Origin of the sequence: Azospirillum palustre (genome assembly GCF_002573965.1) — a bacterium.
In the GTDB taxonomy this organism is placed as follows: Bacteria; Pseudomonadota; Alphaproteobacteria; order Azospirillales; family Azospirillaceae; genus Azospirillum; species Azospirillum palustre.
Genome location: NZ_PDKW01000040.1, coordinates 630053 through 687150, shown reverse-complemented (window position 1 = coordinate 687150; position 57098 = coordinate 630053). Strand labels below are relative to the sequence as shown.

51 protein-coding genes and 2 pseudogenes (2 of these 53 running past the window's edge) are annotated in these 57098 nt (G+C 67.6%); 27 read left to right on the top strand and 26 right to left on the bottom strand.

Annotation, left to right across the window (positions count from 1 at the left end; all coding sequences use genetic code 11):
- Window positions 1-161, top strand: the end of a protein-coding gene (locus CRT60_RS12935; RefSeq protein WP_098736797.1) for a nitrate reductase cytochrome c-type subunit. 337 nt of this gene lie to the left of the window's left edge; 161 of the gene's 498 nt are visible here — the last part of the coding sequence; its start codon lies off the left edge, out of view; the stop codon is at window positions 159-161.
- On the top strand, window positions 158-829 hold the full coding sequence (locus tag CRT60_RS12930; protein ID WP_098736796.1) for a cytochrome c3 family protein: 672 nt from the start codon (window positions 158-160) through the stop codon (window positions 827-829). Before CRT60_RS12935 ends, CRT60_RS12930 begins: the two co-directional genes overlap by 4 nt.
- Before the next feature lie 226 nt (window positions 830-1055).
- Here CRT60_RS12930 and CRT60_RS12925 read toward each other — a convergent pair whose 3' ends face one another.
- From CRT60_RS12925 to CRT60_RS12880, 10 genes are all read right to left on the bottom strand, one after another.
- The gene (locus CRT60_RS12925; RefSeq protein ID WP_244592457.1) at window positions 1056-1943 is read right to left on the bottom strand and encodes a ParB/RepB/Spo0J family partition protein; all 888 of its coding nucleotides are present in this window, start codon (window positions 1941-1943) and stop codon (window positions 1056-1058) included.
- Window positions 1933-2946 carry an AAA family ATPase gene (locus CRT60_RS12920; protein ID WP_098736794.1) on the bottom strand — a complete coding sequence of 338 codons (1014 nt, stop codon included), beginning with the start codon at window positions 2944-2946 and terminating at the stop codon, window positions 1933-1935. Before CRT60_RS12920 ends, CRT60_RS12925 begins: the two co-directional genes overlap by 11 nt.
- 217 nt (window positions 2947-3163) lie before the next feature.
- Window positions 3164-3532, bottom strand: a complete 369-nt coding sequence (locus CRT60_RS12915) for an EamA family transporter (RefSeq protein ID WP_098736793.1) — start codon at window positions 3530-3532, stop codon at window positions 3164-3166.
- A complete protein-coding gene (locus CRT60_RS12910) occupies window positions 3529-4596 on the bottom strand; it encodes an NAD-dependent epimerase/dehydratase family protein (RefSeq protein ID WP_098736792.1) in 1068 nt (355 codons plus the stop codon). Before CRT60_RS12910 ends, CRT60_RS12915 begins: the two co-directional genes overlap by 4 nt.
- 4 nt (window positions 4597-4600) lie before the next feature.
- Window positions 4601-5365, bottom strand: a complete 765-nt coding sequence (locus tag CRT60_RS12905; RefSeq protein ID WP_193548422.1) for a glycosyltransferase family 2 protein — start codon at window positions 5363-5365, stop codon at window positions 4601-4603.
- A complete protein-coding gene (locus CRT60_RS12900) occupies window positions 5362-6078 on the bottom strand; it encodes a TIGR04282 family arsenosugar biosynthesis glycosyltransferase (RefSeq protein ID WP_098736791.1) in 717 nt (238 codons plus the stop codon). Before CRT60_RS12900 ends, CRT60_RS12905 begins: the two co-directional genes overlap by 4 nt.
- A 34-nt stretch (window positions 6079-6112) precedes the next feature.
- A complete protein-coding gene (locus tag CRT60_RS12895; RefSeq protein ID WP_244592456.1) occupies window positions 6113-7255 on the bottom strand; it encodes a trans-sulfuration enzyme family protein in 1143 nt (380 codons plus the stop codon).
- A 146-nt stretch (window positions 7256-7401) separates the two neighbouring features.
- Entirely contained in the window at window positions 7402-9432 is a 2031-nt protein-coding gene (locus CRT60_RS12890; protein ID WP_098736789.1) for a hypothetical protein, read from the bottom strand.
- 23 nt (window positions 9433-9455) lie between these two features.
- Window positions 9456-10247 carry a molybdopterin-dependent oxidoreductase gene (locus CRT60_RS12885; RefSeq protein ID WP_098737019.1) on the bottom strand — a complete coding sequence of 264 codons (792 nt, stop codon included), beginning with the start codon at window positions 10245-10247 and terminating at the stop codon, window positions 9456-9458.
- A gap of 12 nt (window positions 10248-10259) precedes the next feature.
- Window positions 10260-10895 (bottom strand): cytochrome b/b6 domain-containing protein, encoded by a 636-nt coding sequence (locus tag CRT60_RS12880; RefSeq protein WP_280177223.1) that lies wholly within the window; start codon window positions 10893-10895, stop codon window positions 10260-10262.
- Window positions 10896-11044: 149 nt separating this feature from the next.
- Between CRT60_RS12880 and CRT60_RS12875 the strand changes: the two genes are divergently transcribed.
- From CRT60_RS12875 to CRT60_RS12865, 3 genes are all read left to right on the top strand, one after another.
- On the top strand, window positions 11045-11518 hold the full coding sequence (locus CRT60_RS12875; RefSeq protein WP_161958041.1) for a PRC-barrel domain-containing protein: 474 nt from the start codon (window positions 11045-11047) through the stop codon (window positions 11516-11518).
- Window positions 11519-11847: 329 nt separating this feature from the next.
- A complete protein-coding gene (locus CRT60_RS12870) occupies window positions 11848-12405 on the top strand; it encodes a sigma-70 family RNA polymerase sigma factor (RefSeq protein WP_098736786.1) in 558 nt (185 codons plus the stop codon).
- On the top strand, window positions 12402-13037 hold the full coding sequence (locus CRT60_RS12865) for an NrsF family protein (RefSeq protein WP_098736785.1): 636 nt from the start codon (window positions 12402-12404) through the stop codon (window positions 13035-13037). Before CRT60_RS12870 ends, CRT60_RS12865 begins: the two co-directional genes overlap by 4 nt.
- Before the next feature lie 36 nt (window positions 13038-13073).
- Here the strand turns inward: CRT60_RS12865 and CRT60_RS12860 are convergent, their stop codons facing one another.
- Entirely contained in the window at window positions 13074-13751 is a 678-nt protein-coding gene (locus tag CRT60_RS12860) for a peroxiredoxin-like family protein (RefSeq protein ID WP_098737018.1), read from the bottom strand.
- A gap of 223 nt (window positions 13752-13974) precedes the next feature.
- Here CRT60_RS12860 and CRT60_RS12855 point away from each other — a divergent pair, with 223 nt between their 5' ends.
- Window positions 13975-14922, top strand: a complete 948-nt coding sequence (locus CRT60_RS12855; protein ID WP_098736784.1) for a LysR family transcriptional regulator — start codon at window positions 13975-13977, stop codon at window positions 14920-14922.
- Between the two features lie 92 nt (window positions 14923-15014).
- Window positions 15015-15575: a carboxymuconolactone decarboxylase family protein gene (locus CRT60_RS12850; protein WP_098736783.1), complete on the top strand. Its 561-nt coding sequence runs from the start codon at window positions 15015-15017 to the stop codon at window positions 15573-15575.
- A gap of 106 nt (window positions 15576-15681) precedes the next feature.
- Here the strand turns inward: CRT60_RS12850 and CRT60_RS12845 are convergent, their stop codons facing one another.
- Entirely contained in the window at window positions 15682-16635 is a 954-nt protein-coding gene (locus CRT60_RS12845) for a LysR family transcriptional regulator (RefSeq protein ID WP_244592454.1), read from the bottom strand.
- 102 nt (window positions 16636-16737) lie between these two features.
- On the opposite strand from CRT60_RS12845, the gene CRT60_RS12840 reads away from it, so the two are divergent.
- Genes CRT60_RS12840 through CRT60_RS12810 form a run of 7 tightly spaced genes read left to right on the top strand, consistent with a single transcriptional unit; the run spans window position 16738 to window position 24475 of the window.
- Window positions 16738-17403, top strand: coding sequence for a peroxiredoxin-like family protein (locus CRT60_RS12840; RefSeq protein ID WP_244592453.1), 666 nt, complete (start codon window positions 16738-16740; stop codon window positions 17401-17403).
- Between the two features lie 53 nt (window positions 17404-17456).
- Complete coding sequence (locus CRT60_RS12835) at window positions 17457-17783, top strand: BufA1 family periplasmic bufferin-type metallophore (protein WP_098736781.1); 327 nt, start codon at window positions 17457-17459, stop codon at window positions 17781-17783.
- 4 nt (window positions 17784-17787) lie between these two features.
- Window positions 17788-18705, top strand: coding sequence for an MNIO family bufferin maturase (gene bufB, locus CRT60_RS12830; RefSeq protein ID WP_098736780.1), 918 nt, complete (start codon window positions 17788-17790; stop codon window positions 18703-18705).
- A complete protein-coding gene (locus CRT60_RS12825) occupies window positions 18695-19516 on the top strand; it encodes an HvfC/BufC N-terminal domain-containing protein (protein WP_098736779.1) in 822 nt (273 codons plus the stop codon). The genes bufB and CRT60_RS12825 overlap by 11 nt, the downstream gene beginning before the upstream one ends.
- On the top strand, window positions 19513-20058 hold the full coding sequence (locus CRT60_RS12820; RefSeq protein ID WP_244592452.1) for a DoxX family protein: 546 nt from the start codon (window positions 19513-19515) through the stop codon (window positions 20056-20058). The genes CRT60_RS12825 and CRT60_RS12820 overlap by 4 nt, the downstream gene beginning before the upstream one ends.
- A complete protein-coding gene (locus tag CRT60_RS37040) occupies window positions 20055-21794 on the top strand; it encodes a methyl-accepting chemotaxis protein (RefSeq protein ID WP_244592451.1) in 1740 nt (579 codons plus the stop codon). The genes CRT60_RS12820 and CRT60_RS37040 overlap by 4 nt, the downstream gene beginning before the upstream one ends.
- Window positions 21795-21820: 26 nt before the next feature.
- A complete protein-coding gene (locus tag CRT60_RS12810) occupies window positions 21821-24475 on the top strand; it encodes a putative bifunctional diguanylate cyclase/phosphodiesterase (protein ID WP_098736778.1) in 2655 nt (884 codons plus the stop codon).
- 92 nt (window positions 24476-24567) lie between these two features.
- Here CRT60_RS12810 and CRT60_RS12805 read toward each other — a convergent pair whose 3' ends face one another.
- The 3 genes from CRT60_RS12805 to CRT60_RS12795 all read right to left on the bottom strand — a co-directional run bounded on the left by CRT60_RS12805 (window position 24568) and on the right by CRT60_RS12795 (window position 28386).
- Window positions 24568-26448 carry a TRAP transporter large permease gene (locus tag CRT60_RS12805; RefSeq protein ID WP_098736777.1) on the bottom strand — a complete coding sequence of 627 codons (1881 nt, stop codon included), beginning with the start codon at window positions 26446-26448 and terminating at the stop codon, window positions 24568-24570.
- A 98-nt stretch (window positions 26449-26546) separates the two neighbouring features.
- Window positions 26547-27527 (bottom strand): TRAP transporter substrate-binding protein, encoded by a 981-nt coding sequence (locus tag CRT60_RS12800; protein ID WP_098736776.1) that lies wholly within the window; start codon window positions 27525-27527, stop codon window positions 26547-26549.
- A 91-nt stretch (window positions 27528-27618) separates the two neighbouring features.
- Window positions 27619-28386 carry a GntR family transcriptional regulator gene (locus CRT60_RS12795; protein WP_098736775.1) on the bottom strand — a complete coding sequence of 256 codons (768 nt, stop codon included), beginning with the start codon at window positions 28384-28386 and terminating at the stop codon, window positions 27619-27621.
- Window positions 28387-28601: 215 nt separating this feature from the next.
- Here CRT60_RS12795 and CRT60_RS12790 point away from each other — a divergent pair, with 215 nt between their 5' ends.
- Window positions 28602-29804, top strand: coding sequence for a mandelate racemase/muconate lactonizing enzyme family protein (locus CRT60_RS12790; RefSeq protein ID WP_098736774.1), 1203 nt, complete (start codon window positions 28602-28604; stop codon window positions 29802-29804).
- 29 nt (window positions 29805-29833) lie between these two features.
- Entirely contained in the window at window positions 29834-30604 is a 771-nt protein-coding gene (locus CRT60_RS12785) for an SDR family oxidoreductase (RefSeq protein WP_098736773.1), read from the top strand.
- On the opposite strand, the gene CRT60_RS12780 is transcribed toward CRT60_RS12785, so the two are convergent.
- A complete protein-coding gene (locus tag CRT60_RS12780; RefSeq protein ID WP_098736772.1) occupies window positions 30571-31929 on the bottom strand; it encodes a DUF2254 domain-containing protein in 1359 nt (452 codons plus the stop codon). The two genes, CRT60_RS12785 and CRT60_RS12780, sit on opposite strands and share 34 nt — an antisense overlap.
- Window positions 31930-32426: 497 nt before the next feature.
- Here CRT60_RS12780 and CRT60_RS12775 point away from each other — a divergent pair, with 497 nt between their 5' ends.
- Window positions 32427-34085, top strand: a complete 1659-nt coding sequence (locus CRT60_RS12775) for a Hint domain-containing protein (RefSeq protein ID WP_098736771.1) — start codon at window positions 32427-32429, stop codon at window positions 34083-34085.
- A gap of 22 nt (window positions 34086-34107) precedes the next feature.
- On the opposite strand, the gene CRT60_RS12770 is transcribed toward CRT60_RS12775, so the two are convergent.
- The 3 genes from CRT60_RS12770 to CRT60_RS12760 form a co-directional block, all read right to left on the bottom strand.
- Entirely contained in the window at window positions 34108-35313 is a 1206-nt protein-coding gene (locus CRT60_RS12770; RefSeq protein WP_098736770.1) for an FAD-dependent oxidoreductase, read from the bottom strand.
- Window positions 35303-37156, bottom strand: coding sequence for a LodA/GoxA family CTQ-dependent oxidase (locus CRT60_RS12765; RefSeq protein ID WP_098736769.1), 1854 nt, complete (start codon window positions 37154-37156; stop codon window positions 35303-35305). The genes CRT60_RS12770 and CRT60_RS12765 overlap by 11 nt, the downstream gene beginning before the upstream one ends.
- A 65-nt stretch (window positions 37157-37221) precedes the next feature.
- On the bottom strand, window positions 37222-38532 hold the full coding sequence (locus CRT60_RS12760) for a ferritin-like domain-containing protein (protein WP_098736768.1): 1311 nt from the start codon (window positions 38530-38532) through the stop codon (window positions 37222-37224).
- Between the two features lie 380 nt (window positions 38533-38912).
- On the opposite strand from CRT60_RS12760, the gene CRT60_RS12755 reads away from it, so the two are divergent.
- A complete protein-coding gene (locus tag CRT60_RS12755) occupies window positions 38913-40805 on the top strand; it encodes a di-heme oxidoredictase family protein (RefSeq protein ID WP_143273234.1) in 1893 nt (630 codons plus the stop codon).
- A gap of 4 nt (window positions 40806-40809) precedes the next feature.
- Here CRT60_RS12755 and CRT60_RS37030 read toward each other — a convergent pair.
- The 3 genes and pseudogenes from CRT60_RS37030 to CRT60_RS12745 all read right to left on the bottom strand — a co-directional run.
- A pseudogene (locus CRT60_RS37030) lies at window positions 40810-40938 on the bottom strand (IS3 family transposase); the annotation flags it as partial.
- Between the two features lie 73 nt (window positions 40939-41011).
- The gene (locus CRT60_RS12750) at window positions 41012-42418 is read right to left on the bottom strand and encodes an L-serine ammonia-lyase (RefSeq protein WP_098736766.1); all 1407 of its coding nucleotides are present in this window, start codon (window positions 42416-42418) and stop codon (window positions 41012-41014) included.
- A gap of 116 nt (window positions 42419-42534) precedes the next feature.
- Entirely contained in the window at window positions 42535-43809 is a 1275-nt protein-coding gene (locus CRT60_RS12745) for a serine/threonine transporter (RefSeq protein ID WP_098736765.1), read from the bottom strand.
- A 372-nt stretch (window positions 43810-44181) separates the two neighbouring features.
- Between CRT60_RS12745 and CRT60_RS12740 the strand changes: the two genes are divergently transcribed.
- The 3 genes from CRT60_RS12740 to CRT60_RS12730 all read left to right on the top strand — a co-directional run bounded on the left by CRT60_RS12740 (window position 44182) and on the right by CRT60_RS12730 (window position 47437).
- On the top strand, window positions 44182-45876 hold the full coding sequence (locus CRT60_RS12740; protein WP_098736764.1) for a sensor histidine kinase: 1695 nt from the start codon (window positions 44182-44184) through the stop codon (window positions 45874-45876).
- On the top strand, window positions 45873-46592 hold the full coding sequence (gene btsR, locus CRT60_RS12735) for a two-component system response regulator BtsR (protein ID WP_098736763.1): 720 nt from the start codon (window positions 45873-45875) through the stop codon (window positions 46590-46592). Before CRT60_RS12740 ends, btsR begins: the two co-directional genes overlap by 4 nt.
- 155 nt (window positions 46593-46747) lie before the next feature.
- On the top strand, window positions 46748-47437 hold the full coding sequence (locus CRT60_RS12730) for a nitrogen fixation protein NifQ (RefSeq protein WP_244592449.1): 690 nt from the start codon (window positions 46748-46750) through the stop codon (window positions 47435-47437).
- Window positions 47438-47647: 210 nt separating this feature from the next.
- Here the strand turns inward: CRT60_RS12730 and CRT60_RS37025 are convergent.
- Window positions 47648-47881: pseudogene (locus CRT60_RS37025) on the bottom strand (di-heme oxidoredictase family protein); the annotation flags it as partial.
- A gap of 316 nt (window positions 47882-48197) precedes the next feature.
- Between CRT60_RS37025 and CRT60_RS36180 the strand changes: the two are divergent.
- The 6 genes from CRT60_RS36180 (at window position 48198) to CRT60_RS12700 (ending at window position 53462) form a co-directional block, all read left to right on the top strand.
- Window positions 48198-48359: a hypothetical protein gene (locus tag CRT60_RS36180; RefSeq protein ID WP_161958039.1), complete on the top strand. Its 162-nt coding sequence runs from the start codon at window positions 48198-48200 to the stop codon at window positions 48357-48359.
- Between the two features lie 159 nt (window positions 48360-48518).
- Complete coding sequence (locus tag CRT60_RS12720) at window positions 48519-48950, top strand: hypothetical protein (RefSeq protein WP_098736762.1); 432 nt, start codon at window positions 48519-48521, stop codon at window positions 48948-48950.
- A 96-nt stretch (window positions 48951-49046) separates the two neighbouring features.
- Complete coding sequence (locus CRT60_RS12715) at window positions 49047-49820, top strand: DsbA family protein (protein WP_098736761.1); 774 nt, start codon at window positions 49047-49049, stop codon at window positions 49818-49820.
- A 149-nt stretch (window positions 49821-49969) separates the two neighbouring features.
- A complete protein-coding gene (locus CRT60_RS12710; RefSeq protein ID WP_161958038.1) occupies window positions 49970-50716 on the top strand; it encodes a hypothetical protein in 747 nt (248 codons plus the stop codon).
- A 55-nt stretch (window positions 50717-50771) separates the two neighbouring features.
- Window positions 50772-50975 (top strand): hypothetical protein, encoded by a 204-nt coding sequence (locus CRT60_RS36175; RefSeq protein ID WP_161958037.1) that lies wholly within the window; start codon window positions 50772-50774, stop codon window positions 50973-50975.
- 444 nt (window positions 50976-51419) lie between these two features.
- The gene (locus CRT60_RS12700; protein WP_098736758.1) at window positions 51420-53462 is read left to right on the top strand and encodes a sulfatase-like hydrolase/transferase; all 2043 of its coding nucleotides are present in this window, start codon (window positions 51420-51422) and stop codon (window positions 53460-53462) included.
- A 29-nt stretch (window positions 53463-53491) separates the two neighbouring features.
- On the opposite strand, the gene CRT60_RS12695 is transcribed toward CRT60_RS12700, so the two are convergent.
- The 3 genes in view from CRT60_RS12695 to CRT60_RS12685 are tightly spaced (at most 57 nt apart) and all read right to left on the bottom strand, a layout consistent with a single transcriptional unit that may run on beyond the window.
- Window positions 53492-53677 (bottom strand): hypothetical protein, encoded by a 186-nt coding sequence (locus tag CRT60_RS12695; protein WP_098736757.1) that lies wholly within the window; start codon window positions 53675-53677, stop codon window positions 53492-53494.
- Entirely contained in the window at window positions 53674-54822 is a 1149-nt protein-coding gene (locus CRT60_RS12690) for a PepSY-associated TM helix domain-containing protein (protein ID WP_098736756.1), read from the bottom strand. The genes CRT60_RS12695 and CRT60_RS12690 overlap by 4 nt, the downstream gene beginning before the upstream one ends.
- Window positions 54823-54879: 57 nt before the next feature.
- Window positions 54880-57098, bottom strand: the 3' portion of a protein-coding gene (locus CRT60_RS12685) for a TonB-dependent receptor (RefSeq protein WP_244592448.1). It continues 241 nt past the right edge of the window; 2219 of the gene's 2460 nt are visible here — the last part of the coding sequence; its start codon lies off the right edge, out of view; its stop codon occupies window positions 54880-54882.

Here is a 57098-nt window from a genome sequence, read left to right as displayed (position 1 = left end):
TCGACCGCGAGGGCCAGACGCTGGGGGCCGTGTCGCCGCGGCGGTATTTCTGCATGCAGTGCCATGTGCCGCAGACCACGGCGCAGCCCATCGTACCCAACATGTTCAAGGATTTGGACACCCTGGTCAGCCGGCCGTCGGACCGGGGGGACCGTCCATGAGGGCGCGCATCCCGGTCTCGGTGAAGACGGCGTGGCGGACCTTCTCCAGCCCCAGCCGGACCTTCAGCCTGGGCTTCCTGACGCTGGGCGGCTTCATCGCCGGCGTGGTGTTCTGGGGCGGCTTCAACACCGCGCTGGAGGCGACCAACCGGGAGGCCTTCTGCATCGGCTGCCACGAGATGCAGGCCAACCCCTATGAGGAGCTGAAGCAGACCATCCACTTCACCAACCGGTCGGGCGTGCGGGCGACCTGCCCCGACTGCCATGTGCCGCACCAGTGGACCGACAAGATCGCCCGCAAGATGCAGGCGTCGAAGGAGGTCTGGGGCAAGATCTTCGGCACCATCGACACCCGCGACAAGTTCGTCGCGAAACGCCGCGAACTGGCCGAGCATGAATGGGCGCGGCTGAAGGCCAACAACTCGTTGGAATGCCGCAACTGCCACAGCGCGGATTCGATGGACATCACCAAGCAGGGGGCACGGGCGGCGCGCATCCACGAACAGTATCTGTTCACAGGCGAGCGCACCTGCATCGACTGCCACAAGGGCATCGCCCACCGCCTGCCCGACATGCATGGCGTGCCCCCGGGCTGGAGCGAGGTGTCCGACACCCCGCAGAAGCCCATCGGGCATTGGCTGGCGGACGGGAGAGGGGAGGGGCGGTGAGGGGGTGAGATCCCCTCTCCCCCCCGGGGAGAGGGTTAGGGTGAGGGGGATGCGGAGGGAGGATCTTCAACGATCGGGACGTTGCAATGTTTCCCGGTAATCCACCCTGTGGGTCCCCCTCACCCCGACCCTCTCCCCGGGGGGGAGAGGGAGGTTAGGTGGGAGAGGGCGTGATCCCGGTCGGAATCCGACCACTGCAAGACGGGTGGTCGGATTCCGACCGGTGCTACTGCCCGGCCGCGGCCAGGATCGCGTCGATGGCGCTGCGCATGTCGGCCAGCGCCTGACGGTCGGTGTCGGACAGCGACTGCGGCTTGGCCTGGAGTTCCCGCAGCACGTCGCGGGCCTGGAACACCGGCTTGGCGGTCCGGGCGGGCAGGGCGCTGGAGGCGATGCCGGCGGGCGCACTGACCGGTTCGCGCCTGGACGGAGCGGCGGCGGGTGCCGCCGGGGAGGCGGGCAGGGGGCCCATCTCGGCGCGCTTCAGCTTCTCCCAGGCGCGGAGCTGCTCGTCCCGGTCGTCGATGGCGGCGAGCGCCTCCAGCTTCGCCTTGGTCGGGCGCAGCAGGGGATAATCCTCGCGGATCGCCGGGGCCAGGCGCTGGAAGGACAGCATCATGGTGACGTAGGTCTTCTTGCGGCCCAGCGCCTCGGCAAGCTGGCGGTGGGAGTAGCCGTGCCGTTCGGCCAGCCGGGCCAGCGCGTCCGATTCCTCCAGCGGGTTCAGGTCGCTGCGCTGGAGGTTCTCGACGATGGCGATCTCCTCGTCGTCGTCGCCGGTGAACAGGATGCCGAAGATGGTCTCCCGCCCCAGCATCCGCATCGCCCGCAGCCGCCGCTCGCCATAGACCAGCTGCCAGCGGTCGTCGGCGGTCTGGCGCACGCCGATGGGCTGTTGCAGCCCGTGGCGCTCGATGGAGGATGCCAAGCCGCGCAACTCCTCCTCGTCGAACTCGCGGCGCGGCTGGTTCGGGTTGGGGGCGATGCGGTCGACCGGCACCTCCACCAGATGCGGCGCATGGCGGCTGAGGCCGAACAGGGCGTCCTTCATCCTGGCGGCTGCGGTGGCGCTCTGCGCCGGCTTGGTTGCCTTGCCGAGAAGACTACGCGACACGGTCGACCTCCTTGATGCGGGCGGTGCGTTCCTCGGCGAGGGCGGATGCGACATCGCGGTAGACGGCGGCGCCGGCCACGTCCGGCATCGCTTCCACCGCCGCACGGCCGACCGAGGTCGCCTGGGCATAGACCGACGCCTTCGGCACCGGATCGAACACCCGCAGATGCGGGCCGTATTCCTCGTGGATCTGCTCCAGAACCTCGCGGTCGTTGCGTTCGCGCTGCTTGAAGATGGTCGGCACGATGCCGAGCACCGACAGGCCGGTGTTCATCCGGCGGCGGATCTTGGTGACGTTTTCCAAGAGGAAGGCCATGCCGAGCAGGCTGAACTTCTCGGTCTGGCAGGGGATGACCGCGGTGTGGGCGGCGACCATGGCGTTCTTGGTCAGCTCGCCGATGTTGGGAGGCGTGTCGATGACGATGAAGTCGAAGCTGCGCTTCGCCGCGGCGATCTTCTCCTTCATGATGAAGTCGCCGCCGGCCTCCTTGCCCAGCTCCACCTCGGTCTCGGCGAGGCGGATGGAGGAGGGGGCGACGCGCAGGCCGCTTTCCGGCACGGTGACGAGGATGTCGTCCAGCTCCAGATCGCCATGCATGACGTAGTAGAGGGTCTTGCCCTCCGTCTCCATGGTGTAGGAATCGATGCCGAGATGCTGGGTGGCATTGGCCTGCGGATCGCAGTCGATCAGCATGGTGGCGTAGCCCTTGATCGCCAGGGCCGAGGCGATGTTCACCGCCGACACCGTTTTGGCGCAGCCGCCCTTCTGGTTCGCTACGACGACGACCAGCGCCGGACCGCCCAGCCTTTCCGGCTCCGGCCCGTTGATTTCGCGCGTCATCAGTGCATCGACCGCCGCCGGGATGCGCTCCGCGTCATTTTCCCAGCGGCTGATCTTCTGCTTGTCGTAGCGGCGCTGCAGCCGTTCGTTCAGCCAGACGGCGAACTCGGACTGCGACAGCCCTTTCGTTTCCCGATGGGTCCGCAACTCGTCGCCCTTCACCGTCCCCTCCCCAGCATGAACCGGGCCGGAGGGTAGGGGTAGACGCTACAATGGTCAAGGAAAGGCATGCCCGCCGTCGTGCCCGACACCATCCGAAGCGCAAGTTCGCGGACTTCAGGGGCTTATTCCGGTGATGCCTGCCTCGTCATGACGACCCCGGTTTCTCGGAAGAGGGGGCCTTCGGAAAACCCGACGCGGTTCAGTCATCGCCATACGATCACTCCCCCGCAAGCACGATCACCCCAGCCACGATGATCGTCGTTCCAACCAGGCGGCGAACGGTCATCGGCTCACCGAGCACCCACCAGCCGGCGAGAGCGACGAGAGCGAAGCCGAATGCGAGAAAAGGATAGGCGAACGACGCATCCGCCCTGCTCAGCACCCTGAGCCAGACGAGCAGACTGAAGCCGTAGCAGGCGAGCCCGCCGAGGATGGCCGGGTGCCGGATCATGACGGCGAGGCTTCCGGTTCCCAATGGATCGCTTGCGCCGAATCCCTGCCGGGCGCCCCAGCGCAGCATGATCTGCGCGGACGCGTTGAGCGTCACGCTGGTCAGGATCAGGCCGAGCAATATGGTGCGGCTCATGGGAGGCGCACCATGGCACCGGGTGACGCAGGGTCGAGATGGGCGAGTTCCGCCATGCCCTCGGCGAACCCGATGCGCGGGCGCCAATCGAAGCGGTTGCGCAGCCGCGAGGAATCGGCGGTGATGTGACGCACGTCGCCCAGCCGGTACTGCCCCGTCACCACGGGAGGCGGGCCGTTCAGCGCCCTGGACAGCGCCTCGGCCATGTCGCCGACCGTGCGTGGCGTGCCGGATCCCACATTGTAGGCCGCGACCCCGGTCGTCTGTCCTTCGCAGGCGGCGACGGTGGCCGAGGCCACATCGCGGACATGCACGAAGTCCCGTCTCTGCCGGCCATCCTCGAAGACCCGCGGAGCCGCGCCGCGCCGCAGCGCGGAGGTGAAGATCGAGGCGACGCCGGCATAGGGGGTGTCGCGCGGCATGCCGGGCCCGTAGACATTGTGATAGCGCATCGTCGCGACCGTACCGCCGGTCGACCGCGCCCAGTTGGCGGCGTAGAATTCCTGCGCCGCCTTGCTGGTGGCATAGGCGTTGCGCGGGTCGAACGGCGTGTCCTCGGCGACGAGCAGGTTTTCGAGCGGCTGGCCGCACAGCGGGCAGGGCGGCTCGAACCGCTGCTGCACCAGCGCGCTTTCCAGCCGCGGCGCCGGCCGGACCCGTCCATGCTCGGCACAATGGCCGAAGCCCTCGCCATAGACCACCATCGAACTGGCGAGCGTCAGACGGGATACGCCGGCGCGGGCCATCGCCACCAGAAGCTCGGCCGTGCCGACCTCGTTGGAGGAGGCGTAGTCGGGCATGTCGCCGATGGCGACGCCAAGCCCGACCTTGGCGGCGAGATGAACGACGGCGTCGACACCGGCGACGGCCCGGTCGAGGATCGCGGCGTCGCGCACGTCGCCGATCAGCGCCTCGACGCCGGCCGGCACCGTCCAGGCCGATGGGGTGGGGTGCACGTCGGGACGCAGCGAGTCCAGGACGCGCACCTCGTGGTTCCGGCGCAGAAGCTCGGCCAGCACATGCCCGCCGATGAAACCGGCCCCGCCGGTGAGGAGAACGCGCATGTCTTTACCTCCGAACCATGGTCTGCGCCGGCCGGCCTTCGGCGTCGGTGGGCTTGGCGTCGGCGGGCTGCCGCCATGCAAGGCGGAGGAAGGTGGTCGCGATCTTCCAGGCGGCGGACAGGCCGGCGGCGAGGTTGCCGGACACCTTCGACCGGCCGCCGCGCCGGCACCGGTGATCGACCGGGATTTCCCGGCAGCGCAGGCCGGCTGCCGCCCGCATCTGCATCTCCAGGTTCCAGCCGTAGGTTTCCTCGGTCATGCCCAGCGCGCGCAGGCTGTCGACCCGCATCGCTCGCAAGGGCGACATGTCGGTGAAGCGGACCCGGTAGGTCAGCCGCAGCAGCGCCCCGGCGATCCGCCCCGCCACGATCTGCTGCGGCGTCATCGAGCCGCGCTCACGCCGCCCGCGCAGGCGCGAGCCCATGACGAAGTCCGCCTCGCCGTCGGCGACCGGCCGGACGATCTGCGGGATGAAGCCGGGCACGTCGCTGCCGTCGCCGTCGAGGAAACAGACGATCTCCGTTCCGGGCCGGACGGCGGCCAGCCCGGCGGCGCAAGCGCGGCCGTAGCCGCGCGCCGGCTGGGCCACGACACGGGCGCCCGCGGCGGCGGCCCGCTCGGCGGTCCGGTCGGTGGAACCGTTGTCGACGACGATGACCTCGCCGACGCCCTCGGCCATCGCCTCCCGCACCACCTCGGCGATGGAGTCCTCCTCATCGAGGCAGGGGATGACGACGGCCACGGTTTCAAGCGGCGGCGCGCTGCTCATGACGCCATCGCCGTCCGGCGGCGTTGCACGAACGCGCGGGTGCGTGGCGCCTCCTGCACCGGCCGGCCCGCGGCGGAGAAGGGCGGTGGCCGGCCGTCGAGCTCATCCTCCAGCATGGCGTAGGACCGGGCATCGTCCACGTCGTACCAGGGATCGAGCGATATCACCGGAACGCCGAGCGTGCGCGCCCGTTCAAGCGTCAGACTGTAGACCGTGCCGGTGCTCCAGGGGATGTCCGCGAACAGTCCGGGATGGGGCCGCGACAGGCCGATGAGCGTGTAGCCGCCATCGAGTGCCGGGCTGATGACGGCGTTGTCGCCGGACTTGAGCGCCTGGACCGCGGCGCGGAGGATGTGGCGCGGCAGCGTCGGGCTGTCGGAGTTGACGAGGATGGCGCCGGCATGGCCCTGCGCCAGCAGGTCGGTGATCCCCCGGTCCAGCCGCCGGCCGAGATCCCCCTCGCCCTGGGGGACCAGCCCGAATCCGTCGGGAAGCAGGTGCCGCAGCTCCTCTTCGGAGCCCACCGGGGTATAGACCGCATAGCCGGGCGCGTCGCCCCCCTCCGACAGGCCGGCGATGGTCGCGGCCAGATCGGCGATGAAGCAGCCGGAGATTTCGGCACACTCCTCCGGCGGCAGAGGCGGCGACAGCCGGGTCTTGGATTTGCCGGGTCTGGGCGTCTTGCAGATGATGGCCACCGCTATGGTCGTCATGGGCCGGGTCTCCGCCGGAATGAGGGAGGGTCGATCAGCTGATGGGGGCGAGCGCCTGCTCCAGGTCGCCGAACAGGTCGTCCGGGTCTTCGAGCCCGACCGACAGGCGCAGCAGGTCGTCGGGGCAGGGCGATCCCTGGCCCTCGATCGAGGACCGGTGCTCGATGAGGCTTTCGATGCCGCCGAAGGAGGTCGCCCGCCGCCAGAGATGGACATTGGCGGCCACCTTCACTGCCGCCGCCGCCCCGCCCCTGACGCGGATGGACAGCATGCCGCCGAAGCCGCCGGACATCTGGCGGGCGGCGATGGCGTGGCCGGGATGGCCGGCAAGGCCGGGATAGAGCACGGCGGACAGCGCCGGATGGCCGGTCAGCCGGCCGGCCAGGGTTGCCGCGCTGCGGCTCTGCTCGCGCACCCGCAGGTCGAGCGTCCGCAGGCCGCGCATCAGGAGCCAGGCGTCGAACGGACCGGGCGTCGTGCCGTGCTGGTCGCGGATGGCCGCGATCCGGTCCCACAAACCCGATGGGGCCGAGGCCGCCAGGGCGCCGGCGACCACATCGGAGTGGCCGTTGAGGTATTTGGTCGCGGAATGCATCACGATGTCGGCGCCGCAGTCGAGCGGCCGGGTCAACACCGGCGTCACCGCCGTGGAATCGACGCAGACCAATGCACCCGCGCGGTGCGCAAGTTCGGCGACGGCGGCGATGTCGGTGACGGTCCAGAGCGGGTTGCTCGGCGTTTCGATCCAGACGATGCCGGTGCGGCCCGGCCGGATGGCGCGGCCGACGGCGTCGAGGTCGGCCATGTCGGCGAAGGTCACCTCGTGCCCGTAGCGGTGGGCCTCGGCGAGCCAGACATGCAGCCCCCAATACATGTGTTGCGGAGCGACGATGTGGGTGGGCGATGCCGCCAGGAACAGGGTGGTGGCGGCCGCCATGCCCGAGCCGAAGAGCAGCGCCTCGCGGGCATGTTCCAGGTCGGCGATCTGACGCTCCGCCTGCTGGACCGACGCGTTGTCCTTGCGCCCGTAGACGTGGCCGGAGCTGTAGCCATTGTCCGCGTCGCGCATGTAGGTGGCGCTCACGTCGATGGGCGGCGTCAGCGAGGCGGCCAGGGAACGGCCGGCGCCCAGGGCCCGCGCCGTCAGCGTGCGTGGCATCGGTGTGCGTGGCGTCAAGATTGAGGGCCTCAGGATGTTGCTCCGGTGGTCGCCGATGGGGGGTGATGGGGAGTGATGGTGGGGCGGAACGGATGGCTCATGGGGGGATACGGTGGTCGGCGGCCCGTCGTTACAGCCCGGCCGGATTTATTTCGGGGCCGTGTTCAGTTGCCTGCCATCCGGGGGCCGGCAACGTAGATCCGCCACAGGCCGGGTTCGGTTTCGGCGAGGCGGTAGACGGGGCTTGCCGCGAAGGGGTCATGGCTCCAGGCGCCGTCGAAGACCGTGACCGCCGCCACGTCGCAGCGATGGGTCCGGGCGAGCGCCCGGATGTCGTCCGGCGTCCCGTCACCGGCGAAGACCCGCCGGAACTGCTCGGCGACCGCCGTCCGCCGCTCGGACGACAGGGCGGCGAAGGCGATGGCCAGTTCGTTCCCGGCGAAGCAGGAGCGGCGGTCGGCGAACAGCGCCCAGGACAGGTTCACCGGCCAGGGCGTCATGTCGGCGAACAAGGCGGGGTTGCTGGCGACCCGTGCGTCGGGCGGCGCATGGCGCCGGACCGCCTGCCACAGGGCCGGCGACCGCGCGAACGCGGTGGCCGAGGGGGAGGGCTTGCCCGCCAGATTTTCGGCGGCGAGGCGCAGCCCGTCGGGCAGGGTCGCCGTCGCGGCAGCCATCGCCAGGACCAAAGGGAGCGCCGCCCGCCGCTCCATGCAGCGGGCCAGCCCGGCCCCGGCGGCGGCCGTCAGCACCATCAGGCCGGGCAGCACAGCGCGCCAGCCGAGATCGTTGTTCACACCGGTTGTGCTGACGAGCAGCCAGCCCGTGCCGAGGCTGGCCGCCGCCAGGATGGCGAGGGCGCGGACGAGCGGGCCATCCGGCCCCGTATCCGGCCCCGTATCCGGCCGCTTATCCGGCCGCGCCGCCATCCGCGCGAGAGCGATGGCCCCCGCGAGATAGACGAGCGGAAACTCGACGACCAGCAGCACCAGCCAGTAGGCCGGCAGGTCGAGCACCCGGCCGAGCGGCTGGGGCAGGGCAGGCCCCAGCACTTCGAAGGGATCGATGGCGATGAGACGGCCGCCACCCCGGGCGACGGCGCTGCGATACTGCTCGACCAGAAGCGGGGAGGCGATGGCGAGGGCGACGACCGCCGCGATGCCGCCGAGCAGGAGGAAGGTTCCCGCCCCGCCGGCCGGGCGGGAGCGAGCCGGGCGGGAGCGAGCCAGGAAAAGGGCGCATCCGGCGGCGGCCAGGGCGAAGACCACCCCGCCGACCCAGATCGAACTCTCGTAGGCCGCCGCCGCCAGCAGCGCCAGGGTGACGGTCGTGAGCGCTCCGGGCTGCCGGGCGAGCCGGACCATGGTCATCGCCGCCACCACGACGCAGCCCGCGGCCTGGACATGGTGCGGGCTCCAGCTTGTCTGGAACAGCCATCCGGCGAGCCCGGTGGCAGGCTGGAGCCAGTGTGCGAGCGTCTCCTCGCCGACCGTTGCGGCCAGGACCGGCCGCAGCGAACCCAGGCCGCTGAGGCCTATCGCGAGGAAAGAGGCGAGGGTGCGGCCGCTGAACCGACGGGCGAGCCCGGCCATCAGCAGCAGGGTCGAGAAGGCGGTCAGCCAGCTTGCCGCCGCGTCGGCCTCCCAGCCGGTCGCGCCGGTGAGTTGGGCAAGCTGTGCGGCGCCGAACTGCCAGAGATAGTAGTAGGCGACCCCGGCCGGCGCCTCCGCCCCGCCATAGACCGGGTTGACCGGCGGGACGCCCTCCCGGACGATCTGGTCGATCAGCGCGATCTTCGCGTGATCGAAGAGTGCCGGCGCCACGGCGACGCCGTCGCCGATGAATTTCGGCAGCACCGCAAGCGCCGGTCCGGCCGCCATGACGGCGGCGGCGAGACAGACCCACAGGGTGAGGGGTGGGATGCGATGGTCGCTCCCGCTGCCGTCTCGACGGACCCGCAGGAGCCCGGCCGCACAGATCAGGGCCACGGCGCCGACGGTCGCAACCGGCGAGAATCCGACGACGAGCGAGAGCAGCAGGGCCAGGGCGTTCTGCACCGCCCAGCCCAGGACGGGCGCCAGCGCCAAGGCGACGGCACGGTCGAACGCCAGCGACCGCGCGAGCGCGTAGCCGCTGGCCATCCACAGGACAAGGCCGGTCGCGATGCAGAGGGCGACAAGGGACAGCGAAGGCACGATTTATCCGGCTTCCGGCATGGTCAAAGCCCGCTGAACCAGTTGAAGCCCTGCTTCTCCCAGAAACCGGGTGAATAGCTGTTGGTGACCTCGATGGCACGGATCCATTTCGGGTTCTTGAAGCCGAGCTTCACCGCCGTGCGCAGGCGCAGAGGAAAGCCGAAGGGATCGGTGATCGGCTCGCCCGCATATTTGGTGGCCAGAATGGTCTGGGGGTGCAGAGCCGAGGGCATGTCGATGCTCTCCATGTAATCGTCGTTCCCGTGGAAGACGACGTATCTGGCGCTCAGGTCCGCCCCCACCCTTGTGAGGAAATCCCGGAGGTTGGGGCCCGACCACTGGCCGATGTAATCCCAGCCCTCGACGCAGATGTGCCTGATGATTTCCTCCTGTTCCGGCAGGGCGTAAATCCGCTCCAGGCTCCAGGGCCGCTTGTCGGCGATCAGTCCGCTCAGCTCCAGGTTCCAGCCGCCGATGTCGACCGGCTTCAGATCCTCGATCTCGTAATAGGCGTTGAAGCGCGGCGGCTTCACGACCTGGGACGCGGCATAGGTCGGTGCCAGCCTGTTCGGATCGAACAGCAGGGCCTGAACCCCGTCGTTGAAACCGGACACAGCCCGGAGAACGGTTTGGACGGCATCGCGGTCGGAGATGTTGCAACCGGTCAGCATCGTCAGGGCGCCGAGGCTGAGGGTGCCGCGCAGCAGCTTGCGGCGGTCGATCGTCTCGACGAGTCCGCGGTGTTCGGTGAGGACGCTCTGGTCCGGTCCGCGTTGCGGCCGGAAGAGCGAGGTGAACGGGCGGCGCAGAGGCATGGTCGGCATCCGTCACGGGTTCGAGGCTTGGGAGGGCGCCACCGGAGTCTCCCGGTCGGCATCGAGGCGCGGTCCGCCGGTCAGCATGCCGAGAAGGGTCCGCGGCACCAGGATCGCCAGCGAGACATGGACCAGGACGAACAGCACGATGGCCGTCATTCCGGCGAAATGGGCCAGACGCGCCCCCTGGAAGTCGTAGAAGAGCGACACGAGGAAAGAGAATTGCACCGGCTTCCAGATGGCGAGGCCGGAAACGACCTGAAGCGCCACCACGAGGATCACGCCGACATAGAGACTCTTCTGGACGGCGTTGTACCGGGTGAGGTCGGCATGCTTGAGCCGGAATCTCAGGGCGGCCAGGGCTTCGCGGACCAGGTCACCCGGAGATATGGGGAAGAACAGCCGGCGGAACCGGCCGGACAGGACGCCGTAGGTCAGATAGGCGATCCCGTTCAGCACCAGGATCCACATGCCCAGGAAGTGCCATTGCAGGGCGTGCTGCGCCCATATGCCGAGCACGATCTCCTCGGGGAAATGCAGAAAGCCGAACAGAACCTCGTCGTTGTAGATCTTCCATCCGCTCATGATCATGATGATCATCGCCGCCGCGTTCGTCCAATGCATCAGCCTGACCGCAAGCGGATGCATAAATCTGGAATATTTCATTTTCGGCATTCCTCATGTTTACATATGAGATATTTTCTTTTCTACGGCGAATATTGACGCACATCCGTAACTGGTCTATTTTTTTGTTCAAGTCTTCCAGATTTCCATGAGGCATCATCATGCGATCCACCATGGCTGTTCTTCTTCTCGCTGCGATGACACTGGGCCCGATCCGAAGCCCGGCCCATGCCGACGATGCCAGGCCCAGGCGAGCGGAGGGGGGAGCCCACACCCAGACGCAGCCCGCGGCGGACAGCTCGACGCCGGAGGAGCGGATGAAGCGGCGCTTCCCGCAGAAAGTCCGGGTCGGCGATCTGCGGGGGCTTCCCCTGCTCGACGAGGACGACCGTACGCTTGGCCATGTGACGGAGGTGGTTCGGATGCCGAACGGCAGGATCGTGCTGGTGTCGCGGTGCGACGACTGGTTCGGCCATGGCGGGCGTCTGGTCGGCATCCCCATCGAGACGGTGGCGATCCTCGCGCGGCACCTGAATGTGCTGGACATTCCCAGGAAGGACTTCCCCTCCCTTCCCAGCTGGAAAGAGGCCGACGGCGCCGCGATCGCCGACGACGACATCATCCACGTCGCCATCTCCCGCCGTTGAGGACGGGCGTCCCTCGTTGCGCCGTGCGCCATGGATGTTTCTCGGCGGCATTCCCGATCTCCGCATTCGCTGGGGCGGGGAGACCGGTCCATCCTGGCCGGGAGTATCCCCTTTCAGGTCCTTACGCCGCGAAGCACCGGTTCGTTACAAAGTCTGCGCGGGCGAAACGAATGGACGCCGGAAACCGGAAACCGGAAGCCGGATGGGCACGCAGGCCGGCGTCCTGCCGATCACGCCTTTGTGACCGACGGTGATTTCGCGATTCGGATCGGGTGCAATACAATGAAGCCTCGGCCTGACCGTCATCGCATCCGGACCGGGGGACGAGCATGTGGGACCAGGGATTGGAGCAGGAATGGGCGGACCTGATGCGCATGGCGCTCGCAGGCGATTCCGCTGCCTACCGCCAGTTCCTGCTTTGCATCACTCCGCATCTGCGGGCGATGGCGCGGTCGCGCTGCCGGACGCTGGGCGCGCCGGACAGCGAGACCGAGGACATCGTGCAGGAGGTTCTGCTGGCGATCCATCTCAAGCGTGGGAGCTGGGATTCGTCACGGCCGATCGGTCCCTGGATCGGGGCGATCGTCCGCAATAAGATCATCGATGCGCTGCGCCGGAGGGGCCGGCGGACGAATGTGCCGATTGAGGACGTCATGGACACGTTGGCGGCCGAGGAGCAGGCCGGGGGCTTGGCGCAGCTGGACATCGACAGCCATCTGGCCACCCTGAAGCGGCGGCAGCAGGACATCGTCCGCTCGATCTCCATCGATGGCGACAGCATCCGCGAAACCGCCAACCGCTTCAAGATGACCGAGGGCGCAGTGCGCGTCGCGCTGCACCGGGCGCTGAAGTCCCTGGCGCAGCTGTGCCGGATCCAGTCGACATGAGGACAGAGGATTTGATCGACCGGCTGGCGCTCGACCCGCCGCCGCGTTTCGGCTTCGGTACGGCCTTCCTGACGGCGACCCTGCTGAGCATTCTCGTTGCCGGCGGCATCTTCCTCGCCGTGATCGGGATCCGGCCGGACATCGGACGGGCGGCGGAGAGCGCAAGTTTCCTGTTCAAGTTCGTCGCGACGATGCCGTTGGCCCTGGGCGCCCTGGGCGTCGCCCTGCGCCTGAGCCGGCCGGGAATGGCGGCCGGCGGTTGGCGGCTGGTGCTTGGCGCCGTTCCGGTCCTCCTGGCGACTGCGGTCGCGTTGGAGCTTCATCAGGTTCCGGCGAGCCTTTGGCAATCCCGCCTCGTCGGCTCCAACGCCGGCTTCTGCCTGATCCTGATCCCTCTGATGGCCATTGGGCCGCTTGCCCTCCTGATCGCCGCGATGCGGCGGGGCGCTCCGGAGCGGCCGGCGCTGGCGGGCGGGTTCGCGGGTCTGGCGGCGGGCGGCATCGCGGCGACTTTCTATGCGATGCACTGCCCCGACGACAGTCCGCTTTTCGTGGCGGCTTGGTATTCCGCCGCTATCCTCGTCATGGGGGTTGCGGGTTGTCTCGCCGGACGCCGGTTCCTGAGATGGTGAACCGCAATGGCAGTCCGAGGTTGCGATCGCCGGAGATCAGGCGGCCGCCGTCCGGCCGGCGCCGCGCAGGGCCGGCAGCATGTCCTCGGGTTCGGGGCGGCGGGTGTAGTCCGGGTTGACCTCGGCGTAAAGGACCGTGCCATCCTGCCCGATGACGAAGCGGGCCGGCATCGGCAGGGTCCAGCTCGGGTCGCCGTTGAACGCCGGCAGGTCGTTCTTCAGCCCCTTGTACAGTTCGACCAGATAATCGGGCAGCGCAAAGCGCAGGCCGAACGCGGCGGCGACGTCGTTGTTCGGATCCGACAGGATCGGGAAGCCGAGCGCGTTCTGGCGCACAGACTTGCGGCTGTTCGGGGCCGTCTGCGGCGAAATGGCGACCAGATTGGCACCGAACGACTGGAAGGTCGGCAACGCCGCCTGCAACGCCTGCAGCTCCATGTTGCAGTAGGGGCACCAGACGCCGCGGTAGAAGCTGACCACCAGCGGCCCCTCCGCCAGCAGGGCGGTGGACGACACCGCCTTGCCGTCGGGATCGTTCAACGTGAAGGCGGGGGCCTTGTCCCCGGCCTTGAGCGCACGGCCGGCGGCGCCCGAGGCGATCAGTTCGGCGGTGGCGCGGTGCATCGTCTCGATCACCGGGCGGGGGACATTGTAGGGCGGCTTGCCCGCCTGGAAATCGGCCTTGAAGGCGTCGAGCTTGTCCTGAAGCGACATGGGGATCTCCATCGTCGTGGGGAGTGGAGGGAAAATGCGGATCGACCGTTCGCGGCGGCGGAGCGGGCGAGCGACTGGCCGGCGGGCACGATCTCGTCGACGGCTCCCAGTCCTTCGCGGTCTTCCCTTGCAGCGTCGCCGCCGATGGGAGAGTTATCGCCATTCCAATCTCCGGGCGGCAGACCGGCCGGAGCGATAACGGAAATTCCTGTCAGGAATAACGATGGACCGATTGCAGGCGATGGCCAGCTTTGTGCGGGTGGTGGAGACCGGCTCCTTCTCGGCTGCCGCCCGGCAGTTGGGGGTGGGGCAGCCGGCCATCTCCAAGACAATCGCGCAGTTGGAGGAGCGGTTGCAGGTGCGCCTGCTGCTGCGCTCGACGCATGGCCTGACGCCCACCGAAGCGGGGCTTCGATTCTATGAGCGCGCCCGGCTCGCCATCCGGGAAGCCGATGAAGCGGAGCTGGAGGCACGGGGCGCCGGTGCCGGGCTGTCGGGCCGGCTGCGCATTTCCGCCGCGACCACCTTCGCCCGGCTGCTGATCGTGCCGCGCCTGCCCGAATTCCTGAGCCGCCATCCGGACCTGGACATGGAGGTGATCCTGGACGACCGGGTGATCGATCTGGTTTCCGAGGGGATCGACGTCGCGCTGCGCATGGGCATGCTGTCGGATTCGACGGCGGTGGCGCGGCGGATCGCCAGCGGTGGCCGCTCGGTCGTGGCGACGCCCGCCTATCTTGCCCGCGCGGGCGTGCCGCGGACCCCGGCCGACCTCGCCGATCATGACGCGGTGGTCTATAGCCAGCTCAGCAACAGTTGGGCGTTCCGTCAGGGCGGAACCGAAGCGTCGGTCGTGGTGCGCGGCCGGCTGCGGGTCAGCGCGGCGGAAGGAATCCGGGCGGCGGTTCTGGCCGATCTGGGGCTGGCGGTCGCGTCCGACTGGATGTTCGGTCCCGAGCTTGCCGACGGGTCGGTGCAGCGGGTGCTCGAAGACTGGACATTGCCGCCAATCGATTTGTGGGCGGTTTTCCCCACCGGGCGGCTGGCCAGCACCAAGGCGCGCGCTTTCGCGGAGTTCGTCGCCGGCATCGTGAACGGCGAAGGGGCGCCGGCGGAGGACGCCGAGTTGGATGAACGCCGGTCCAGCCGCGATCATTCCCAGGAGGCATAGGCATTAGTCGCGCGGCCCGCCTACGCGCCGCCCCTGCAATGGGTCAGGGTCCGTCCCGTCGAACGCAACCGACGGAACAAGGAACCGACACCATGACCCAGTTCACCAGCCACACCCTCGACACCGCCCCGGATGCCGCAAAGCCGATTTTCGAGGGCGTGAAGGCCGCTTTCGGCTTCGTGCCCAACCTGCAGTCCTATATGGCGGAATCGCCGGAACTGCTGGCCGGCTACACGGCACTGTGGGAGCTGTTCTCCAAGACCACGCTCACCACGCATGAGCAGCAGGTCGTCTATCTGACCGCCAATTTCGAAAACGAGTGCCACTACTGCATGGCCGGCCACACCACGCTCGCCCGGATGCAGAAGATGGGCGAGGACGTGATCGCCGCGCTGCGCGCCGGCAGCGAACTGCCCGACGCCCGGCTGGAGGCGCTGCACCGCTTCGCCACGCTGGTGGTGCGCAATCGCGGCTGGGTCGCCGACGCGGACGTCGATGCCTTCCTGGCGGCCGGCTTCACCCGCCGCAATGTGCTGGAGGTCGTGCTCGGCGTCGCCACCAAGGTGATGAGCAACTACACCAACCACATCACCCATACGCCGCTCGACGCCTTCATGAAGGGCAACGAGTGGAGCAAGCCCGCCGTCGCCTGACGCAAGGCACAGCGCTGTTCCTGTCCCCATCCGACAGGTCCCATTCCACAATCGACCCATACGGAGCTGACATGATTCTCTCTGGGAAACGCGGCCTGTTGCAGTCTCAAGCGCCGGAGGTGTCGATCGGGTCGGCTGAGTCCGGTTTGTTCAGTCCGGCGAGCAGATGCTCGATGAAGCTGCGCACCTTCGGCGAGACGTGGCGGGTCGCCGGGTAGACGACATGGATGGCCTCGTCCGTCACCTCCAGATCGGACAGGAGCGGGACGAGGCGGCCGGCGCGGATGTCCTCCTCGACGATGAAGTCGGCCAGCCGCGCCAGCCCCAGCCCGCCCACCGCGGCATGGCGCAGCAGCCACAGGCTGTCGGCCTGGAAACTGCCGGACGGCCGCAGGATCTCGCGCCGGCCGCCGACCATGAATTCCCATTCCGTCCGGCCGGAACCCGACAGCAGCGTCAGGCACTCATGACGGACGAGATCCGCCGGCGCCTGCGGTACGCCACGCCGCTCCAGATAGTCCGGACTGGCCACCACATGGCGGCGCAACGGCCGCAGCCGGCGGGCGATCAGGCTGGAGTCGGCCAGCCGTCCGGCGCGGATCGCCAGGTCGAACCCATCCTCGACCAGCCGCTGCACGCGGTCGTTCAGGCTGACCTCCAGCGACACGCCGGGATAACGGCGCAGATAGGAGGCCAGCAGCGGCGCCACCCGCATCTGCCCGAACATCACCGGCATGGTGATGCGCAGGGTGCCGCGCGGCTCCTCACCCATCTCGGTCAGCGACTGTTCCGCTTCGTCCAGCGCCGCCAGGATGGCGCGGGCCCGCAGGCAGAAGGTGGCGCCGGCGTCGGTCAGCGCGATCCGCCGCGTCGTGCGCGCCAGCAGGCGGGTGCCCAGCCGGTTCTCCATCTGGGCGATGCGCCGGCTGATCGCCGACGCGGAGAGACCCAGCCGCTCCGCCGCCGCAGACAGGCTGCCGCTGTCCACCACCTCGACCAGCACCGTCAGATCGTCCAGCCGGTCCATGCCGTCCTCCGCGTCCATTCGGCCCGTGCGCATTCTTGCGTTCTGCGCAAAGATATTGTGCGTGTCCCCATATGTTTCGCAAGTCCGGCTTTTGACAGGATCGGCTCACCGGACACGCCGACAGGGAATTTCCCAATGCGTCTTCAACGCCAACTCCGCAACATCCGGGCGCAGGCCGGCAAGACCCTGCCACCGGGGGTGATGGCGATGATGGACCGGGTCATTGCCGATCTGAAGGCGCGCGGGGTCGAGCTGGGGGCGTTGCGCCCCGGACTTCAGGCTCCCGACTTCGCCCTGCCGAACCATTTGGGCCGCACTGTCTCCCTCTACGAGACGCTGGAACGGGGGCCGGTCGTCCTGCTGTTCTATCGCGGCGAGTGGTGTCCCTATTGTTGCGCCCAGCTCAGGGCCATGCAGCTGGCGCTGCCGCAATTGACCGCCGGGGGCGCCCGGCTGGTGGCGGTGTCGCCCGAATTGCCCGACCACAGCCTGACGCTGGCGGAGCGCAACGCGCTGGATTTCGACATCCTGTCCGACCAGGGGGCGATGGTGGCCCGCAGCTACGGCCTCGTCTTCCGTGTGCCCGACGAGATGCGCGATCTCTACCGCGACCGCGGCCTCGACTTCAACGCCCGCCAGGGCCGTCCGCCCGGAGAGCCCTGGCAGCTGCCGATCCCGGCAACCTACCTGCTGTCGCCAAGCGGCGTCGTGCGCTTCGCCGCCATCGACGCCGACTTCACCCAACGCCCGGAGCCGCAGGCGCTCGTCGATCTGCTGCACGACCGCGTCCCGGCGTCCTGACCGGCGCCAACCTTTCCAAAACCCCAGTCATCCCGCAACGGAGGAACACGACCATGACCGCCACCAAGACCGCCGCGAAGACCCCCGCGAAGACGTTGGCCCTGCTCCCCATCGCCGGCGCGCTGGCCGGCGCGCTTACCGGTGCCCTGGCCCTGATGGCCGGCCCGGCCGCCGCGCAGTCCAACATGGAGAAATGCTATGGCATCTCCAAGCCGGGCGAGAATGGCTGCGCCCATGCCAAGGGCCTGCATTCCTGCGCCGGCAACAGCAACCTGACCTTCGACGGCGGCGACTGGAAACTGGTGAAGGCCGGCACTTGTGCCGAGGAAATGGGATCGCTGAAGCCGTTCGACGGCGCCAACACCAAGAAGAAGGGCTGAGGCGATGGCCGCGGCGGCGCCCTCCACGCTCCCCCGGCCGGTGCCGGTCGCCGCCGGCGTCGGCCTGCGCGAGCCGCATCGGGAGGCGTTCGTCGCGGCCGGCGGCTCAATCCCCTGGCCCATCCCCTGGATCGAGATCCATCCGGAAAACTATCTGGTTCCCGGCGGCCCGCGTCTGGCCGGCATTTTGCGGGTCCGCCGCGACATGGCCGTAAGCTGCCACGGCGTCGGCCTGTCGCTGGGCAGTGCCGGCGGTCTGGACCCCGACCATCTGATGCGGCTGCGCGCCCTCTACGACCGGCTGGAGCCGGGGCTGATCTCCGAACATCTGTCCTGGAGCGTCACCGACGCCACCTACCTCAACGACCTGCTGCCGCTGCCCTATACCGAGGACAGCCTGGACCGGGTCCGCCGCAACATCGACCACGCCCAGGACGCTTTCGGCCGGCGCATCCTGGTCGAGAATCCGGCGGCCTGCCTCGCCTTCGCCGACAGCGCCATTCCCGAAGCCGAATTCCTGGCGGAACTGGCCGCCCGCACCGGCTGCGGCCTGCTGCTCGACGTCAACAACCTCTACGTCTCCTCGGTCAATCTCGGCTTCGACCCGTCGGTATGGCTCGACGCCATCCCGGCCGAGGCGGTCGGTGAACTGCATCTGGCCGGTCACGCCCGCATGACACTCGGCGGCGAGGAACTGCTGATCGACGACCATGGCAGCGCGGTCGGCGAGCCGGTGATGGCGCTCTGTGCCGAGGTGCTGGACCGCATCGGCCCGCGGCCGGTGCTGATCGAATGGGACAACGACCTGCCGCCGCTCGACGGGCTTCTGGCCGAGGCGGGCAGGGCTCAGCGGCTGCTCGATGCCCGGATGCGGCAAGTCCAGACGCCGGCAAAGATCGTGGAGGTCCATCGTGCCGGCTGACGCGAAACTTGCTGGTTTTCAGCGCGACTTCGCCGCCTATCTGCTGCACGGCGATCCGGCGGTCGCCGGTGCCCTGCGCCCGGATTTGCCGGCCGGGCGGCTGGCGGTCTACCGCAACACGGTGATGGGGTCGCTGGCCGCCGTTCTCGGCCATGCCCACCCCACCCTGCGCCGGGTACTGGGCTCCCGATTGGGCGAGCAGCCCTTCACCGCGCTCGCCTGCCGCTTCGCGGCGGAGGCGCCGCCCCGCCTGCCGATGCTGTGGAGCTACGGTGCCGGCTTCGCCGATTGGCTTGCCGATCTTGAACCGGCCGCCGAAATCCCAGCCTGGGCGCCCGACCTCGCCCGGCTCGACTGGGCGATGCACGAGGCGCTGTTCGCCGCCGACGCCGAACCGCTCGACCTCGCCCGGCTCGCCGCCATCCCGCCGGACCAGGCGGGCTCCCTGCGGCTGGCGCCACACCCGTCGCTGCGGCTGGTGCGGTCGGGCTGGAACATCCATGCGCTGTGGAAGGATGCCGCCGCGACACCGGCGCCCCTGCCGGAAGCGGTCCTGATCGGCCGGGTTCCCGGCGACGGAGACGAGTGCGGCGCAGGCGAGGTGCGCTGCACCCGGCTGACCGCGGCCGACGGCGCGCTCGCCGCCGGGCTGCTGGCCGGAGCCACCCTGAACGAGGCCACCGCGGACGGGGCGACTGCCGGCGCCGACCTCCAATCCCTGCTGGCGCTGCTGTTGCAGAACCGGCTGCTGGCCGGCTTCGCGCTGGACCGGCCTCCCTCCCTCACCGGACGCGAAGGGAACGACCCATGACGTCATCGCCCGCAAGTCCCCGGCCCCATCCCCGGCCCCATCCTCGGACGCCTTCCTGGGCGCAGCACCCCGCCCGGCTCGCCCGGCTGTCGGACCTCCGCGACCATGCCGCCGGATGGCTCGACCGGTATGCGGCCCCCCTGCTCGACCTTGCCGTCCGGCTGACGATGGCGCCGATCTTCTTCCGCTCCGGCCTGCAGAAGGTCGGCGACTGGCCGGCCACCCTCTTCCTGTTCCAGGAGGAATACCGGGTGCCGCTGCTGCCGCCGGATATCGCCGCCCTGCTGGCCGCCGCCACCGAGCTGACCATGCCGGTCCTGCTGGTGCTGGGTCTGGCGACGCGGCTGGCGGCGCTGCCGCTGCTGGCGATGGCGCTGACGATCCAGTTCGTGCTGGGTGCGGCAAACCCGGCCTTCAGCAACCCGCAGCATTATTTCTGGATGCTGCTGCTCGCCGGCCTGATCGTTCGCGGCGGCGGACGGCTGTCGGTCGACCGCTGGCTCCTTCACCTCAGCCGCCGCCGGATGGGAGACCGTCAATGATCGCCGCCGCGAACAGCCATCAGAACAGCCGCCAGAACAATGTTCCGCTCTCCGCCCACCGGCAGATCGCCCGGCTCGGCTGGCTGCTGTCGTCCGGGCTGGTCGCCGTGCTGGCCCTGGTGCTGGCGGTCAGCCTCGTCACCGTGCAGGGGATCCGGCAGGTCGACGAGCGCTGGAACGCCTACGACCTGGGCGCCGCGGCCAAGGCCGACGCCCTGTCCGACCTGCGCGGCGCGCTGGGCTTCGGCGGGGTGATCCACCGTTTCGGCGACTATCTGCTGACGGGCGATCCCGCCCGCGCCGCCGACGTCCGGCAGAGCCTGAAATCCGCTGCCGCCAATCTGGAGGTCTACCGCTATGCCGGCGCGCTGAGCGTGGCGGAAGAAAAGGCCCTCGACAGCATCGCCGCGGCGATGGCGCAAATGGACGGCAAGCTGACGGAGGCGGAGGCCGCGGTGGCGGCGCACACCCCGCTCGACCGGCTGGCCCGCATCGCCGCACTCGACACCGCGCCGGCGGTGGCGGCGATGCGGACGCTGAACGGCGAGCTGACGCGGGCGCGCGCCGCTCTCGGCGAGGCCAACCGCCAGGGCATCGCCGGCCTGACCGGCACGGTGCTGACCGGCGGCAGCGTGGCGCTGGTGCTGCTGGTCGCCATCGCCGGCCTGTTCCTGTGGTTCACCCATCACCGCATCGTCCGTCCGCTGGCCCGGCTTGCCGCCCATATGCAGCGTCTGGCCGGCGGCGATCTGGACGGCGCCGTGCCGCTGGCCGGCCGCCGCGACGAGATCGGCGCCATGGCCGGCACCGTCGAGGTGTTCCGCGACGGGCTGGTCCGGCTGCGCGCCGCCGGGGACCGCGAACGCGCCGAAGCCGAAGAGGCCCGCCGGCGCCAGGAGGCGCTGGAACGCAACCTCCGTTCCTTCGAGGCGGAGATCGGCACGCTGGCCGCCGCGCTGGCCGGGCGGGCCGGCACGCTTCACCGCACCGGGCAGGATCTGGCCTCCTCCTCCAGCCGGACCATCGGCAGCACGCAGGAGGTCTCCGCCGCCGCCGCCCGCACCGCCGGAACGGTCCAGGCGGTCGCCGCCGCCACCGAGGAGCTGTCGGCCTCCATCGCCGGGATCGGCCAGCGGGTGCAGGGCTCGGTCGCCATGACCACGGCGGCGGTCGAACAGGCCGACCGCTCCTCCGCCACCGTCGCCAGCCTCGCCGAGGCGGTGCAGCGCATCGGCGAGGTCGTCGGGCTGATCAACGCCATCGCCAGCCAGACCAACCTCCTGGCGCTGAACGCGACCATCGAGGCGGCGCGGGCCGGAGAGGCCGGCAAGGGGTTCGCCGTGGTGGCGCAGGAGGTGAAGAACCTCGCCAACCAGACCGCGCGGGCGACCGAGGACATCACCCAGCAGATCGCGACGATCCGCAGCGCCACCGACGGCGCGGTCGACGCCATCCAGGGCATCGGCGGCAGCCTGGGGCAGGTCTGCCGCATGGCGCAGGAGATCGCCGACGCCGTTACCCAGCAGGACGAGGCAACGCGCGAGATCGCCCGCAACATTCAGGAGACCGCCGGTGCGGCCGGCGCGGTCAGCGCCGCGATTTCCGAGGTTGCACAGGCAGCCGAACAGGCCGGAATGGTTGCGGAAAGCATGTTCTCCTCCGCACAATCGCTCGGCAGCGAGACCAGGCGGCTGGAAGGGGCGGCGCACAGCTTCTCCCAGGCGTTGCGCGCGTGATTTCCAGAGGGTGGGGGAAGACCGGGGTGACCGACATCGTCAGTGAAGAGCCCGGAGCCCTGCCCAAAGCCCTGCCCGGCGGCATGCATGACAGGGCAGGCCCCGGAAGCGGCTCCGGACCGGGCCGCCGGACCCTGACCATCGCCCGCTCGGCGCTGCTGCTGGCGGCGGCCCTGGTCGTCTGTCTGGCCGTGATGCTGGCGGTCGGGCTGCAACTGATGCAGGGCATGGACAGGGTGGCCGACGGCTGGCGCGATTACGACCTGCAGGCCGCCACCAAGTCGGACGCACTGTCGGAGGTCCGCGGGCATCTCGGGCTGGGCGGCGTCATCGACCATTTCCGCGAGGGCGCGCAGGCCGGCACGGCAGGCCATGCGGCAGGCGACCATGCGGCGCTGGACCGCGCCCTGGCGCTGGCGCGGGCCAATCTCGCGATCTACCGCGACATCGTCACCCCCGGCGAGGACGAGGCGCGGGCCATCGCCGCCATCGCCGCCTTTCTCGACGCCATCCAGGTGCAGATGGAGGATCCGGCGGCGGCCATCCCGGCGGAGGCGTTCGACGCCTGCCGCCGCGACGCGGTGAAAGGGCTGGCGGCGCTGAACAGCCATTTGAGTGCGCAGCGTGCGCGGCTGACCGCCGCCACCCTGACCGACATCGAGGCCCTGCAATGGCTGATGGCGGTCGGCGGCGGCATCATCGCCGTTCTGGTCCTGGCGTTGGCCGGGACCGCCGTGTGGTTCACCCGCAGCCGCATCGTCGGCCCGCTCGGCCGTCTGGTGGAGGACGCCCGCCGTCTGGCCCGCCGCGACCTCGACCGTCCGTTCCAGGGCTGGGGCCGGCGGCGTGAACCGGGCTTCCGGCGGGACGAGCTGGGCCTGCTCGGCCGCAGCCTGGAGGACAGCCGGACCGCCCTGCGCGACCTGTTCGCCGCCATCGAGGAGAAGACACGCCGGTTGGGCGAGAGCGAGCGCCGCTATGCCATGGCCGCCGCCGCCACCAACGACGGGCTGTGGGACTGGGACCTGGAAAGCGGGGACTTCTACCTGTCGGCCCGCCTGCGCCAGATGCTTCATCTGCCGGCCGACGGCGGCGATCCCGGCCTCGCCGCCCTGCTGGCCCACATCCATCCCGACGACCGGCATGCCGTGCTCGCCGCGATCCGCCAGGGCGAGCATGGGGCGGACGGCGCCAGCTTCGACGTGGAGTTCCGCGTCCTGCCGCCCAACCCGGAGCCGGAAGGCCCAAAGCCGGATGGCTCAACGCAGGAGGACGCCACCCGCTGGCTGCATCTGCACGGCATCGTCGCCGCCGGTCCGGACGGCCGGGTGGCGCGGCTGGCCGGTTCCGCCGCCGATGTCAGCGACCGCAAATCCTACGAGGCGCGGCTGGTCCATCAGGCCACCCACGATTTCCTGACCGGTCTGCCCAACCGCGCCTATCTGATCCACTGGCTGCGCGGGAGCCGGACAGCGGAGGGTATCGGCCGCAGCGATCTGGCGCTGCTGTTCCTCGATCTCGACGGCTTCAAGGTGGTCAACGACAGCCTGGGCCATGCGGTGGGCGACCGCGTGCTGGTCGCGACGGCGGAGCGGATCGCCGGCCTGCTGGAACCGGGGGAGTTCGTCGTCCGGCTGGGCGGCGACGAGTTCGTCGTCGCGGTCCCCGCCGGGCGGGAGGCGGCAATCGCCCGCGCCCATGCGTTGGAGACCGCCTTCCAGCGTCCGCTCTGCGCCGGCGGCATGGACCTGCGGGTCGGACTCAGCATCGGGCTGGCGGTCGACGACGGAACCAGCGACGATCCGGACGGCCTGCTGCGCGATGCCGACATCGCGCTCTACCGGGCCAAGGAGCATGGCAAGGGGCGCACCGTGCTGTTCGACGCCTCCCTGCGCGAAGCGATCCTGATCCGCAGCCGCCTGCAACGCGATCTGACCCCGTCGCTGGAGGCCGGCGACATCTTCCTGGTCTATCAGCCGATCGTCTCGCTTCCCGACGGCCGGCTCACCGGGTTCGAGGCGCTGGTGCGCTGGCGCCACCCCGACCTCGGCCCGGTCAGCCCGGCCCAGTTCATCCCGATTGCCGAGGAGACCGGCCAGATCCTGCCGCTCGGCCGCCATGTGCTGGAACGGGCGGTGGAGCAGCTCGGTCGCTGGCGCCGGATGGCCGGGGGGGCCGCCCTGACCGTCAACGTCAACCTGTCGGCCCGCCAGATGTGGGACGAGCGCTATGTCGACGACATGCTGGCGTTCCTGGCCGGCGGCCGTGCCGACGGATTGAAGGTCGAGGTGACGGAGAGCATGACCGTCGCCGACCATGATCAGGCCCGCGGCATCCTGGAACGCTTTCATGCGTTGGGCGTGGCGCTGTGCATGGATGATTTCGGCACCGGCTATTCCTCGCTGTCGCACCTCGGCAGCCTGCCCTTCGATATCGTGAAGATCGACAAGAGCTTCGTCAGCGCGCTCGGCAGCGATCCCAGGCAGGAATCGCTGCTGCGCGGCATCGTCGAGCTGGCCCACCGCATCGGGCTGGAGGTCGTCGCCGAAGGGGTCGAGACCGAAGAGGAGCGGGCGGTCCTGACCCGGATCGGCTGCGACTATGCTCAAGGCTACCTGTTCGCCCGCCCGCTGTCCGTGGCCGACGCCGAAGCGCTGCTGCTTGCCGCCGGCCGGCCCTGATCCGTTCATCCGAGCCGCAACGGGGCAGGATGGTGCCGCGGTCCTGACGGCACGTCCGGGCGGCACCCACGCTGCCGGGGGCCTCTCCTCTCTTACCCGAAGAGGTCCCAGATCCCCACCGTCAGGAACGGGAAGGCGCACACTGCCGCCAGGACCACCAGCACGGCCGCAACGAACACGCCGACCTCGCGGAACACGGCGTAGGGCTGGACCTTGGCGATCTGCGCCGAGATGAAGACCAGGATGCCGACCGGCGGGGTCACGCCACCGAGCTGGAGGTTGATGATCATGATGAGGCCGAGCTGGATCGGATCGATGCCCGCCTGGGTCATCAGCGGCAGGAACAGCGGTGCCGCGATCAGCATGGCCGGCGTCAGGTCCAGGAACATGCCCGCCACGAACAGGGTGATGTTCATGATCAGCAGCAGGCCGAACTGCCCTTGCGCGGTCTCCCGCGCCCAGCCGATCAACTCCTGCGGCACGCCCTCGGCGATCAGGATCCAGGCGAAGGGAACCGATGTCGCGATCAGGAAGCCGATCAGTGCGGAATCCGTCGCGCAGTCGATGATGGCCCGATAGAAGCTGCGCCAGCCATAGGCGCGATAGACGAATTTTCCCAGGATGAAGGCCCAGACCAGAGCCATGACGCCGGCTTCGGTCGCGGTGGTGATGCCCAGGCGGATGCAGCCGAGGATCAGCACGGCGATTGCCAGTGTCGGGGCTGCCTGGAGGAAGCTGCTCCAGACCACGCTGGCGGGCGCCCGTTTCTTCCCTCCCTCATAGCCGCGGCGGACGGCAAGGATGTAGACGACCGCCATCAGGGCAATGGCAACCAGCAGGCCGGGAACGATGCCGGCGGCGAACAGGCGGGAGATCGACACGTTGGAGACCGAGGCATACACCAGCATGGCGATGGCCGGCGGAATGATGTTCGGCAGGATCGACGAGACGGCCGTGATCGCGCAGGAGAAGGCCGGCGAGTAGCCGCGCTTGATCATCTCCGGCACCGCGACCTTGGTCGTGCTGGCCGCGTCGGCACCGGAGGATCCGGAAATACCGCCGATCAACACGCTGTTGACCACCACGACCTGGGCCAGACCGCCCCGGAAATGGCCGAACAGCGATTCCGCGAAATCGATCAGCCGCTCCGACAGGCGCCCGAGATTCAGCAGGTAGCCGGACGTCAGGAAGAACGGGATCGCCAGCAGGATGAACTTGGTCGACCCGGCGATCATGTTCTGCAGGATCGCCGGAGCCGGCAGCAGATCGGCGCTCCAGGTCGTGACGAACACGCCCAGCATCATGCAGAAGGCGATCGGCACGCCGATCAGCATGGTCAGGAAGAACACCAGGGTCATCAGCAGGCTGGGCGACACATCCTGGAACGGCGACAGCGCCGTATCCTGCACGACAAGATACATGGCGCCGGCCAACAGGACCGATCCGGCCCGGCGCAGCAGTCCGGCCATCGTCGTCTCGCCCAGCAGGAGGAACAGCAGCCCGATGCCGCCCGCCGCCGGAACGACGCCATAGCGCAGGGCGTTCGGCCATTGCAGCGTGGTGCTGACGCCGCCGATCCGGTCGGCCAGCTCATAGCCGCTGAAGGTGAACAGCAGAAGGGTCAGCGCCACCAGACTGTCGCGCAGGAAATCCACCGCCGGCCGCGCCGATGCCGGCAGATGGTCGACGAGCAGGTCGACATGCACATGCCGCTTTTGCCGGATTCCGGTCGCCGCCCCCAGGAAGATCAGCCAGGTGAAGGCCCAGATCGAGAATTCCTCGGTCCAGGTGAAGCCGCTGTTGAAGATATAGCGTGCGATCACGCCGGTGAAGACGACGAGCGTCAGCGCGATCAGAACCAGGAAATTGACGGCTCCGACGGCGCTTTCGACCAGGCGGCAGGCCGTTTCTCCCCAGGCCGGAGACGACCGGCCGGGCATGGTTTCAGAACTGGTGGCTTGGACTTCCGACATGATCGGACCTTTCCGATTGGCCAAATCCTTGGCCTAACGTCCCTGCGGGAAGCGCGGCGGTGCAGAACACCGTCCGCGCAGGCGATACCCCGCCCCCGTCACTTCACCGCTTCGATTGCCGGAATCAGCGTGTCGGCATTCGGGATCTTCGGCGTGAATTCCGCCCAGACCGGCTTCATCAGCTCACGCCATGCCGCCTTGTCCTTCACCTCGTGGATGGTGGCGCCCTGGGCGACGGTCTTGGCGAGCGCTTCCTCGTCCTGCTTGGCCTGCAGCGGCACGATGTCCGCCTGCGCGTCATGCGCCGCCTTCTCGATGGCGGTCTGCTGGTCGGCGGTCAGCTTCTGCCACCACGGCTCGGACACCACCCAGGCGCCCATCGCATAGATGTGGCTCAGCTTGGTGTAGTTCGGTGCCACTTCATAGAAGCGGAAGGTCAGATAATTGGTGGCCGTGTTGTCGAAGAAATCGACGACGCCGGTCTGCATGGCGTTGTACACCTCCGGCGCCGGAATCGGCACGGGATTGGCGCCGACGGCCTTCCACAGCGCCACATGGATCGGGCTCTGGATCACCCGCATCTTCTTGCCCGCCGCATCGGCCGGCGTGACGATGGGGTCCTTGCTCATCAGCTGGCGGGCGCCGTTGACCGAGAAGCCCAGCAGATGGAAACCCTTCTCGCGGAAGCTGTCGGACAGCGCCTTGGTCAGCACGGCGTTGGCGGCGACGGCATGCTGGTCGTCGCGGAACAGGAAGGGCAGGTCGAGCACCTGCACCTGCGGAACCCAGGTCGTGAAGACCGAACTGGTGATGATTCCCATCTGGATCGACCCGAGCCGGATGCCTTCCGCCGATTCCGACTCGGCACCCAGCAGGCTGTTCGGGAAGATGCGGATTTTGACCGTACCCTTGGTGGCTTCCGACACCGCGTCGGCGAAGCGGGTCGCGGCGATATGCTTGGGATTGCCCTCCTGAACGTCGAGCGACATGCGCGCAGTGGCGGTGGCGGCGACGGCCGGCATCGAGATGCCGAGGGCGACGGCCGTCAGAGCCAGCCCTGCCAACAGAGCCTTCTTCATGGTTTCCTCCTTTTGAGATTGTTTTGAGCGTGACTGTTCGGGACCGGAGTTCCGTCGGCAAGGCGACCCGCCCGCCGGGGAGAGGCTCCGGTCACAAGGTGAAGAGCGGCTCGACGCTGCAATCGAGCAGCCGCGGGTCGATGCGGGCCTCCAGCTCGTCGAACATCGCGTCGACGAACTGCACGATGTCGTCGGAAGCCTTGACCGCATCGTCGGCGCGGCGGTTGGCGATGGCGTCGGTCAGGGCCAGATGGCAGTCCACGCTGCGGTGGAGCGTCGCCTCGCCGCCGATGTGGTTCTGGTGCAGGAAGCCGATGCGCCGGAAGATCGTGTGCAGCGGACGCAGCGCGTTGCCGACGAAGGGTTCGTTGCCGGCCGCCAGGATCAGGTTGTCGATGCTGCGGTCGAACTCGTTGAACTGGTCGATGGTGATCGTCGCCCGCCGCTCCCGCAGCACCCGGGACAGGTGCATCATCTGATTGCGCTGCGTCGGCCCCGACCGCTCGGCGGCAAGGCGGACGACGAAGCGCTCGATGTCGCGGCGCAGTTCGAGCAGAAGCCGGTCGCGGGCAAGATCGATGGGAGCGATCTGGATGCCGTTGCGCGGGCTGACGATCACCAGCGTGTCGCGCGCCAGCATGCTGACCGCCTGATGGACCGGCGTGCGGCTCAGGCCGGTGATGTCCTGCAGATCCTGGATCGACAGCGACCGGCCGGGCGCCAGCGTGCAGTTGACCAGCATCTCCTCAAGCTTGCCGTAAGCCAGTTCCAGCAGGTTGGCATGATTGGCCCGCGCCTGCTTGCGGTCGATCGCGTCCCCCGGTTCGACCAGCACCGGTTTGCTGCGTCCACGTCCCATAATGCCGTCCTCCTCATGCCGTGAGCTGCCCGGGATCGTTCATGCTCACCCAGCGAACTGTGGTACATTAAAACATGTTGTGAAATATCACAAACGGAAATAGGATGCCCCGGCATGGATGGCCATGGGCATGCAGGGCATCGCATCCTGCTCCGACCCTCTGCCATACCTTTGAAATCCCTGAACTTTCCTTCTCTTTCATCGCGGGACGGCTCATGAAAATCACCGCCATCGAAACCCTTCGCACCGAGGAGTTCGCAAACGTCCTGTGGGTGCGCGTCCACACCGATGCCGGGATCGTCGGGCTGGGCGAGACGTTCTACGGGGCCGGTGCGGTCGAAGCCCATCTGCACGACACGCTGTCCACGCGGCTGTTGGGCCGGGACCCGCTGCGCATCGAGGCGATCAGCCGCGACATGGTCAACCTGCCGCTGGCGCAGTCCTCGACCGGTGCGGAATACCGGGCGGCTTCGGCCGTCGATATCGCGCTGTGGGACCTGTTCGGCAAAGCCTGCAACCAGCCGGTCCACCAGATGCTGGGCGGCCTCTGCCACGACCGGGTGCCGGTCTACAACACCTGCGCCGGCTACGGCTATGTCCGCTCCCATCGCATCAAGCCGGTGGACACCTGGAACCTGGGCGCCAGCCCCGGTCCGTATGAAGATCTGAACGCTTTCATGTCCGACGCCGGCGGGTTGGCCGAAAGCCTGCTGGAGCAGGGCATCTCGGCGATGAAGATCTGGCCGTTCGATCCCGCGGCGATCGAGAATGACGGCCGCTTCATCACCGCCGAGCAGATGAAGCGCGCCGTCGAGCCGTTCGAGAAGATCCGCAAGGCGGTCGGCGACCGCATGCAGATCATGGTGGAGTTCCACTGCCTGTGGAACCTGCCGACGATCAAGCGGATCGCCCGCGTCCTGGAGGACTACGAGCCGACCTGGTACGAGGATCCGATCCGCATGAATTCGGTCAATGCGCTGGCCGAGCTGGCGGCATCGACCAGCGTGCCGATCTGCGCTTCCGAAACGCTGGGATCGCGTTTCCCCTACAAGGACATGCTGGAATCCGGCGCCATCGGCGTGGTGATGACCGATCTGGCCTGGACCGGCGGGCTGACCGAGGGCCGCAAGATCGCCGCTCTCGCCGATACCTACCACCGCCCCTATGCGCCGCACGACTGCACCGGCCCGGTGGCCTATGCCGCCGCGGTCCATTCCTCGCTGTCGCAGCCCAACACGCTGATCCAGGAATCGGTGCGCGCTTTCTACACAGGGTGGTACAAGGAGCTGGTGACCGAGGTCCCCCGCATCGAAGGCGGCTATGTCTATCCGATGGAAGGGCCGGGACTGGGCACCGACCTGCTGCCCTCGGTGTTCGAACGGTCCGACCTGACCCGCCGTGTCAGCACCCTGGATTGAGGCCCCGCCGCCCGATGGAGACCCCCGCCATGAAGACTTCCCCGTTCGATCTTTCCGGCCGCACGGCCCTGATCACCGGCTCCGTCCGTGGGATCGGTTTCGCTTTCGCCCAGGGGCTGGCGGAAGCCGGTGCCCGCGTGATCCTGAACGGGCGCAGCGAAGAGTCGCTCGCCGCGGCGGTGACGCGCCTGACCGATCTGGGCCATGCCGCGGAGGCCAGCCTGTTCGACGTGGTGGATGAAGCCGCGGTGGCCGCCGCCTTCGCCGCGCTCGACGAGCGGGGAATCGCGGTCGACATCCTGATCAACAATGCCGGCATCCAGTTCCGCAAGCCGATGGTCGATCTGGCGCTTGCGGACTGGCAGCGCGTCATCGACACCAATCTGACCGGCGCCTTCATCGTCGCCCGCGAGGCGGCGCGGCGGATGATCGCGCGTGGGGGTGGCGGCAAGATCATCAACATCGGGTCGCTGACCAGCGAGGCGGCGCGGGCGACGGTGGCGCCCTACACCGCCGCGAAAGGCGGCATCAAGATGCTGACCCGCGCCATGGCGGCCGAATGGGCGCGCTTCGACATCCAGGCGAACGCCATCGGGCCGGGATACATCGCCACCGACATGAACGCGGCCCTGCTTCAGGACGCCGCCTTCGACGCCTGGGTGAAGAACAGCAACCCGGCTCAGCGCTGGGGGCAACCGGAGGAGCTGACCGGGACCGCGGTGTATCTGGCGTCTTCGGCGTCGAACTACGTCAACGGACAGATCATTTATGTGGATGGTGGCTGGCTGGCCGTTCTGTAACGCACCTGTCCGTCCCGGTGATTTTCCCGGAAGCCGGAGCGGGACAGCCGGTCGCGGGCCTGCTGCCAGCGCTGCCGGAGGATCGCCCGATCCCTGTCGATGGTCACCGTCTGCTCGCCCGTCGCCAGCACGGCATCGAGCTGTTCAAGAAGCGGACCCTTCACATCGTCCGCGTAAGCCCGTGAGGCCAGCTGTCCGATCGCATCCGTCAGGCGGATCAGGATCGCCGGGTTGCCATGTCCCGCCTGCCGGATCTGATCGAAAGCCGCGCCGACGAATCCGTCATGGTCCGCGACGTTCCTGACGACGCGGACCGCGCCATCCTCGTCATGCAGCACGGTCGGTTCCAGGCCGCGGTCGAAGATATGCGCAAGCGCAGCGGACAGGTTGTCGATCACGGCGATGGCGGTGAACACGTCGTTGATGCCGGGCGACAAGGCGCGTGTGGCGATCTCCACCAGTTGATGGATCCCGAACTCCACATCCTGGGTGGGGGTGCGCACCGGTCCGAGGATGAAGGCGCCCCGGATGGCCTTCGACAGATCGTCGGTGGCCGCTTGCCGCGGGTGGATGGCGATGTGCTCACCCCCGCTGACCACGAAATGTCCAGGCCGGACCTCCAGCCGGAGGACGATGCCGGCGCGGCGGGCCATGGCAACCAGCGCCGTCGTGTCGATGGCCTGGATATAGCCGTCCCGGTCCAAGGCGAGCCAGGTGAAATCCGGCCTCAGGCCTTCGGCCCGGATCGGGGGGGCCGCTTTCTCCGGCAGCAGGGCATCCACCGCATCGCACAGTTCGGACGCCACGTTCTGGACGACATTGTCATAGATGATCGACCGGGCAAGCCTGTGGACGTAGTACAGCAGCACGAACAGGCACAGGGTGGTAAGCCCCGTCCCTGTGCTCACCGCGAGATGCGGCACGCTGTCGATGCGCTCCCCATCCATGGTGCGGAACACCACAAGCAGATAGACGATGTCGGCAAGGAAGAGCCCGAGCACGGCTTGCGTGACGCGATCCTGGATGAAGGTACGGATCAGCCGGGGACCAATCTGTCCCGCTGCCAGCGTCAGCACGACCATGGTGATCGAAACCACCAGGGAGGTCATCGAGATCATGCCGGACAGCATCGCCGACAGCAGCTCGCGCGCACTGTCCATATCCCCGGCATAGAGCAGCCAGTATTCGCCGGCATTGCGGATGATGCCCCGTCCCCAGGACAACAGAAGGACGGCAAGCCCGAAGCCGGCGCAGCCCATCAGCGCCGGCACCAGCCAAAGGCTCGTGCGGACGATCTCCCCGTAATGGCGGATCCGGTCGTTCATCGACGCTCCCTCGACATGGCGCTTCCAGGTTCCGCTTCTGCAAACACGCCACGGCGCGGAACGGCCCGACCAGACGTCAAGACCCGGCGGCGGACGGTCTCGCAGGGCACCTCCACGCCGCGTTCGTCCAGCACCTCCTCGACATCCCGGTAACTCATCGCAAACCGGAGACAGAGCCGGATCGCGTGCCGGACGGTCGCGGGCGGAAACTGGCGGCGGGCATAGGAGGGTGGCCGCATCCGGGCAAGACAATGCCGCGACAGGCGCGCCGCCACCGATCGCGTGACAACGCCAGCGTCCCTGCTCCAATCAGCACCTCTCCACGATTGAAAAATAGACCCAAGTATAGTCAAATATAAATCCTGAGCTTCCGAAAATCATACACAGGTAATCATGGCGGATTGCCTGGATTTAATGCCGCAGGATACCTTTGTATCCTAAGTAATGATTTTTGTTCGCTCAAGAATCGACGAATCATTGATTGGAGCGATTGACTTATGAGCGTTGCATTGACCCAACTCCAGAACGACCGGCTGGCTCATATCCTGGAGGGACTGAAGGCCGGGAACGTCCCGCCGGCGGGCGATCCGGTGCACACGGCGTTCCTGCGGGACAACGCCGAACGCAGCGGCCTGACCCCCGCGCGCTATCCGGGGCTGTTCAAGGCCATCGGGAGCGGAGGCGCGGCGACGGACAGGGCGGCCGAGAGCAGTGGCGTTACCGACGGCCAGCATGTCGAGTTCATTTCGAGCAGTCAGAGCAACAAGGCGGTCACCTCCCGCGCCGTCCTGAGCCGGATCCGGCCGGTGGCCCAGGCCATCGTCTGGCTGAACGTCGTCAACGAGAACGGCGGCACCAGGACCACGCTGGCCTCCGGTGTCGCGGTCAGCTTCGCCACCCAGACGATCTTCGTGGAGACCGACCCGGAAACCGCCCTGCCGCCGCTGCCGACGGGCACGATGACCGGCATCGTCTCCTTCGCGATCACCTATCAGGACGGCACGGTCGAGGTGTCCTCGACCGCGGCTCCCTGGGCTTCCCAGGCGTCGCGCGACCCGGTCGTCGTCGACCCCGCCATCCGCAGCGACCGCAAGACCGGCGACCTGAACGACATCGTCATCGGTCTGGCGCGCGGCTATGATAACAACCAAGGTACAAGAAATAAAACCGACATCGATTACTGGTATTGGCAGAATATGCAAAATCTCGGTACGAATCCTCTGCTTGTTCCGTTGTCCGGGAGCATGAAATTCGATTACAAGCTGGCTCCGCTCGACAGCTACCCCCCGTTCCTGGAATTCTACCTGGCTCACAAGGAGGGTGGCATGTCCGAACTGACCGGCGGCGACTCTTCGCGTTACCTGCCGCACTTCCGGATCGACGATGCCGATCCCGAAGGGCGGACGCTGAAGTTCGTGCTGAGGGCGCCCTACAACGATGCGGGCGACGCCATCGAATTCCCGTCCAAAAATTGGGTTGCGGACACGCAGGCCTTCTTCAGCGCCCGCGTCTCCGTGACCTTCGAGGACTATGAAAGGCACGGATCGGGTTGGTCGAGCATCGTCAGCTCGCTGAAGCCGGACACCGATCCGAAGGACGGCGTCGCCTTCATCAAGCCCATCGTCTATGTCTGGCACTGCCTGGTCGCCGGCACGCAGATCACGCTCGCCGACGGCACGACCAAGGCGGTGGAGGACTTCACGTCCGAGGACGTCGTCGTCAGCGGCGACGGAACCCGGCCGGTGCAGGCGACCCTGGCGCAGCCGCACAGCGGGCCGATCACCGTGCTGGAGTTCGCCGACGGCGCCACACTCGCCGGATCGGCCACCCACCCGGTGGTGACGCCGTCCGGCACGGTCCATGCGGGGGCGCTGGCGGTCGGCGACACGGTGCTGACCCGCCACGGCACGACGACGGTGACCGCCACCCGCCAGGAGACCCAGACCAACGGCGGCCTGTTCAACCTGTGGCTCGTTCCCGAGGGGGCCGGGCCGACGACCATGATCGCCAACGGCATCGTGGTCGGCGACTACCAGATCCAGGTCCAGCTTCTGCGGGACGCCGCCCGGGACGACCGTGCCGTCCGGGCCAAGCTGCCGGAAAGCCTGCATGTGGATTTCGACAGCTGGGTGGCCGACCGGGCGGCGTCGGCCTGATCCGGGCTCACCGCATCCACGCTCACCGCGCGGCCCGGCGGCTCCAGAAGGGGGCGTCGGGCCAGCGGCCCCCGGCGGAGTAATGGCGGGTCCGCTCGGCCAGATAGCGGCGCAGCGTGTCCTCGGCGCGCCGGGCGTAGCCGATCGCGGCGTCGCGCGCCGCGGCGCCGTCGCCGGAGAACCAGCGCAGGATGGTGTCGGCGGCGGCCAGCGCGTCGTCGAGCGCCCCGGCGATGCCGGAGGAGGTCAGCGGGTCGAAGCCGATCAGCGCGTCGCCGACGGCGATCCAGCCGGCGCCGACCGCCCGGTCGACATGCTGCGAGGCGGCCGAGAAGACCGCCGGGGCCGTTCCGGCGCCGGGGCCGTCTTCCGGCGGCGGAACCAGGTCGCGCAGGCGCGCGGTGGCCGCCCAGGCGGAGCGGAAGGCGTCCGCGCCGGCCAGACCGCCGGCACGGGCGATGTCGTCGTCGGTCATCAGCGTGACGATGGCCCGCCCGCCCGGCAGCACCGCCGCGTACCACCAGCCGATCTCCACCGCCTCCACGAAGGAGCGGCCGTGGAAGCCCCCGCCGGCTGGCCCGGCGGCCGGAGCGGCCTCGACCGCCAGGGCGATCAGGCGGTCGAGCCGCCGCCGCCGCGCGCCGAGCGCGGTCGCCAGCGGCGCCCGCCGGCCGCCGGCATCCACCACCACGCGGGCGGTCACGCTGCGCCGGCCGCCCGCGTCGCGCAGCCCGACGGTCCAGCCGCCCTCCGGCCGGCGTTCGATCCCGGCGAGGGTGGCGGGGGCCAGGAGGCGGGCGCCGCGCTCCGCCGCCGCCTCGCGCAGCCAGCGGTCGAAACGGGCGCGGTCGAGATGCCAGCCGTGCCCGCTGCCCCGGCGCAGGAAATCGTCGGCGCTCTCCCCGTCGCCGCTCCACAGGCTGAGATTGCCGTGGTAGGGGCGATGGCCGAGCCGCCCGAGATCGTCCGGCAGGCCGAGCCGGGCCAGCAGCGGTCCGACGTTGGGCGTCGCCGATTCGCCGACCCGCAGCGCCGCCCGTTCCGGCGAGCCGTGGGCGGCGCGGTCGACCAGCACCACGCGCGGCACGCCGGCCGCGCACAGGGCGAGCGCGGTGGCGGAGCCGGCCGGCCCCGCCCCCACGATCAGGACGTCCGCCGCGTCCGTGCCCGGAGGCGCACCTGGAACCGGGTCACGCAACGCTTCAGGGGACAACGCTTCAGGGGACATCGGCCACCAGCGGCCGCGCCGGCTCGCCGATCCCCGCGGTGTCGCCCTGGGAACCGGGCGTGCGGGGAAGCCGGCGCGCCACCTCGACGAAATGGGGATCGCCGTCGGTGCCGATGTTGAAGACGAAGCCGAGCTGGTCCCACAGCTTCACCATGTCCAGATCGTCGGCGAACTGGATGTAGTCGTCGGCCTTCTGGTTGTACTCGGTGCCGATCCACGACACCTGCGGCCCCAGGGCCGGGCTGGGCTCGGCCAGGAGAGCCTTGGAGTCGGGCGGCAGATAGACGAATTCCGGCCGCTGCGCCGGCCACCACCACAGGATCCGGCCCTCGATGGGCTGCGACGAGCATTCGTTGAAGTCGGCCTGCCAGGGGACGGCCATGTAGCGGCTGACGTCGCCGGGCTCCATGCCCGCCGCCGGATCGAAGCCGAGGCTGAGCGGGCCGGTCACGTCCGGCCGCGCCTTGATGCGGAAGGGGCCGTCGTAGATGGCCGGGTTGCGGGAGATCCAGGTCATCTCGATGCCCGGCGAGAAGGCGCCGCCGACGCAGTTGGCCAGCACGCCGCGGGTGACCGGATCGCCGGCGGTCCCGGCCGGTTCGGCCCCCGGCTCGAACCAGCCGTCGGCCCATTGCTGGAGGAGGAAATACTGGGTGTCGGTCAGGCGCAGGTACTTCGAGGTCGCCGCGGTGACGGTGCCGGGCTTCGAGGCGCCCAGCGCGTCGTCGCCCGCCAGATAGGGCATGGCGGTGGCGCCGGTGCTGGCATTCACCAGGACGTTGTCCGCGCCGGGCGGGCGGATGATGTCGAGGATGTAGGCGCGGAAGCCGTTGAGCTTGGGATCCGGGTTGCCGAGCCTGCCGAAATCGAAGCTGTGCGGCTTCGGCGGGATCGCCGCGACCCAGGGGTAGCGGGCGACCCGCTCGAAGATCGGCTTGATGTCGGTCTCGAAGAAGGGCTTGTAGCCGGTCGGCCCGGTCTTCCACATCCCGTCCGCGAACAGGTCGGGGCGGAGCCCCTGCTTGCGCACCACGACGTCGAAGATGGTGTCGTACAGCGTCACCAGATTGGGGATCTGCGGCGCGTAGGACGGCGGTCCGACCATCACCCAGGCGCCGCCGACCTCCACGTCGGGGGAGCCGTCCACACCGTCCTGCAGGCTGATCTTCACCGACACCGGCCCGTCCGAGGTGTCGTCCCACCAGCCGTCGTTGTTGGCGTACTGCCCGATTTGGGGCGATGGCCTGTCCGATCCGGAATGCCCCAGCCCGCCCAGCACCAGAAGGCGGCCCTCTTCGTCGGTGCGCAGCTCTCCCAGCGTGTCGATGGGGTAGGGCTTCAGCCCCTCCGGCGGAAAGCTGCCGGCGTAGCCCGGCGGGATGGTGTCGCGCGAGAAGGGCTCGGCCGGGGCGTCGCTTCCCTCGATCGAGCGGGGGCCGGCGTCGATCATCAGGGCGCGCCGATCCTCCGCGCCGGTCCGGTCGGCGTTGCGCAGCGGGTGGTTCGACGCGTAGCCGTCCTCGCCCTTCGAGGTCTGGAACTCGTACCAGCTCGACTTCTTGTTGGCGAGGTGGACGTACCAGCGGATCGAGGCCACCCCCTCGCTTTTCAACGTGACCTCCTCGGGCGGTCCGCCGTCGACGCTGCGCATCAGGCGGAAGCGCGCGGCCTGCCGGCACAGCCGGCCCTCGGCGTCGCGGAAATCCTGCTCCCCGACGGGGCTGCCGTCGGGCAGGGTGGGCAGGGCGCCCTCCGTCTCGGGGCCGATGTAGAAGGCCGTCGGCGCGTTGCCGACGCGGGCGATGCCGATGGCGGGGACGATGGAATAGACGGTGTTGGACATGGTTTTCCCCTCGCTGTCCCGATCTGGCCGGGCTGGGTGGTGCCGTTTGGGCGGTGCCGGTCGGGTTACAGCCCGAGCCCGATGGCGTCGGAGCGGCTCTTCAGCGTCCGGACGCCGTCGATCACCCCGTGCAGCGCTTCCCGGTGCTTGGGCGCCGGGCCCGGCGGGGCGGGCGGCGCCACCGGGGCGACGAGCAGCGCGGGCAGCCCCTGGCCGGCCAGCAGTTTGTCGAGGGCCATCAGCGCCGCGAGGAAGCCGTCGAAGCTGGCGCCCTCGACATACTCGAAGGTCGGGGCGGCGTTGGGCCCGACCGCCGGGTCGCCGTCGGGGAAGACGGGAAGCTGCATCAGCAGATTGGCCAGGGTCGGCAGCTGGTTGTGCATCAGCGGCAGGGCCAGCGTGAAATAGGAGTCCGCCGCGCCGCCCGCCTTGGTGAAGGAGGCCTCCAGGCTCTGCAGCATCACGCTGTAGCCGATGTTGAACGCCTCGACCGCCTGCACGGCCGTGGCGTTGGTGAAATCCGACACCCGCGGGTTGGAGACGATGGGAAGCGTGTCGGGGAAATCCGGCGCGTCGGCCACGCGCAGGAACTTGTAATAGTGCGACAGCTCGTAGGGCGTGCCGAGGATCGGCCCGTAGGTGCCGTCGGTACGGGCGCCGTAATGCTCGTAGGAGCCGTAGGGCTGCTGGGGGACAAGCGGGTGGGTCGGGTTCACCGCGCCCTCGCCCTGCTGGACGATCTGCTGGATGCCGAGTTGGGCGCTGTCCGCGTCGGTCACCTTCACGGCCTTGCCGCCGAACTTGCCGAGGTAGATGTCGGTGCGCTGCTCGGCCGCCGGATTCTCGGCGAAGACCGCCGCCGGGCCGTACTGCTCGACACAGCGCTCGATGCCGTCCGACAGGGCCTTGTAGAGCTGGCCGATGGTCTGATAGTCGCTGCCCTGCGGCGGCGCGGTGAAGGGGGCGGGGGTCTCGATCGCCATGAAGACGTTGCGGAACACCGCCTGCGAGGCCCGGTACAGCCCGACATAGGGTGTGGCGGTGGTGCTGGCCGAGGGCAGATAGGCCGGATAGACGGGCACCACGCTTCCGGTCAGCTTGGGCTGCCCGCCGATGCCGACCAGGATGTTGGCCGCCTGGTTGAGGTGGAACATCTCCTCCACCACGACGCTGCGCAGCGCCTGGTAGGCGGCCGAGCTCTTGTCGGTGATCGAATAGAGCGCCGTCAGATAGGCGGGCACCGTGGTGAATTCGACCTGGATCGCCAGCTGCGCGGCGGCGCGCAGATCCGCGAGGGTCGAAATCGGCGTGTAGGCGACCGACAGCGGGGCTGCCGCCTTCCCCTGCGCCCGCTCCTGAAGACGTTGCTCAGTCATGGTCCGCGTCCCTCCCGCTCGGTGATGCCGCTCGCGCGCCGCTGTTCCGGCCCGCGTTGATGCGTCGCGTGCGCCGAATATCGGGAAGCAATTTAAAATAATCAACGAGTCAGTTTCCGACTTTCAATACGCATACCATGATATGATTTCGGAGAATTCGCATATTTCTCAGAATTTTATCTGAAAGAGCACGAATAATTTTGGGGTTTACAGTATCGGTGGCCGATAGAAATTAGATTTCTAAGTATATTGATCTGAATTATTTGGTTTGATTTTCGATAATGCTCCGACAGTATCGGACGATACGCAAAAATCGGGAGTTCATGCGCATGGCAAGCGTTCGCGTCGCGGCATGGCCAATCGTTATGATGAGCCTTTCGGTGTTTCTCACCTCCAGGGCGGGTGCCCAGCAGGCCAACATCACCGAAAGCGTGACGATCCAGCAGCAGGAGGTGATGAAGGGTAGCGTACCCCTGCGGCGGATCCTGGAATCCGGCGCGCATTTCTTCAGCTATCCCTACTTCCCGCAGGATGGCTGGGGCGAGGGCGCGGACGGCCCGCGCGCGTGGCAGCGCAAGGCGCTCTACCCGAATTCGCCGTTCAGCCCCTACGCGACGGCGGATGGGACCGTGCCACCGCCGATCCCCTTCCTGCGCCTGAACGGCATCGACAGCCAGAGCTGCTACGAATGCCACACGTCGATCGGCGCCACCGTCCAGCCCGACCTCGCCGGCGCCAACCCGCCCGGACCGGCGACCCGCACCCAGCCGGCGATCGGCGGCGCCGCCGGCATCGCCAACACCGCCTTCATCAGCGGCCAGTTTCCCAACCCGCTGACCCAGCTGGTCCGCAACCCGCCGCATGTGTTCGGGACCGGCTACACCCAGGCGCTGGCCAACGAGATGACCGGGCAGCTGCTCGGGCAGCAGGCCCTTCTCGCCGACCACGCCCGCTACACACCCGACAAACCGGTGAGCCTGCCGCTGGCGGCCAAGACCCTGTCCTTCGGCTGGCTGGGCGCCACCTACGACAGCAAGGCGCAGCGGATCGTCTATGATTACAGCCGGCTGACCGGGGTCTCCCCGGATCTGGTCGTGCGCCCGTTCCAGTGGAAGGGCATCGCCTCGTCGGTCCGCCACTTCGCAGCCTCCGCGACCCAGTTCCACTTCAGCATGGAAGGAGTGGAGATCGTCGGGGAGAACAACGACAACGACGCCGACGGGGTGATCAACGAACTGAGCTATGGCAACGTCGGGGCGCTGACGAGCTTCGTCGCGATGACCCGGCCGCCGGTGGTCGAGACGCCGACCGATGCGGACGCCAAGGCCAAAGTGGCCCGCGGCGCGGCGCTGTTCGCCGGCACGGCGGCCGGCGCCGGGCTTCCGGCCGGCATGTGCGCGTCCTGCCATCTTCCGGTGCAGACGCTCGACCGGCCCGTGGTGACGATCGAGTGGGGCACCGTGCTGGGACATCCCGATCGGGCCGGCTCCGACGCCGGGATCGCGCTGCCCTCGCGGGTCCAGGGGCGCGCCGAGGAAACGCGCAGGCGGACCGTCGCCTCGCCGACCCTGGTCAACGCCCTGCCCGGCACCGACCATCTGCCGGTGGTGCGCGAGGCGCGGGCGCGGCTGGCCAAGGCGTCGGCGGATGCCGGCGCGGCCGTCCGCCAGGGCGCGCCGGACGCGGCGGTCGCCGCCCTCTACGCCAAGGCGGTCGCCGATGCCGACACCGTGGCGGTCGGCGGGCTGGAGATCAACCTGAACACGCTGGCGAGCCGGGCGTCCACGACGATGCCGTGGCAAAATCTGGACGGCGGAAAGGCCGGGGATCAGGCAGGGCCGCTGCCGGCCTACGCCCGCGCCCGGCTGCCCTTCAAGACGCCGGACGCCCCCCTGGACGTGCCGCTGCTGAGCGACCTGCGCCTGCACGACATGGGCCCCTGCCTCGCCGACATCGCGCCGCAGGGCACCGACGTGGCGGACATCGCCGTTCCCCCGCAGCAATTCCTGACCCGGCCGCTGTGGGGCGTTGCCGACAGCTGGCCTTACCTGCATGACGGACGCGCGCTGGATCTGGTCCAGGCGATCCGCTTCCATGGCGGTACCCGCCCGGACAGCATCGCAGCCGAGTTCCCCTACCAATGCGCCGGCAGCGAAGCGGACCCGGTGATCAACGCCTTCTACGCCTTGAGGCCTGACGACCAACAGGCGCTGATCGCTTATCTGGCGAGTTTGCGTCTGCCGCCCCTGCCTGGAGCGGTGGTGCCGTTCTGACCGGATAGCGCGCTTCGGCTCCGGCCGTTGGAATGGTGTCGACGAATTCGAGGATGCGCCGGTCATCGAAACGGTCGACCCATTCCAAGCTGGCGAACTCGACGGCCTCCGGGCGACCCCATGGTCCGCGGTGCCGGACCGGGTTCCGTTGCAAAGTTTGACGCAAAGTTTGACGGTGGGTGCGGAGAGGCGCGGCGCCCACCTCGTCAGGCGGCCCAGTTGATGCTGTCGGCGTCCTGCGCCGAGCGCGAGGGCAGCGCGACCACCTTGACGGCAAGGCCGCCACAGGATGTCTCGCGGTATTTCGGATCCATGTCCCTGCCGGTCTCGAACATCGTTTCGATGACCTTGTCGAGCGAGACGAGCGGTTCGCTGGTCCGGTGCAGGGCCATGCGCGTCGCGTTGATGGCCTTCATGGCGCCCATGGCGTTGCGTTCGATGCAGGGAATCTGCACCTGTCCGCCGACCGGGTCGCAGGTCAGGCCGAGATTGTGCTCCATCGCGATCTCGGCGGCGATGCACACCTGTTCGGGACTGCCGCCCATCAGGTCGGCCAAACCGCCCGCCGCCATCGAGCAGGCGACGCCGACTTCGCCCTGGCAGCCGACCTCGGCGCCGGAGATCGAGGCGTTCCTCTTGTACAGCGCGCCGATGGCGGCGGACGCCAGGAAGAAGCGCACGCAGGCATCGTCGTCCAGCGGCTTGATGAAGGTGTGATAATAGGCGAGCACCGCCGGGACGATGCCGCAGGCGCCGTTCGTCGGCGCGGTGACGACGCGTCCGCCCGCTGCGTTCTCCTCATTCACGGCGAAGGCGAACATGTTCACCCAGTCGACCACAGTCATCGGATCGCGCGACAGCGCTTCCGACGACGCCAGCTGGCGGCGCAGCAGGGCGGCCCGGCGGGGCACCCGCATCGGCCCCGGCAGCACGCCCTCGGTGGTCATGCCACGCTCCATGCAGGCACGCATCGTCTGCCAGATGGTGGCGAAATAATCGCGGATTTCCTGATGGCCGTGCAGGCCGAGTTCGTTCTGCAGGATCAGGCCGGAGAAGGACAGGCCGGTCTTGCGGCAATGCGCCAGCAGATCGGCGGCCGAGCTGTAGGGGTAGGGAAGCTCCACCTCGTCTCCGCCCTGCTTGCCGAAATTCTCCTCGTCGACGACGAAGCCGCCGCCGATCGAATAATAGGTCTTGCCCAGCAGGAGCCGGTCGCCGTCGAAGGCCTGGATCGTCATGCCGTTCTCGTGCCGGGGCAGGTTGGACCGGTGGAAGGTGATGGCGGTCGGCGGGAAGTCGATCTGCCTGCCTTCCCGGCCAAGCGGAAGGCGGTGCGAATTGCGCACCTGTTGCAGAAAGGCGGGGATGGTGTCGATGACGACGCTGTCCGGCAGGTTGCCGGCGAGGCCCAGCATCAGGGCGGCGTCGGTGTGGTGGCCCTTGCCGGTCAGCGCCAACGAGCCATAGACGTCGACCGCGACGCGGGTGGTGGCATCGACGCCGCCGCAGGAGCGCAAGGCATCCACGAACTGCTTGGCTGCCCTCATCGGTCCCACCGTGTGCGAGCTGGAGGGGCCGATACCGACCTTGTAGAGGTCGAACATGCTGATCATGGCGTGCTTCCTTCCTGTGGGCGGCCCTGGGGCGATGGTCTTCTCTTCGCCGCTTCGGGCGGCGGCCCGTCACGTCTGGACGGGGCGCCGCCCGAAGCGGAAAGCGGTTGTGGGCGTCAGAGGCTGAGCAGGGAGTAGAGGATGGCGGAGATCGCCACGCTGCCGATGAAGATCACCACCACGTTGCCCGGCTGGCCGGCATATTTGCGCATCGCCGGTACCTTGCGGATCGCGTACATCGGCATGATGAAGAGAAGGGCGGCGATGATGGGGCCGCAGAGCGATTCGATCATGCCGAGGATGCTGGGGTTCAGGGTGGCGGCGATCCAGACGGCGGCGACCATGAACAGAGCGCTGAAGCGGTTGATCGCCTTTTCGTCGACCGGCTTGTCCTGGCTGCGCAGATGCTGGGAGATCAGCCCGTTCAGACCTTCGCGGGCACCGAGATAATGGCCGAAGAAGGACTTGGTGATCGCCACGAAGGCCACGGCCGGGGTCAGCAGCGCCATCAGCGGATTGTCGAACTTGTTGCCCAGATAGGACAGGATGGAGATGTTCTGGGCCTTCGCGTCGGCCAGTTCCTGCGGGCTCAGGCTGAAGACGCAGCTGAAGACGAAGAACAGGACGACCAGCACCATCATGGCGACCGCGTATTTCTCGATGCGGGTGGTCTGGGATTCCGCCTCTTCGCCATACTGGTTCTGCTGGGCGACGACGAAACGCGAGATCGCCGGGGAATGGTTGAAGGAGAACACCAGGGCCGGGATGCTGAGCCACAGCGTCAGGCTGAACTGTCCGGCAGTCGGCACCTGGTCGAGGATCGCACCGTTCCAGTCGGGGGCGAGATACAGGCCGATGCCCATCAGGACCACGACGAAGGGGTAGACGAGCCAGCCCATGATCCGGACGACCATCTGTTCACCCAGCTTGATGACGCCCATCAGTCCGAGAATCAGGCCGAGCGACAGCAGGATGCGGGGCGGCGGCACCATGCCCAGCTGATGCACCATGAAGCTCTGGACCGTGTTGGTCAGGCCGACGCCGTAGATCAGCAGGATCGGCAGGATGGTGAAGAAATACAGCAGGGTGATGAGCTTGCCCGCGGTGCTGCCGAAATGCTCGGCCACGACCTCGGTGATGTCGCTGCCCGGCTTCGACGAGGACAGGATGAAGCGGCACAGCCCCCGATGGGCCAGATAGGTCATGGGGAAGGCGATGGCCGCCATGACCGTCAGAGGCCAGAAGCCGCCAAGACCGGCGTTGATGGGAAGAAAAAGTGTCCCAGCCCCAATGGCGGTTCCGAAAAGACCAAGCATCCACATGGTATCATGCTTGGTCCAAGGCAGTGGAGGATTGCCGAGTCTCGTGGATTCCGTTGAGATGCTGACCATTTTATGCCTCCAGCATGCCTTCCATCGTGGATCTTCAAGCCATCACGGTAAGGCTGCGCTTTGTTGACCTGGAGGAAGCCTATCAACGCTCCGCTGGCAATTCCCGGCCGAACTCAGGAGCGGTGGAATAGCGAAATGAGCGGCGGAATGGAAAAATGAGCGGAGGCCGCCGGAGGCGAGCGGTGTGACGGAGGGATGGGCGGTGCGGCAGGCGGTGCATTCCGCCGCATCTCCAACCCGGTCCCGACCGCCGCTTCTCCCTGGCCTTTCGGCCGCGGATGGGCCAAACCAAGCGCCTCAACCAGGCATGAGCCGCCGCTCGCCTGCCCGCACCGGACGGCCCGGACGCGCAGGTGCAGGGAGTCCTGACCGATGCAAATTGATCCCGTGGGCCTCTCGCTGGTCCTTCTCCAGCAGATGTGCGTCTATCTCGTGGTGGCCTATCTCCTCAGCCGGACGAAGATCTTCATTCCGCTGACGCACGCCACGATCCGGCCGCCGCACAAGCTGGCCTGCTACGTCATCTTCTCCCTGTTCTGCATCATGGGGACGATCCTCGGCATGCCGGTGGTCCATGCCATCGCCAACACGCCGGCGATCGGCGCGGTGCTCGGCGGCCTTCTCGGCGGGCCGCTGGTCGGGCTTGCGGTCGGCATCACCGGCGGGCTTCACCGCTATTCGTTGGGCGGGGCCTTCGCGCTCGCTGCCGGACTCGACATCGTCATACAGGGGATTCTGGGTGGCCTGATGCACCGCCATCTCATCCGGCAGGGCAGAACCCGCGCCCTGTTCGATCCCCTAAAGGCCGGTGCCCTGACCTTTGCCGGGGTGCTTCTGGAACTGCTGATCGACCTTGCGGTGGCGAAGCCCTTCGACCAGACGCTGGAGATCGTGCGGCTGATCGCGGTGCCGGAACTGATCGCCAACTCACTGGGCGCCGCGCTGTTCATGGGGATTCTGATCGACCGCCGCGCCCTGATCGAGCGGCAGTCCAGCCTGTTCTCCGCCAAGGCGCTGGCCATTGCGGCGCGCGCCGACGGCGTGCTGCGGCGGGGCTTCAACCAGGAAAACAGCATGACCGTCGCGCGGATCATCTATGAGGAGACCGGGGTGGGCGCCGTCGCCATCACCGACCGCGAGAAGATCCTCGCCTTCATCGGCATCGGCGACGACCACCATCTTCCCGGCACACCGATCTCGTCGCTGAACACGTTGGAGGCCATCGCGCACAATGAAGTCACCTATGCCGACGGCAACGAGGTGTCCTATCAATGCTCGATCAGCCCGACCTGCCCGTTGGGGGCGTCGCTGGTCATCCCGCTGGTCGGCGAGGACAGCGATGTCATCGGCACCATCAAGCTGTATGAGCCCAAGACCAAGCTGTTCTCCACCATCAACCGGACGCTGGGCGAGGGCATAGCCAAGCTGCTGTCGAGCCAGATCCTGGCCGGCCGCTACGAACAGCAGAAGGCGTTGCTGGCACAGGCGGAAATCAAGCTCCTGCATGCCCAGGTCAATCCGCATTTCCTGTTCAACGCGCTGAACACCATCGCCGCCGTCACCTGCGACGAACCGGAGAAAGCGCGCGACCTGATCGGCGACCTGTCCACCTTCTTCCGCATGAACCTCAAGCGCCCCAGCGAAATCGCCTCGCTGGCCGAGGAGATCGAGCATGTGAACGCCTATCTCCAGATCGAGCGGGCGCGCTTTTCCGACAGCCTGACGGTGGACATCGACATCCCCGACAGTCTTGGCCGCGTAAGGCTGCCTGCTTTCACGCTTCAGCCCGTCGTCGAAAACGCGATCAAGCATGGCACGTCGCAACAGCTTCGTCCGGGGCATGTCGCGATCAGCGCCCGCGAGGACGGCGATGAACTCGTCATCGACGTGCAGGACAATGCCGGACTTTACGAGCCGAAGCCGGCCGGGCAGGGGCTCGGCATGAGTTTGGTGGACCGCCGCATCAGGAACTGTTTCGGCCCGTCCTATGGTGTTACGGTCGCGTCCGATCGGGATGTCTTCACCCGCATCATGATCCGGGTTCCGCTGGAGGCCGCATCCAAATGATCACCGCCCTCATTGTCGATGACGAGCCGTTGGCCCGCAAGGAGCTTCGCCGCGTCCTCTCGAAGGCCGACGACATCGCCATCGTCGCCGAATGCAGCAACGCCATCGACGCCATCGGCGTGATCAACCGGGAAAAGCCCGATCTCGTGTTCCTGGACATCCAGATGCCGCGGGTGAGCGGCATCGAGATGCTGAGCATGCTCGACCATGAGAGGATGCCGCATATCGTTTTCCTGACCGCTTACGACGAGTATGCCGTGCAGGCATTCGAGCAGCATGCCTTCGACTATCTGCTGAAGCCGGTCAACCAGTCCCGCCTCGACAAGACCCTGGAGCGCCTCCGTCGCGACCGCGAGCCACAGAAGATCGGCCAGCTTCCGGGAGCCAACCAACTCCGCCAGATCCCATGTTTCGGACAGCACCATGTCCAGTTGGTGAGGATGGAGGATGTCGAATATGTGGCGTCCAGCATCAGCGGCGTCTCCGTGGTCACCACCGACGGCAGCGAACTGCCGACCGAGCTGCCGCTGCATATCCTGCAGGATCGAACGCCTCTGCTGCGTTGCCACCGGCAACATCTTGTGAACATCGACTTTATTGAGAAGATCAATTTTCTGGAGAATGGCCTGGCGGAGATCAGAACGAGACGCGGGCAGATCATTCCCGTCAGCCGGCGCTTCTTCCCGCAGATCAAGGAGCGGCTTGGAATCCTCTGATCCGGCTTCAGCGCCTGACAGAACGGCGTTCGGGCCGTTGAGAGGGAGATGGCTGCACCTCTCGTATCCGCCGCCCCCCTCCCCGAGAGCATCCCCTTGGCACGAGCGGTCATCGGTCGTTAGATACGGATGACGATGATCGATGAGGGGCGGGCGTGACGGACTCGGCGGCTTACCATCGCCTGATGGCGTGCTCGGCATCCGGCAGCCTTGCCGATACGCAGGATCTCGGGCGCATGCTGCTGCGCCGTTGCAGCGACGCGTCGGCACCCTACCCGTGCGCGTTGGGGCTGCCCCCGGACAGGCTGGCCGCCCTGGTCGGGACCGTCTTCCCGGAGGCCGCCGCCGGCTGGACGCCGGGGCGCTGCTTTTCCCGGCACGTCCATCGTCTGGCCGGCGCGGAGGCGGAGGACCACCACGCCTGTCCCGTCCCCATGGACATCGCCGTGCCGGAGATCATGCGGCCGGAGATCATTCGGCCAGAGATCATGCGCTTGAAGCGCGAGGAGGAGGACTTCCTCGGCCTGCTGCTGCGCAACCGCAGCACGGACCAGCCGATTGCCGCGGCCTTCGCCGTCATCATCGCCCGCGCCTGCGTGGAAAACGATCATCTCTGGCGCTCCCTCGGGCTGGCGGGACGCAACTCCCTGGCGGAGCTGCTGCGGCGTCATTTCCATCCGCTGGCGTCCGCCAATACCCGCAAGCTGCGCTGGAAGCGCTTCTTCTACGAGCGGCTCCTCGCCGAAGGCCGGCCCGCAGACCGGCCGACCGTCTGCGATGCCTGCGCCCATCACTCCGACTGCTATGGCGACATCGTCCCCGCAAGGCCGCACGCCATGCCTTAAGTGACGGATCATTCCGCTCCCAAGGCAGAGAGCCTTTTGACAGAGTGGCCGCAATCGATATATCCGTACAGATACATAGATTGCGGAGGGCAGGTGGGGTCCGCAAGGGAGCTTCCGCATCGGTGAGAGGGAAACGGTTACCGTTGGGGGCGAGATACGTAATTCCTGTGTGTATATTACGTTTACGATTGGGGTGCTGAGCGCCGGCCGCCCGTCCGCCAGCCCCTCGCCCATGTCGTGCAGCAGCAGGTCGGTAAAGCGGTGGATGGTCCGGCCGGCGAGTTCCGGCAGGGCCGGCGACGGGCCGGTGCGCAGGGTCGGGGTGTGGCAGGCGGCGCAGCCGATGGCGGCGAACAGGCCTTCTCCCACCCGCACCAGGGGATCGTCGGCGTTGCGCCGTGCCGGAGGGTAGGGGTAGACGCTACAATGGTCAAGGAAAGGCATGCCATATGGCCGCGCATCGCCCGGCCCACATCCGTCTGGATGGAACCATAAAGCCTTACGGCAGCACCCATAAGCCGCACTCGCTGGACCCATGAAACGGTTCGCCGAAGGAGCGCCTCGAAAAGCCGTGGCGTCGCAACCAGCACCGAAAGTCGGTTTGTCGAGGTGTTCGACAGGCTCGGCCGCTCACAGGCTGGACAGTATGCGTGGGAATTATGCGTGGGAATGCCTGACCTGGGCGGCCACATCAAGATCAGCCGCGTCAAAAGGTTCGACCTGCAAAACACGGCAGTTTGGGATCACAAGAAGCTCTTTCATGATCCATTACATGGGATCTTCCGAGAAATCTGGTTCCAGCGCTGTCAGTCTTTCCACGCAAGGTGCTGATAAACCAGGAAATGGGAGCGGTTCACCTGCGATGCCTTTTTGCGCAGGCGGAAAATATCAGGAGTATATCCTGCAATTTTTAGAAATTTAATTATTACGATAATATATTGTATAGGGTAAATCCAAGTTTATTGCAATTATTAAATTGCATTGATTCATAAAATTGCTTACCTAAAGGTGCTTCTCTCCGGCGAGAGAATGCAAAAATTACTATTCAATCATTAGAATCCTAACCTAAGGGGGAAAATTTATGTCAGTTCGTCACAAGCTTGGCCTGATGGCTATCGCGGCCGTGATGTCCATCGGTGCCACCAGCATCGCCCATGCAACCCCCGAGGTTCGCATCACCATGCAGAATCTTGGCACCACCACGATGAACTGGACCTCTGGCGGGGGACCGAACGGGACGGCGATCGTGGCGCTTCCGTCGTCCGTCGCCGCCTCGGCGGCCCCGACGGCGCGTTACTCGGTTCCGCTCAACACCCCGGCCAACGGCGTCTTTACCTACACGGCGACGGGTGGGCACTCCTGCGGCTACAGCTACTCCCGCAGCGGATCTTGCGTCCTCACGTCCGAAACTGCGGTGCTGCAGAGCGCCGGCTCTGTCTGCGCCGTTGTGAGCCACGGCGTATCGGGCAGCGGGAGCAGCTGCATCAACTCGATCACGTACTCGCTCAAGTGATCGGTGGAACGGCTCCGGCGGCATTCGAATGCCGCCGGAGCCGTTCCGGTTCGGGTGCCGAAGAAACGACCAGAGCTATGGCAGGGCAGGGGTTCGATGATGAAGGCAGTTCAACGGTTGATCGTTTCAATCGGCCTGTGCGTGGTTGGCTGCGGCGCAGCGGATGTGGGGGCGCAGGAAAATCCACACGCGAACCTGTCGCCATCCGCGATCGACGACCAGATTTCGAAATGGGTGGAGGCGCATCCAGACCTCGTCCTCAAATCCATAAATGCATATATGGCGAGTCAGCAGCCCAATCTGCTCAGCTTTCTGGCAAGCGCGGATGTGCTGATCGACAGCACTCTGCCGGGGGTCGGCGCGAAAGCCGAACAGGCGGATCTGACCATCGTCGAGTTCTCGGACTTCAATTGTCACTATTGCAAGGAAGCCGAGAACGCCGTTCGCACGAAGATTCAAGAGCACAAGACGATCCGGGTCATCTACCGGGATCTCGGCTTCCTCCACCCATCGAGCGAGCTTGCCGCGTTGGCGGCCAAGGCGGCCGATCGGCAGGGCAAGTATCATGAGTATCGCGCCGCAGTCTTCGCCGGACAGAAGCAGACAGGCTTCACCGAGGATGATCTCAGGTCATTCGCGAAACAGGTCGGTCTGGATGTTCCAAGATGGGAGGCCGACCGAATCTCGGAGCCGCTCAAGGCCGGATTGAAGGCGGACATGGACTTGATCGCCAAATTGAAGGTTGGTGGCACTCCCTTCTTCTTCGGTTGGGTTCCATCGACGAAGTACGGGCTGATATCGCAAGGCGCCGTCACCGATGAAACCCTTGAGGCCATCATACAAGACCTGAGGAATGGAAAGGCATCGTGACACGAAATGAGCGATAAATATCGGTCTGCACTGGCTTAAAAATAGTTAGAAATCTAATCTTATCTACAATGACGGGAATTATTGCTAGAGATTAACAATCCTTAAGGATCTCTGCCGCTATGATGCGATGAAAGATTCCAGGATGTCTTTTGCCCAACCTCCAGCCCATGCATGAGGAGAGTGTGATGAGTGGAGTATCCAACGCCAACGCATCGACCCCTCGGCTTGAGCGCAGCGGCAGCTTCGCGTCGAACCCGGAACTCAGCCGCGGCTTATCCAAGCTGTACAGTGACCTGCGTGCGGACACCGAAAAGAACGGCGGCAGCGTCCGTGGCGGCTTCGAGAAGGGCTTCACAAGCGCGGACGGCCTGGTGACCGTCACCTTGAGCACGGAGAGCCTGGCGGCCTACAAGGGGGATTCCAAGGATATCGGCATCCAGTTGAACGTGCTGACGCGCTCGGGCAAGGGGGCGGACGCCGCGACCTCGCAAGGGAGCGCGATGAGCGACCCCATCCGCAGCGTCGACGACATCGCCGCCCATGAAACCTCCATGCAGCAGGAGTTGGGGCCGACGGAAACCCTCGATCCCAGCAGCATCAAGCCGCTGCCGCAACCGCCGGAGAATGCGGAGGAGAAGGCCGCGCGCCTTGCGGGCGAGGCCAGCCAGGCCGGTGTGAAGCCGCAGCAGGCCAAGTCCGGCGTTTCCGGGAGCGGCACGCGTCTCGACCGCATGAAGGCCCATAGCGATGAAGGCGCGCGTCTGGCCGAGCAGTTGAAGAAGAGCCTCGGGGACGCCAACGCGCAGCATGCCGACAGCGTGGCGGAGATGGCCAAACGGCCGGCGGAGGAGCAGGCGGCCTCGGCATTCTACAAGCGCGTCGATCTGAAGACCTGATACCGGATCCGCCTTATCTCCGCCGGACAGTTACGCCAAGGGCGCTCCGGCGGAGTTGCGCCTGACCCCGCTGGGCACCGTCATCGACTTTGGCTGGGACGCGCGGCAGGCCGGCGGTCACCGGCCCGGCGCCGGCCGATCCTCGGGCGGCTCGCCCCTCACGCTGTCGGTGATCCAGCCGCTGTTGAAGGGGGCGGGCTATGACGCCACCATGGCGACGGTCCGCGAGGCGCGCCTGCAGGAGCGTTACGAGCTGTGAACCGCTCCGGGTTTCGTGGAGGCCCCGTTTCCTGAGAGGCAGGGGTCGACATGACGAAGCAGGCAGCACCCAAATACGCCCCTGAAGTCCGCTCGCGTGGTTCAGTCTCGGCTGTCCCACATGGAGAGGCATGCATTCGGAGGGGGTGGAAGCGGTGTGTTGCGGGAAATTCGGTTTTCTGCATTGCAGCAGTGATTTCAAAAAATATGAAGTGATACCGGAGGGAAATACATGCGCTGGTGTGAATAAAATTTACGGCACTTAAGTGAAGTTTGCCACCGATACCGTTTGACGCTCTGAATATTATCGAACTACCCTTAAGGGGTAAACGGAGAAAGCTGGGCTCACGCCAGCGTCCACAACGGAAATTCATTCCTTTTCCGAAGTCCGATTACCGATTGACGTTGCTTTTCCCCGATATGGATCGCAAAGGATAATACTGCCATGACCGAGACCGCCAACCGGCCGCAGCGCAACGGCGCGCAGCCCAACATCCTGCTGATCTCCGTCGATCAATACCGCTACCCGCGCTTCTCCTATGGCCCCAACGGCGGGCTGGCGGAACCGCTGAAGCGCATCCTGGGCTTCCGCGGCGAGGCGGATTTGGACGACAACGAATACGCCCGCTTCTTTCCCGGCCTGACCCGGCTGCGCAGGAACGCGGTGGCGCTGCACAACCACACCATCGCGTCCAGCGCCTGCACCCCCAGCCGTGCGGTGATGTTCACCGGCCAGTACGGCAACCGCACCGGCGTGACCCAGACCGACGGCATGTTCAAGGACGGCAACGCGGCGCGCTTCCCGTGGCTGGAGGCCGACGGCCATCCCACCATGGGCCATTGGATGCAGGCCATCGGCTATTCCTCGCATTATTTCGGCAAATGGCATGTCAGCAACCCGGCCGGCCATTCGCTCCAGCGCTACGGCTTCTCCGACTGGGAGCTGTCCTATCCCGAGCCCCATGGGGCGGCGATCAACAACCTGGGCCTCTACCGCGACGCCGGCTTCGCCGACAACGCCTGCCTGTTCCTGCGCCGCCGCGGGCTGGCGCTGCCCTACAATTACGGGGTTTCGGCGGACGAGGCGCGGCCCGGCCCCGGCACCGCGGCCACCGATGCGGCAGAGCGCCCGTGGTTCGCGGTGGTGTCCTTCACCAACCCCCACGACATCGCCACATACCCCACGGTGATTTCGCAGGCCCTGCCGCCGACCGACGGAAGCACGGCCAAGACCCAGCCGGTGTTCGGCCCGCTCGACGTGCCTCTCCAGGGCCAGTCGTCGTACCCGCCGACCGAGGGCACCATGGCGATGCCGCTCAACCCGCAGGGCTTCCCGCAGGATTGCGCCGGTCGGATTCCGACCTGGAACGAGGATCTGTCGACCAAGCCGTCCTGCCAGTTCGACGCCGCCTACAAGATCGGCCTCGCCTTGTCCGCCAAGGCGAGCCATGGCGCCGTCAGCGCCGCCGGCGACGTGGCGGGGTCCGCCGACTGGGAAGCCGCGGTGGCGATGGCGCTGAAATTCACCATCCCGTTCCAGCTCTCCGAGGATCCGGAAGGGTACAGCATCCAGCTGCTGCAATTCTATGCCTGGCTGCACTCCCAGGTCGATCCGCAGATCAACCGCGTGCTCCAGGCCCTGGAGGATTCGGGCCAGGCCGACAACACCATCGTGATCTTCGTGGCCGACCATGGCGAGCTGGGTGCCGCCCACAACATGATGCTGGAGAAGTGGCACGTCGCCTATGAAGAGGCCGTGCATGTGCCGATGGTGGTGCGGTTCCCGGCCTCGATGAGCGGCGATGGGACCTCGCTGAGGCATGTGGATGCCGTGACCAGCCATGCCGACCTCGTGCCCACCGTGCTGGGCCTGACCGGCGTCGGCCGCAAGGCCCTGGACAAGGCGGCGGACGAGCTGGCCAAGCGCCACACCATGGCGCCGCTGCCGGGCGTCGATTTGACCCCGGTGCTGAAGGCCCCCGGCACGGCGGTGACCTACCCCAACGGCCAGCCGCGCGAAGGCGTGCTGTTCATGACCGACGACGAGGTGACCCAGCCGGTCGAGGGGGGCCGGATCACCGAGCCCGACTATTATGGCGCCTACGAGGTGTATTGCCGGACCGTCGAAGCGGTGCGCGCCGGCGACTTCAAGGTCACGCCGGTGCCGGAGCTGTCCCCCGGCCCGGTGCGCCAGCCCAACCACATTCGCTGCGTGCGCACCGACAGTGCCAAGCTGGCCCGCTACTTCGACCCGGCGAACCCGCTTCTGCTGGAATGGGAGATGTACGACCTGAACCGGGACCCGAACGAGGAAACCAACCTCGTGCAGGTGACCGGGCAGGCCCCGACGGCGCGCACCGACCAGGACAATCTGCCCGGCTGGTACGACGCGGCGGCGGTCCAGGCCGAAGCCGACCGCCTCGCCGCCCTGCTGGCGGATGTGGAGCGGCGGGCGGGGCTGGAGGTGCAGCAGTCAGTTCCGGCGTAACGGGGGCAAGGTCCGTTTGGGAGGAGCCGTCAGCGCTCGCGGTTCCACCAGGACCGGGCGGCGGCCAGCACCGGCACCGACAGCGCCGCCCAGGACAGGGCGTCCACCAGCCCGTCGTCCAGCAAGGCCGTGACCAGCCCGGCGGCGGTGACGAGCGCGATTGCGGCGGGAATGCCGAAGATCGCCGGCAGGGGAAGGGGGGCGCGCGGCTTCATTCCGCGGCCTCTCCCACGGCGCTGCGCAGGCCGGGGGCGGCGTCGGCGTGGTCCTGCGCGGTGCGGCGGCGGGCGACCCAGAGATAGAGGCCGCTGCCGAGGATGACGATGGTCAGCACGTCCAGCACCGCCCACAGGATCTTCATCGGCAGCCCGCCGTAATCGCCGAAATGCAGCGGCTGCGACAGCCGCAGCGCCAGCATGTACCAGGGCATCGAGCGCATGTCGGTGAAGGCCCCGGTCTCGGCATCGATCAGGGCGGGGGTCAGGATGCGGTTGGTGGCCGGCGTGGCTCCCTTCAGCCAGACCGCGTAATGGTGGTTGCTGGAAAAGCGCACGCCGGGGAAGGCGATGAATTGCGGGCGCATGCCGGGGGCCGCCGCCATCGCGGTGCGGACGGCGGCATCGACGGAGGCGAAGCGCTCCGGCACCGGCTTGCCGGCGTAGGGGGCGATCATCGCCGCCAGCTCGTTGGAGCGCCAATAGGCGACCAGCGGCACCGACAGGGTGTTGATGACGCCGGTCAGCCCGACCACAACCACCCACATCAGCGTGACGATGCCCAGCATGTTGTGCAGGTCGAGCCATTTCAGCCGCCTGCTGCGCCCGGCCCGCACGGTGCCGAAGGACAGCTTGCGCATGAAGGGGGCGTAGATCACCACCCCCGACACCGTGGCGACGAACAGCAGGAAGCCCATGAATCCCAGGAACAGCTCGCCGGGCAGGCCGGCGAACATGTCCACATGCAGGCGCAGCATCACATGCATGAAGCCCTTGTCGTCGTTCAGGTCGGCCAGGATTCGCGTGCTGCGCAGGTCGATGGCGGAGATGTGCATCTGCGACACCGGCGGGCGGGCCCCCGGACCGGTGGTGACGTTCACCACCGGCCGGTCCTCGTCGAAGCTGAGGAACAGCGGGCGCTCGCCGGGGTAGGTCGCCAGCGCCGAGGCCACCGCCTCGTCCAGCGATTTCAGCGGCGTTTCGGCCGGCATCGGCGGCAGGGTGTGTTCCGCCGTCAGCGCCTCGATCTCGTCATGGAAGATCAGCGGCAGGCCGGTCAGGCACAGCAGCAGCATGAAGACCGTGCAGATCAGGCTGGTCCATTTGTGGATCAGCGTCCAGACCCGGATGGTTCGGTTGGTCATCGCAAGCTCCTCATGCCGCCCTCAGGAATGCCGCCTCTGGGACTGTATCGGCCCCGGTCAGAAATCGACCGAGACGGACAGCTTGGCCGTCAGCGGGGCGCCCTGGCTCAGGTAGCCGCCATAGGCCGACGCCCAATAGGCCTTGTCGGTCACGTTCTCCACCGCCGCGCGGATGGTGACCGGACGGTTCTGGACGTCGGCGATCATCCGCGCGCCGACGTCGAAGCGGGTCCAGCTCGGGATCTTCAGCGTGTTGGCGGTGTTGAGATACTGCGACCCGGTGTGGATCACGCGGCCGGTCAGCGTCACGGTTGGGAAGGAGGCGGGAAGGAAGGGCAGGTCCCATTCGACGTTGGCGTTGAACTGGTGGCGCGGCACGCCGACGGCGTCCTTGCCCTCGGTCGCGGCGTTGCCGGTGTCCGTCAGTTCCGGATCGATGACGGTGGCGCCGCCCAGCAGGCGCAGGCCCTGCACCGGCTCGCCATACAGCATCAGCTCGACGCCGCGGTTGCGCTGCTCGCCCGACACGCTGTAGAGGCGGGTGAAGCCGTCGGTGACGCCGCTGGGCTGGGTGGTCTGGAACAGCGACAACGAGCCGCCGAAGCTGCCGAAATCGAGCTTGCCGCCGACCTCGTACTGGACCGAGCGGTAGGGCTCGAAGATCTCTCCGGCATTGGCCGCGGTGGACGGGGCGGTCGGACCCTGCGCCAGCCCTTCGATGCGGTTGGCGTAGAGCGACAGTTCCTTCAGCGGCTTCACCACCAGCCCGACCACCGGCGTCAGCGCCGACTGGTCGTAATCGGAGGTGCGGGCGCCGTTGGCGCGGTTGTAGCCGCGGACCTGGATGTTCTGCTGGCGCAGGCCGGCGGTGAGCATCACCCGGTCGTCCAGGATCGACAGCGTGTCGGAGGCGTAGAGGCTGCGCAGCACCGACTCGCTGACCTTCGGCAGGTCGCCCGTCATGCCGCTGGCCGAGGTCGTGGCCGAGCGCGGCATCCCGACCATGCGGTAGAGGTTGATGGCGGTGGTGGTGCCGAATTCGAAGCCGTTGTTGTTGGTGGTCCGCAGGGCGGAGGCGCCGGCGTTCAGCTGGTGGCGGACCGGGCCGGTGTGCAGGTCGGCCCGGACGCCGGCCTGGCCGGTGCTGGTGAAATCCTCGCGCGGGACGGTCAGGCGCCTGACCGTGCCGGTGCCGTCGGGCCGCGTGACGGTGGGGGAGCCGTAGTCGCCGTCCTCGCGCATGCTGCGCAGGCCGAAGGCGCCGTAGGCGGTCAGGTTGGGCAGGATGTCGTATTCGGCGCGGACCTGTCCGAAGGTGTCGCGCATCTGCGAATAGGTCCAGGGCTGCGCGTAGTTCTGCGAGGCCGACGGCACGGCCGGCACGAAGCTGCCAAAATAGACCACCGGGCGGCCCTGCTCCACCCGCTGGGTCTGGGTGCCGACATCGAGCGTCACGCGGGCGCGCTCGCCGCGGTAGTCCAGCGCCAGGGAGCCGAGCTTCAGCGTCCGCTCCTCGTCGTCGACGGCGGTGTCGCCGCCGCGGACCGCGGCGTTGACGCGCACGCCGAACTGGTTGGCGTCGCCGAAGCGGCGGCCGACATCGGCGGACAGGCCGAGCCGGCTGTCCATCGCATAGCTGGCGGTCAGGCGGGTCAGCGGCTCGTCCTCCGCCCGCTTGGGCACGAGGTTCACGCCGCCGCCGATGCCGGAACCGCTGGGGGCCGCCCCGTTCAGGAAGGCGTTGGCGCCCTTCAGCACCTCCACCCGCTCGAACATGTTGGTGGCGACGATCTGGCGCGGCGCCGTGCCGTAGAGGCCGTCGACCGACAGATCCTCGCCCGCCAGCTGGAAGCCGCGGATGACGAAGCTCTCCGCGAAATTGCCGTAGCCGAGGCTGCTGCGCACCGCCGGGTCGTTGGCCAGCACGTCGGCGATCGTCTCCGCCTGCTGGTTGCGGATGGTCTCGGCGGTGTAGCCGGTGACGGAGAACGGAACGTCCATCGCGTCTTGGTTGCCGAGCGCGCCGATGCGCCCGCCGCGCGCCACCTGTCCGCCGGCAAAGGCCGGGGGCAGGGCGCCCGGACCGGTTGCGGCCCGGTTGCCTTCGATCTGCACCGGGTCGAGCTGGACGGCGCCGCCGGCCGCCACCCGCTCGACCGTGACGGTTTCGGTGTTGAGGAAGCGGGCGACCAGCCCGGTGCCGGACAGCAGGCGGTTCAGCCCCTCGCGCGCGGTCATCGCCCCGCTGACGCCGGGGGAGGCGACGCCCTGGGTCA

Coding starts and splice junctions, on each gene's coding strand:
- CRT60_RS37040 (WP_244592451.1), top strand. CDS start 20,055: ATGATCGCCGCCGCGAACAGCCATCAGAACAGCCGCCAGAACAATGTT.
- CRT60_RS12875 (WP_161958041.1), top strand. CDS start 11,045: ATGGCTGTTCTTCTTCTCGCTGCGATGACACTGGGCCCGATCCGAAGC.
- CRT60_RS12885 (WP_098737019.1), bottom strand. CDS start 10,247: ATGCCTCTGCGCCGCCCGTTCACCTCGCTCTTCCGGCCGCAACGCGGA.
- CRT60_RS12880 (WP_280177223.1), bottom strand. CDS start 10,895: ATGCATCCGCTTGCGGTCAGGCTGATGCATTGGACGAACGCGGCGGCG.
- CRT60_RS12720 (WP_098736762.1), top strand. CDS start 48,519: ATGTCAGTTCGTCACAAGCTTGGCCTGATGGCTATCGCGGCCGTGATG.
- CRT60_RS12860 (WP_098737018.1), bottom strand. CDS start 13,751: ATGTCGCTTCAGGACAAGCTCGACGCCTTCAAGGCCGATTTCCAGGCG.
- CRT60_RS12750 (WP_098736766.1), bottom strand. CDS start 42,418: ATGATCAGCATGTTCGACCTCTACAAGGTCGGTATCGGCCCCTCCAGC.
- CRT60_RS12700 (WP_098736758.1), top strand. CDS start 51,420: ATGACCGAGACCGCCAACCGGCCGCAGCGCAACGGCGCGCAGCCCAAC.
- bufB (WP_098736780.1), top strand. CDS start 17,788: ATGGCCGCGGCGGCGCCCTCCACGCTCCCCCGGCCGGTGCCGGTCGCC.
- CRT60_RS12930 (WP_098736796.1), top strand. CDS start 158: ATGAGGGCGCGCATCCCGGTCTCGGTGAAGACGGCGTGGCGGACCTTC.
- CRT60_RS12840 (WP_244592453.1), top strand. CDS start 16,738: ATGCGTCTTCAACGCCAACTCCGCAACATCCGGGCGCAGGCCGGCAAG.
- CRT60_RS12780 (WP_098736772.1), bottom strand. CDS start 31,929: ATGAACGACCGGATCCGCCATTACGGGGAGATCGTCCGCACGAGCCTT.
- CRT60_RS12690 (WP_098736756.1), bottom strand. CDS start 54,822: ATGACCAACCGAACCATCCGGGTCTGGACGCTGATCCACAAATGGACC.
- CRT60_RS12765 (WP_098736769.1), bottom strand. CDS start 37,156: ATGTCCAACACCGTCTATTCCATCGTCCCCGCCATCGGCATCGCCCGC.
- CRT60_RS12805 (WP_098736777.1), bottom strand. CDS start 26,448: ATGTCGGAAGTCCAAGCCACCAGTTCTGAAACCATGCCCGGCCGGTCG.
- CRT60_RS12775 (WP_098736771.1), top strand. CDS start 32,427: ATGAGCGTTGCATTGACCCAACTCCAGAACGACCGGCTGGCTCATATC.
- CRT60_RS12850 (WP_098736783.1), top strand. CDS start 15,015: ATGACCCAGTTCACCAGCCACACCCTCGACACCGCCCCGGATGCCGCA.
- CRT60_RS12905 (WP_193548422.1), bottom strand. CDS start 5,365: ATGAGCAGCGCGCCGCCGCTTGAAACCGTGGCCGTCGTCATCCCCTGC.
- CRT60_RS12820 (WP_244592452.1), top strand. CDS start 19,513: ATGACGTCATCGCCCGCAAGTCCCCGGCCCCATCCCCGGCCCCATCCT.
- CRT60_RS12915 (WP_098736793.1), bottom strand. CDS start 3,532: ATGAGCCGCACCATATTGCTCGGCCTGATCCTGACCAGCGTGACGCTC.
- CRT60_RS12785 (WP_098736773.1), top strand. CDS start 29,834: ATGAAGACTTCCCCGTTCGATCTTTCCGGCCGCACGGCCCTGATCACC.
- CRT60_RS12695 (WP_098736757.1), bottom strand. CDS start 53,677: ATGAAGCCGCGCGCCCCCCTTCCCCTGCCGGCGATCTTCGGCATTCCC.
- CRT60_RS12900 (WP_098736791.1), bottom strand. CDS start 6,078: ATGACGACCATAGCGGTGGCCATCATCTGCAAGACGCCCAGACCCGGC.
- CRT60_RS12845 (WP_244592454.1), bottom strand. CDS start 16,635: ATGCGCACGGGCCGAATGGACGCGGAGGACGGCATGGACCGGCTGGAC.
- CRT60_RS12910 (WP_098736792.1), bottom strand. CDS start 4,596: ATGCGCGTTCTCCTCACCGGCGGGGCCGGTTTCATCGGCGGGCATGTG.
- CRT60_RS12795 (WP_098736775.1), bottom strand. CDS start 28,386: ATGGGACGTGGACGCAGCAAACCGGTGCTGGTCGAACCGGGGGACGCG.
- CRT60_RS12835 (WP_098736781.1), top strand. CDS start 17,457: ATGACCGCCACCAAGACCGCCGCGAAGACCCCCGCGAAGACGTTGGCC.
- CRT60_RS12855 (WP_098736784.1), top strand. CDS start 13,975: ATGGACCGATTGCAGGCGATGGCCAGCTTTGTGCGGGTGGTGGAGACC.
- CRT60_RS36180 (WP_161958039.1), top strand. CDS start 48,198: ATGATCCATTACATGGGATCTTCCGAGAAATCTGGTTCCAGCGCTGTC.
- btsR (WP_098736763.1), top strand. CDS start 45,873: ATGATCACCGCCCTCATTGTCGATGACGAGCCGTTGGCCCGCAAGGAG.
- CRT60_RS12865 (WP_098736785.1), top strand. CDS start 12,402: ATGAGGACAGAGGATTTGATCGACCGGCTGGCGCTCGACCCGCCGCCG.
- CRT60_RS12740 (WP_098736764.1), top strand. CDS start 44,182: ATGCAAATTGATCCCGTGGGCCTCTCGCTGGTCCTTCTCCAGCAGATG.
- CRT60_RS12790 (WP_098736774.1), top strand. CDS start 28,602: ATGAAAATCACCGCCATCGAAACCCTTCGCACCGAGGAGTTCGCAAAC.
- CRT60_RS12770 (WP_098736770.1), bottom strand. CDS start 35,313: ATGTCCCCTGAAGCGTTGTCCCCTGAAGCGTTGCGTGACCCGGTTCCA.
- CRT60_RS12760 (WP_098736768.1), bottom strand. CDS start 38,532: ATGACTGAGCAACGTCTTCAGGAGCGGGCGCAGGGGAAGGCGGCAGCC.
- CRT60_RS12800 (WP_098736776.1), bottom strand. CDS start 27,527: ATGAAGAAGGCTCTGTTGGCAGGGCTGGCTCTGACGGCCGTCGCCCTC.
- CRT60_RS12870 (WP_098736786.1), top strand. CDS start 11,848: ATGTGGGACCAGGGATTGGAGCAGGAATGGGCGGACCTGATGCGCATG.
- CRT60_RS12715 (WP_098736761.1), top strand. CDS start 49,047: ATGATGAAGGCAGTTCAACGGTTGATCGTTTCAATCGGCCTGTGCGTG.
- CRT60_RS12745 (WP_098736765.1), bottom strand. CDS start 43,809: ATGGTCAGCATCTCAACGGAATCCACGAGACTCGGCAATCCTCCACTG.